The 53,090-nt window shown below is 38.2% G+C and carries 48 protein-coding genes, 1 tRNA gene and 2 riboswitches; of the genes, 27 read left to right on the plus strand and 22 right to left on the minus strand.

The window, feature by feature from the left end:
* Window positions 1-283: 283 nt before the first annotated feature.
* The 3 genes from ACTQ46_RS08455 to ACTQ46_RS08465 all read left to right on the plus strand — a co-directional run bounded on the left by ACTQ46_RS08455 (window position 284) and on the right by ACTQ46_RS08465 (window position 3,967).
* Window positions 284-1,273, plus strand: a complete 990-nt coding sequence (locus ACTQ46_RS08455; RefSeq protein ID WP_441748952.1) for a cell wall-binding repeat-containing protein — start codon at window positions 284-286, stop codon at window positions 1,271-1,273.
* Window positions 1,274-1,547: 274 nt separating this feature from the next.
* Window positions 1,548-2,435, plus strand: a complete 888-nt coding sequence (locus ACTQ46_RS08460; protein WP_441748954.1) for a pirin family protein — start codon at window positions 1,548-1,550, stop codon at window positions 2,433-2,435.
* 188 nt (window positions 2,436-2,623) lie between these two features.
* Complete coding sequence (locus ACTQ46_RS08465) at window positions 2,624-3,967, plus strand: MATE family efflux transporter (RefSeq protein ID WP_441748956.1); 1,344 nt, start codon at window positions 2,624-2,626, stop codon at window positions 3,965-3,967.
* Window positions 3,968-4,568: 601 nt separating this feature from the next.
* On the opposite strand, the gene ACTQ46_RS08470 is transcribed toward ACTQ46_RS08465, so the two are convergent.
* Window positions 4,569-5,129 carry a CD3072 family TudS-related putative desulfidase gene (locus ACTQ46_RS08470; protein ID WP_441748958.1) on the minus strand — a complete coding sequence of 187 codons (561 nt, stop codon included), beginning with the start codon at window positions 5,127-5,129 and terminating at the stop codon, window positions 4,569-4,571.
* Between the two features lie 163 nt (window positions 5,130-5,292).
* Here ACTQ46_RS08470 and ACTQ46_RS08475 point away from each other — a divergent pair, with 163 nt between their 5' ends.
* Entirely contained in the window at window positions 5,293-5,841 is a 549-nt protein-coding gene (locus ACTQ46_RS08475) for a CD3073 family putative ECF transporter S component (protein WP_441748960.1), read from the plus strand.
* 672 nt (window positions 5,842-6,513) lie between these two features.
* Here the strand turns inward: ACTQ46_RS08475 and ACTQ46_RS08480 are convergent.
* From ACTQ46_RS08480 to ACTQ46_RS08495, 4 genes are read right to left on the minus strand one after another with little or no spacing between them, the layout of a single operon-like run.
* Entirely contained in the window at window positions 6,514-6,753 is a 240-nt protein-coding gene (locus ACTQ46_RS08480; protein ID WP_441748962.1) for a TM1266 family iron-only hydrogenase system putative regulator, read from the minus strand.
* Between the two features lie 20 nt (window positions 6,754-6,773).
* Complete coding sequence (locus ACTQ46_RS08485; RefSeq protein WP_441748964.1) at window positions 6,774-8,510, minus strand: NADH-dependent [FeFe] hydrogenase, group A6; 1,737 nt, start codon at window positions 8,508-8,510, stop codon at window positions 6,774-6,776.
* On the minus strand, window positions 8,507-9,790 hold the full coding sequence (locus ACTQ46_RS08490) for a complex I 51 kDa subunit family protein (protein WP_441748966.1): 1,284 nt from the start codon (window positions 9,788-9,790) through the stop codon (window positions 8,507-8,509). The genes ACTQ46_RS08485 and ACTQ46_RS08490 overlap by 4 nt, the downstream gene beginning before the upstream one ends.
* A gap of 1 nt (window position 9,791) precedes the next feature.
* Window positions 9,792-10,307 carry an NADH-quinone oxidoreductase subunit NuoE family protein gene (locus tag ACTQ46_RS08495; protein WP_441748968.1) on the minus strand — a complete coding sequence of 172 codons (516 nt, stop codon included), beginning with the start codon at window positions 10,305-10,307 and terminating at the stop codon, window positions 9,792-9,794.
* 284 nt (window positions 10,308-10,591) lie between these two features.
* Here ACTQ46_RS08495 and ACTQ46_RS08500 point away from each other — a divergent pair, with 284 nt between their 5' ends.
* The 10 genes from ACTQ46_RS08500 to thiE all read left to right on the plus strand — a co-directional run bounded on the left by ACTQ46_RS08500 (window position 10,592) and on the right by thiE (window position 20,536).
* A complete protein-coding gene (locus tag ACTQ46_RS08500) occupies window positions 10,592-11,974 on the plus strand; it encodes an amidohydrolase (RefSeq protein ID WP_441748970.1) in 1,383 nt (460 codons plus the stop codon).
* 26 nt (window positions 11,975-12,000) lie between these two features.
* Complete coding sequence (locus tag ACTQ46_RS08505; RefSeq protein WP_441748972.1) at window positions 12,001-13,002, plus strand: BMP family protein; 1,002 nt, start codon at window positions 12,001-12,003, stop codon at window positions 13,000-13,002.
* A gap of 24 nt (window positions 13,003-13,026) precedes the next feature.
* On the plus strand, window positions 13,027-14,559 hold the full coding sequence (locus tag ACTQ46_RS08510; protein ID WP_441748973.1) for an ABC transporter ATP-binding protein: 1,533 nt from the start codon (window positions 13,027-13,029) through the stop codon (window positions 14,557-14,559).
* Window positions 14,552-15,604 (plus strand): ABC transporter permease, encoded by a 1,053-nt coding sequence (locus ACTQ46_RS08515; RefSeq protein WP_441748975.1) that lies wholly within the window; start codon window positions 14,552-14,554, stop codon window positions 15,602-15,604. The genes ACTQ46_RS08510 and ACTQ46_RS08515 overlap by 8 nt, the downstream gene beginning before the upstream one ends.
* Window positions 15,591-16,529: an ABC transporter permease gene (locus ACTQ46_RS08520; RefSeq protein WP_441748977.1), complete on the plus strand. Its 939-nt coding sequence runs from the start codon at window positions 15,591-15,593 to the stop codon at window positions 16,527-16,529. Before ACTQ46_RS08515 ends, ACTQ46_RS08520 begins: the two co-directional genes overlap by 14 nt.
* A 71-nt stretch (window positions 16,530-16,600) precedes the next feature.
* Window positions 16,601-17,368, plus strand: a complete 768-nt coding sequence (locus ACTQ46_RS08525; RefSeq protein WP_441748979.1) for a MerR family transcriptional regulator — start codon at window positions 16,601-16,603, stop codon at window positions 17,366-17,368.
* A 271-nt stretch (window positions 17,369-17,639) separates the two neighbouring features.
* Window positions 17,640-18,323, plus strand: a complete 684-nt coding sequence (locus tag ACTQ46_RS08530; protein WP_441748981.1) for a PHP-associated domain-containing protein — start codon at window positions 17,640-17,642, stop codon at window positions 18,321-18,323.
* A gap of 150 nt (window positions 18,324-18,473) precedes the next feature.
* Window positions 18,474-18,573, plus strand: a riboswitch (TPP riboswitch).
* A gap of 58 nt (window positions 18,574-18,631) precedes the next feature.
* Window positions 18,632-19,132, plus strand: coding sequence for an energy coupling factor transporter S component ThiW (gene thiW / locus ACTQ46_RS08535; protein WP_441748983.1), 501 nt, complete (start codon window positions 18,632-18,634; stop codon window positions 19,130-19,132).
* The gene (locus tag ACTQ46_RS08540; RefSeq protein WP_441748984.1) at window positions 19,129-19,914 is read left to right on the plus strand and encodes a hydroxyethylthiazole kinase; all 786 of its coding nucleotides are present in this window, start codon (window positions 19,129-19,131) and stop codon (window positions 19,912-19,914) included. Before thiW ends, ACTQ46_RS08540 begins: the two co-directional genes overlap by 4 nt.
* Window positions 19,907-20,536: a thiamine phosphate synthase gene (gene thiE, locus ACTQ46_RS08545; protein WP_441748986.1), complete on the plus strand. Its 630-nt coding sequence runs from the start codon at window positions 19,907-19,909 to the stop codon at window positions 20,534-20,536. The genes ACTQ46_RS08540 and thiE overlap by 8 nt, the downstream gene beginning before the upstream one ends.
* A 373-nt stretch (window positions 20,537-20,909) precedes the next feature.
* Here thiE and ACTQ46_RS08550 read toward each other — a convergent pair whose 3' ends face one another.
* The 4 genes from ACTQ46_RS08550 to ACTQ46_RS08565 all read right to left on the minus strand — a co-directional run bounded on the left by ACTQ46_RS08550 (window position 20,910) and on the right by ACTQ46_RS08565 (window position 24,612).
* Complete coding sequence (locus tag ACTQ46_RS08550; RefSeq protein ID WP_441748988.1) at window positions 20,910-21,857, minus strand: ABC transporter ATP-binding protein; 948 nt, start codon at window positions 21,855-21,857, stop codon at window positions 20,910-20,912.
* Entirely contained in the window at window positions 21,858-22,229 is a 372-nt protein-coding gene (locus tag ACTQ46_RS08555; RefSeq protein ID WP_441748990.1) for a hypothetical protein, read from the minus strand.
* Between the two features lie 56 nt (window positions 22,230-22,285).
* Window positions 22,286-23,461, minus strand: a complete 1,176-nt coding sequence (locus tag ACTQ46_RS08560) for an ABC transporter permease (RefSeq protein WP_441748992.1) — start codon at window positions 23,459-23,461, stop codon at window positions 22,286-22,288.
* 89 nt (window positions 23,462-23,550) lie between these two features.
* On the minus strand, window positions 23,551-24,612 hold the full coding sequence (locus ACTQ46_RS08565) for an extracellular solute-binding protein (protein ID WP_441748994.1): 1,062 nt from the start codon (window positions 24,610-24,612) through the stop codon (window positions 23,551-23,553).
* Between the two features lie 754 nt (window positions 24,613-25,366).
* Between ACTQ46_RS08565 and ACTQ46_RS08570 the strand changes: the two genes are divergently transcribed.
* The 3 genes from ACTQ46_RS08570 (at window position 25,367) to upp (ending at window position 27,926) form a co-directional block, all read left to right on the plus strand.
* Window positions 25,367-26,233, plus strand: a complete 867-nt coding sequence (locus tag ACTQ46_RS08570; protein WP_441748995.1) for a fumarylacetoacetate hydrolase family protein — start codon at window positions 25,367-25,369, stop codon at window positions 26,231-26,233.
* A gap of 48 nt (window positions 26,234-26,281) precedes the next feature.
* Window positions 26,282-27,199 (plus strand): AEC family transporter, encoded by a 918-nt coding sequence (locus ACTQ46_RS08575; RefSeq protein WP_441748997.1) that lies wholly within the window; start codon window positions 26,282-26,284, stop codon window positions 27,197-27,199.
* A gap of 97 nt (window positions 27,200-27,296) precedes the next feature.
* Window positions 27,297-27,926: a uracil phosphoribosyltransferase gene (gene upp / locus ACTQ46_RS08580; RefSeq protein WP_441748999.1), complete on the plus strand. Its 630-nt coding sequence runs from the start codon at window positions 27,297-27,299 to the stop codon at window positions 27,924-27,926.
* Window positions 27,927-28,289: 363 nt separating this feature from the next.
* On the opposite strand, the gene ACTQ46_RS08585 is transcribed toward upp, so the two are convergent.
* The 8 genes from ACTQ46_RS08585 to ACTQ46_RS08620 all read right to left on the minus strand — a co-directional run bounded on the left by ACTQ46_RS08585 (window position 28,290) and on the right by ACTQ46_RS08620 (window position 36,579).
* Entirely contained in the window at window positions 28,290-29,093 is an 804-nt protein-coding gene (locus tag ACTQ46_RS08585) for a DUF169 domain-containing protein (protein WP_441749001.1), read from the minus strand.
* A gap of 478 nt (window positions 29,094-29,571) precedes the next feature.
* The gene (gene grdD, locus ACTQ46_RS08590) at window positions 29,572-30,714 is read right to left on the minus strand and encodes a glycine/sarcosine/betaine reductase complex component C subunit alpha (protein ID WP_441749003.1); all 1,143 of its coding nucleotides are present in this window, start codon (window positions 30,712-30,714) and stop codon (window positions 29,572-29,574) included.
* A 10-nt stretch (window positions 30,715-30,724) separates the two neighbouring features.
* Complete coding sequence (gene grdC / locus ACTQ46_RS08595; RefSeq protein WP_441749004.1) at window positions 30,725-32,260, minus strand: glycine/sarcosine/betaine reductase complex component C subunit beta; 1,536 nt, start codon at window positions 32,258-32,260, stop codon at window positions 30,725-30,727.
* A 66-nt stretch (window positions 32,261-32,326) separates the two neighbouring features.
* Window positions 32,327-33,631 carry a glycine reductase complex selenoprotein B gene (gene grdB, locus ACTQ46_RS08600; RefSeq protein WP_441749006.1) on the minus strand — a complete coding sequence of 435 codons (1,305 nt, stop codon included), beginning with the start codon at window positions 33,629-33,631 and terminating at the stop codon, window positions 32,327-32,329.
* Between the two features lie 29 nt (window positions 33,632-33,660).
* On the minus strand, window positions 33,661-34,134 hold the full coding sequence (grdA, locus tag ACTQ46_RS08605; protein ID WP_441749008.1) for a glycine/sarcosine/betaine reductase complex selenoprotein A: 474 nt from the start codon (window positions 34,132-34,134) through the stop codon (window positions 33,661-33,663).
* Between the two features lie 15 nt (window positions 34,135-34,149).
* The gene (gene grdA / locus ACTQ46_RS08610) at window positions 34,150-34,623 is read right to left on the minus strand and encodes a glycine/sarcosine/betaine reductase complex selenoprotein A (protein ID WP_441749010.1); all 474 of its coding nucleotides are present in this window, start codon (window positions 34,621-34,623) and stop codon (window positions 34,150-34,152) included.
* Window positions 34,624-34,646: 23 nt separating this feature from the next.
* Window positions 34,647-35,933 carry a glycine/sarcosine/betaine reductase component B subunit gene (locus ACTQ46_RS08615; protein WP_441749012.1) on the minus strand — a complete coding sequence of 429 codons (1,287 nt, stop codon included), beginning with the start codon at window positions 35,931-35,933 and terminating at the stop codon, window positions 34,647-34,649.
* 283 nt (window positions 35,934-36,216) lie between these two features.
* Window positions 36,217-36,579 (minus strand): GrdX family protein, encoded by a 363-nt coding sequence (locus tag ACTQ46_RS08620; RefSeq protein ID WP_441749014.1) that lies wholly within the window; start codon window positions 36,577-36,579, stop codon window positions 36,217-36,219.
* A 71-nt stretch (window positions 36,580-36,650) separates the two neighbouring features.
* Window positions 36,651-36,752: riboswitch (glycine riboswitch) on the minus strand.
* Window positions 36,753-37,429: 677 nt separating this feature from the next.
* On the opposite strand from ACTQ46_RS08620, the gene ACTQ46_RS08625 reads away from it, so the two are divergent.
* The 6 genes from ACTQ46_RS08625 (at window position 37,430) to ACTQ46_RS08650 (ending at window position 42,721) form a co-directional block, all read left to right on the plus strand.
* A tRNA-Sec gene (locus ACTQ46_RS08625) sits at window positions 37,430-37,526 on the plus strand.
* 165 nt (window positions 37,527-37,691) lie between these two features.
* Window positions 37,692-39,098: an alanine/glycine:cation symporter family protein gene (locus ACTQ46_RS08630; RefSeq protein WP_441749016.1), complete on the plus strand. Its 1,407-nt coding sequence runs from the start codon at window positions 37,692-37,694 to the stop codon at window positions 39,096-39,098.
* Window positions 39,099-39,490: 392 nt separating this feature from the next.
* Entirely contained in the window at window positions 39,491-40,174 is a 684-nt protein-coding gene (locus ACTQ46_RS08635) for a metallophosphoesterase (RefSeq protein WP_441749018.1), read from the plus strand.
* Window positions 40,175-40,622: 448 nt separating this feature from the next.
* On the plus strand, window positions 40,623-41,114 hold the full coding sequence (locus ACTQ46_RS08640) for a hypothetical protein (protein ID WP_441749020.1): 492 nt from the start codon (window positions 40,623-40,625) through the stop codon (window positions 41,112-41,114).
* A 176-nt stretch (window positions 41,115-41,290) separates the two neighbouring features.
* Window positions 41,291-41,914: a YczE/YyaS/YitT family protein gene (locus tag ACTQ46_RS08645; RefSeq protein ID WP_441749022.1), complete on the plus strand. Its 624-nt coding sequence runs from the start codon at window positions 41,291-41,293 to the stop codon at window positions 41,912-41,914.
* Between the two features lie 168 nt (window positions 41,915-42,082).
* Window positions 42,083-42,721, plus strand: coding sequence for a YczE/YyaS/YitT family protein (locus tag ACTQ46_RS08650; RefSeq protein ID WP_441749024.1), 639 nt, complete (start codon window positions 42,083-42,085; stop codon window positions 42,719-42,721).
* Window positions 42,722-42,806: 85 nt separating this feature from the next.
* On the opposite strand, the gene ACTQ46_RS08655 is transcribed toward ACTQ46_RS08650, so the two are convergent.
* On the minus strand, window positions 42,807-44,174 hold the full coding sequence (locus ACTQ46_RS08655) for a helicase HerA-like domain-containing protein (RefSeq protein WP_441749039.1): 1,368 nt from the start codon (window positions 44,172-44,174) through the stop codon (window positions 42,807-42,809).
* Window positions 44,165-44,311 carry a hypothetical protein gene (locus ACTQ46_RS08660; RefSeq protein ID WP_441749026.1) on the minus strand — a complete coding sequence of 49 codons (147 nt, stop codon included), beginning with the start codon at window positions 44,309-44,311 and terminating at the stop codon, window positions 44,165-44,167. Before ACTQ46_RS08660 ends, ACTQ46_RS08655 begins: the two co-directional genes overlap by 10 nt.
* Before the next feature lie 472 nt (window positions 44,312-44,783).
* Between ACTQ46_RS08660 and ahpC the strand changes: the two genes are divergently transcribed.
* On the plus strand, window positions 44,784-45,347 hold the full coding sequence (gene ahpC, locus ACTQ46_RS08665; RefSeq protein ID WP_441749041.1) for an alkyl hydroperoxide reductase subunit C: 564 nt from the start codon (window positions 44,784-44,786) through the stop codon (window positions 45,345-45,347).
* A gap of 8 nt (window positions 45,348-45,355) precedes the next feature.
* On the plus strand, window positions 45,356-46,888 hold the full coding sequence (gene ahpF, locus ACTQ46_RS08670; protein ID WP_441749028.1) for an alkyl hydroperoxide reductase subunit F: 1,533 nt from the start codon (window positions 45,356-45,358) through the stop codon (window positions 46,886-46,888).
* 185 nt (window positions 46,889-47,073) lie between these two features.
* Here the strand turns inward: ahpF and ACTQ46_RS08675 are convergent, their stop codons facing one another.
* Window positions 47,074-48,531, minus strand: coding sequence for a hypothetical protein (locus ACTQ46_RS08675; RefSeq protein ID WP_441749030.1), 1,458 nt, complete (start codon window positions 48,529-48,531; stop codon window positions 47,074-47,076).
* A 287-nt stretch (window positions 48,532-48,818) separates the two neighbouring features.
* Between ACTQ46_RS08675 and ACTQ46_RS08680 the strand changes: the two genes are divergently transcribed.
* Window positions 48,819-49,667, plus strand: a complete 849-nt coding sequence (locus tag ACTQ46_RS08680; protein WP_441749032.1) for a metallophosphoesterase — start codon at window positions 48,819-48,821, stop codon at window positions 49,665-49,667.
* Between the two features lie 87 nt (window positions 49,668-49,754).
* Here ACTQ46_RS08680 and ACTQ46_RS08685 read toward each other — a convergent pair whose 3' ends face one another.
* Window positions 49,755-50,537 carry a glucose 1-dehydrogenase gene (locus tag ACTQ46_RS08685; protein WP_441749034.1) on the minus strand — a complete coding sequence of 261 codons (783 nt, stop codon included), beginning with the start codon at window positions 50,535-50,537 and terminating at the stop codon, window positions 49,755-49,757.
* A gap of 89 nt (window positions 50,538-50,626) precedes the next feature.
* On the minus strand, window positions 50,627-51,730 hold the full coding sequence (locus ACTQ46_RS08690; protein WP_441749035.1) for a peptidoglycan-binding protein: 1,104 nt from the start codon (window positions 51,728-51,730) through the stop codon (window positions 50,627-50,629).
* Window positions 51,731-52,130: 400 nt separating this feature from the next.
* Here ACTQ46_RS08690 and ACTQ46_RS08695 point away from each other — a divergent pair, with 400 nt between their 5' ends.
* Window positions 52,131-52,730 (plus strand): superoxide dismutase, encoded by a 600-nt coding sequence (locus ACTQ46_RS08695; protein WP_441749037.1) that lies wholly within the window; start codon window positions 52,131-52,133, stop codon window positions 52,728-52,730.
* Window positions 52,731-53,090 lie beyond the last annotated feature (360 nt).

The following is a 53,090-nucleotide window of genomic DNA, read 5'->3' on the forward strand; positions in this document are numbered from 1 at the left end:
TGGCGATATCTCACTATCAATAGGCTTTCGCGGCATAAACCGCTCGATCAGGCTGGATGATTGACCACAAAATGATACCCGAGGAATTTACACACTAATATGGACTTGACTCAAGGCGATTTCTAAAAGGGTGACAAGAAGATTACAATTAATAAACAGAAAGGTTACAACTTAATAAATAATATAAAAAATTAGTTTATTGGTTAATAAATTAACTTTAATAGGGTATATATTTATTAGCAGGAAATGCTAAAACATTTTGAAAGAAACGGGAGGGAGTTACATGAAAAAAGTATTAAAATTAACCTTATTAACAGCAATTATATTTCTATTAGGAACAGTGGCTGCCTTCCCGTCTTCTGCCCAAAAGATGAATGTAACGAGAATTGAAGGAAGAGACCGATACGAAACAGCAGTGAAATTAAGCCGATATACCTATATGGCATCTCCTAAGGCGATCGTTGCGACTGGAGAAGATTTTCCAGATGCCTTAGCTGGAGGAAGTCTTGCAGCACAGCTTGATATCCCCATTCTTTTAACAGAAAAAAACAAGCTCAATCCTTTAGTTGAAAAAGAACTAGAACGCTTAGGAACAAAGGAAGTATTTATACTGGGCGGCGAAGGGGCAGTAGGAAAAGAAGTGGAAGAAGAATTAGAAAAAACAGCAGAAGTAAAAAGAATAGCAGGCCGAAACCGCTACGAAACAGCGAATGAAATAAGCAATATGCGTTATGAATACAGAAAAGATAAGTCCATAACATTTCCAGGAGATTTTTATGTATTTGTAAGCGGTACATCTTACCCAGATGCTTTAGCAGCAGCTCCTCTTGTAGGGCAGATTAATATAGAAGATGCGTTAAATGTCTATCTTTTATTAGCACAGCCGGATCAAAATGTATCCGGTTCTACAGTAATCGGAGGACCTCAAGCCTTTAGTTTTCCAGTGGATGGTTATAATAGCGAAGAAGGAAACCGTGTTTACGGAGAAAACCGTTTCAGTACTGCAGTAGAAGTAGCGAAAAGATATCCGATAGACGTTGGCAAAAAAGTCGAAACGATTATCTTAACAAATGGCATGAACTATCCCGACGCTTTAGCAGCAGCCCCACTAGTAAGCAATCGAAATGCAGCGATATTATTAACAAAAACAGGATCTTTACCTAAAGAAACAAAGGATTATTTAAAAGAAGAAGATATCCAAGATGTTATTATTATCGGAGGAGAAAGTGCAGTTTCTGAAAGTGTAGTTCAGGAAATAAACGATATAAAATAAGAGATTTTAATAGAAGACCCCTTAATGCAGATATAAAAATGCTTTAGGGGTCTTTATGCTTCTAAAATTAGGATTGGAGTATAATACACAAAAGTCCTCTTCCTCGAGAATATTCTTTTAGAGATAAATAGAGTTTGAAAACAAAAAGCATGTTTTGTTTCTAAGAAGAAGAATGTTCATAGAAGAAGAAAGGTTTGATATTATTACTAACTAGTGATATAATAAAAGCAAGAAAGAAAGCAGTTTCTTTCAAATAAAAAAAGAGGTGCGTAAAATGAGCGATTTCAGAAAAATTGATGAAGTATTAAAAGGATCAGCTCCTCATTGGGTAGGGAATGGTTTTCGAGTAAAACAATTCTTCCCAAAAGACAGAGGAGAGTCTATCTTTGAAAGAACATCGCCTTTTTTATTATTACATTATAACGAGCCTTATTATTTTCAAGCGACTCCTTTTGAGACAGGAGTAGGTCCCCATCCTCATAGAGGTTTTGAAACGGTGACGTTTTCATTAGCAGGAAAGGTGGAACATGGAGATAATAAAGGAAATACAGGAGTTATAAATCCTGGGGACATTCAGTGGATGACAGCTGGGTCCGGGATTCTCCATAAAGAGTATCATGAGAATGAATTTGTAAAGAAAGACCGTGTTTTCCATGTGATACAGCTTTGGGTAAATCTTCCAGCAAAGGATAAAATGACGGAGCCGAATTACCAAGCGATCACAAAGGATCAAATGGGTAAATACTCTATCCCTGAAGAGGGCGGAGAGGTAATTATTTACGCAGGGGAAGCCTATGGAGTAAAAGGTCCGGCAAAAACATTTTCGCCGATAAATATCTACAAGATCAATCTAAAAAAAGGAACAGATTTTCGCATTCAAGAGCCGGAAGGTTTTAATACAGGATTTTTAGTGATCGGCGGCGAAGTGGAAATCAACAAAGAGGCAACTGTTGAATTTGGAAACTTTGTATTGTTTGATAGAGAAGATAAAGAGATAGCGATTCAAAGTATAGAAGAAGAATCAGAGATTATGGTTTTTAGCGGAGAACCGTTAAATGAACCTGTTGCTGCAGCGGGTCCTTTTGTGATGAATACAAGAGAGGAACTTGTGGAAGCCAGCAGAGACTTTAGAGAAGGTGTATTCGCTTCGCCGATATTTTAAAGTGATAGAAATCAAGAGGTATCTTTCCCGCAGAAAGAACCTCTTTTTTTATGAGCAAAAAAAGAAAGAGGGTATTGTATTCAATAGAAATACCCTTTACAATAGTATTCCAAAATTAAAGTATTTCTAACAATATTATGTTAAAATGAAGAAAATTCGATACAAAAGAAAGGGTGAAAACAGCAGGTATGAAAGCGAAAAATATTGACCTTACTCAAGGGCCTATTGTTAAAAATTTAATTCGGTTTTCGATTCCTTTGTTATTAAGTTCTATACTGCAGCAGCTTTATAGTACAGCAGATCTTCTTATCGTGGGAAGATATGGCGGGCAGAGAGATATGGCAGCGATCGGTGCGACGGGTTCTTTGTCTTATTTGATCGTAGCCTTCTTTTTTGGATTATCCTTAGGAACCTCTATTTTGACAGCACAGTTTTATAGTGCCAAGAGAGAACGGAAACTCTATGAGGTCGTACATACAACCTTTGCCATAGCCGTTTTCGGCGGATTTGGGCTGATGGTCTTAACCTATATTGCTACGCCGTGGTTGTTAAGGCTAATGGCGACGCCTGCGGATATATTTGATAGTGCTTCTCTTTATATGAGGGTGTATTTTTTAGGGGTTATCCCTATGCTTGTCTATAATATGGGTTCAGGAATTCTTCGTTCAGTAGGAGATAGCGAACGGCCTTTCTATTATTTAGCAGCGGCGGCCTTTTTAAATATAGTCTTCGATTTAATACTTGTGAGAGGATTTGGAATGGGTGCCTTCGGAGCGGCAATCGCTACAACTGTTGCTCAGATCGGATCGGCAGTTCTTGTGTTTATCGCTTTGGTGAAGGCGGAGGACAGTTATCGACTGATTCCAAAAGAGATCAAGTTTTATCCGGAGAGTTTAAAAAATATTTTGAGAATTGGTGTGCCGGCGGGTCTTCAGGGAATGGCTATCACTCTTTCCAATGTAGTGATTCAGTCTAAAATCAATCTCTTCGGAACGGACGCGGTAGCAGGTATAGCAGCTTCTTCTAGAATTGACGGATTTATATGGCTGTCGATTTCAACGATTTCCCAAGGGATTACGATTTTTACAGGGCAAAATATTGGAGCTCATAAGTTTGACCGTTTAAAGAGAGGATTTAAAATCGCCTTAGCCATGATTACAGTTGTAACAGGTGTTCTTCTTACACTTATTCTGCTTACTCGATTCCAGCTGATGAAGCTCTTTAATTCCAACCCGGCAGTGATCGAATACGGAGCAAATATGCTTATGATCCTCTGCTCATTTTATCTTCTTTATGCATGGGGCGAGATTATATTAGGATTTGTTCGAGGAGCTGGAAATACAGCAGCGGCGATGATTATAACATTAACCTGCTTTTTGTTTATCCGAGTAGCATGGATTTATATTATGCTAAATCAGGTCTTCTCTATATATACAGTTCTTTGGAGCTACCCTGTAACTTGGCTGATCTATGCTGTCATTTCCGCTGGCTACTTCAAAATGCGCTTTTGGAAAGATCTTCCGGTGAAGTAGGAAAAGACAGGCGTGACTGCTGCGCAGCACAGGCGGCACGCTTAAAGGCGGCCAGGCGGGATCCCTAACGGGACCCAGGCAAGGACCACGTTGCGACCTAGGGATAAAAAAAGAGTGGAGTGTGAAAGAGGGGAGAGGGGAGTTGATGAGGAAAAATGAGAAAAGATTCATTTTTCTGTGTAGTATAAAAGGCGGTTTTGTTATATTAACTAAGATGTTGAAGTTTTCTACGCTATAGTCAGTCGGATATTTTATGAGTAAAAATCTCACCTCAAAATAAAGAACAAAAAACCAGAGGCAGTGATACAGGTATCAATCTCTGGTTTTTTGTTTTTCAGTCTTAAGTAAACTTTTAAGCGATAGCGAAAAAGTTGTCTTTCCCTATAATCTAGTCCCTACAACCTATTTCCTATCTTTTATTTCCTAGTCCCTAAAGCCTACTTCCTTCCCCCTTCTCTCCCCTGGGTTGCGACAGCGATCCCGCCTGGGTGCCAAAGGCAGCCCGCCTGGCCACCGCAGGTGTGCCGCCTATCCTTTATTTAAGTAAACTTTTAAGCGATAGCGAAAAAGTTGTCTTTCCCTACAACCTAGTCCCTAAAGCCTACTTCCTATCTTTCTCTATTTCTTCTAGAATCTCTTTTATACTTTCGTCCATTCGGCTTTCATCGAGACCCCATATATCGATATCGATTCCTTTCGCTAAGAGCATTTTTTCCAGTTCTTCGATCATAATGCCTCTTTCCTTTAATTCTCTAGAGGAGAGTTTTTCTGTATTGTCTCTCTTAGACAATTCTCCACCCCATTCATCTCCTGTGCAGGTGAATTCTACACCGCAGGTGGGGCTGCCGTTGATTCCGACAACTCCAGCGAAGGTATAGCCGTTACGGATATAATTTACTGTTTGGTGGAGGATAGGCTGAAGGAGTTCTCTGCATTTTTCCCGGAAGGCTGGATAGTCGAGCTGTTCTTTGGCAACACTCCAGCGTTTTATTCCAAGCATTTCCATCTCTATACAGGGAAGCTGGATAATTCCGTAGCCTTGTAGAAGAAGCTTGGAAACAAGCGTACAGATTCCAGAAGAGTAGGAAGACAAACCTTCCACTTTTGAATTACAGTTTAAGATACAGTGAGCCAGCAGAATAAACTTTTTTTCTCTTTTCATAGTCGTCACCTCTTTCTATAAGTGTATCAAAACTAGGTGGAGAAAGCTTGATGCATTCTCGTGCATATCGTTATATGTAATAGGGTATACCGGATCTTGTTTCTTTGATATACTTTTAGTGAATCTATATTTTATATTATAATTTTTTGAAAGGAGTAACAAAATGAAGAAGAATTTTAGTACTAAGATGATGGTATTTGCTGCGATATGCATAGCGGTTAATATTATCTTGGGAACTGTTGTAGGGGCACTAAATATTCCGCTGTTGTTTTTAGATACGGTGGGCACTATCTTTGCAGCCGTTACCTTAGGGCCTTTATATGGTGCTGCCGTGGGAGGTCTTACAAATGTGATCCAAGGATTTATTTCAGGACCGAAGATCATTCCCTTTGCTTTGGTAAATATCGTAATCGGTTTAGTGGTAGGGTGGATTTCTATGAAAAAGAAGTTCTCTATTTCTACAGCGGTTATAACAGGGTTGATATTATCCGTAGTGGCACCGCTTATAGGAACACCGATCGCAATCTTTGTATTCGACGGGATTACGGGAGACTTTAATGATGTGTTTTTCGCAGCGATGAAAAATGCTGGATCCTCTATCTTTTCAGCAGCTTTTATACCAAGAGTTGCAAGCAATATTGTAGATAAAGTGATCAGCTGTGTACTGGTGTCTATTATCGCCGCTAAGACGAGAATTCGTTTTGACCGGTAATACATAATTTAGAGAGATCTTCCGATGAAGTAGGAAGAGATAGGTGTGACTGCTGCGCAGCACAGGCGGCACGCTTAAAGGCGGCCAGGCGGGATCCCTAACGGGACCCAGGCAGGATCGCTTTGCGACCAAGGGGAACAGATAAAGATAGTGTGATAGTGTGAAAGAGGGGAGAGGGGAGTTGTGGTGGAAAATGAGAAAGGATTCATTTTCTGGATAGTATAAAAGGCAGTTTTGTTATATCAACTCAGATATCGGAGAGCTTTTTACTCTATAGTAAGTCGGACATTTTCTGAATAAAAATCCATCTTCAAAATTAAGGAGAAAAAACCAGAGATATTGATACAAGTATCAGTCTCTGGTTTTTGTGTTTTTATATATTTACGTTTAGGTGAGAAAACTTTTAAGCGATAGCGAAAAAGATAACTTTCTCTACAACCTAGTCCCTACAACCTATTTCCTATCTTTACCCTTTATTTCCTATTCCCTACAGTCTATTTCTTATCTCTCTACTGGGTTGCGGCCGCAATCCCGCCTGGGTGCCAAAGGCAGCCCGCCTGGCCGCTGTAGGTGTGCTGCCTATCCTTTATTTAAGTAAACTTTTAAGCGATAGCGGAAAAGTTATCTTTCCCCACATCCTAGCCCCTACAGCCTATTTCCTATCTTTACCCCTTATTCGAATTCGTAATGGGCTTCTGCTTTTACGCCTTTAATGGCATTCAGTTTTTCGACCATTTCTTCGATTTCATGTTTCGGAGCTTGGAATACTAAGGTAATAACATTTAGTCCTTCTTTTACTTTGGGTAGTCCAAATCTTCCTTCGACGAAACAGTAATATTCGTGAAGAACTGCATTGAGTTCAGGGGCTGATTTTTGTTCCGTAACATAAATACCTACGATAGATACTCTCATGATGTACCTCCTAATTTGTTCTAGGCTTTTGTTTTCCTAGGGTTATAGTGAGTGTGAAGCAGTTCATGTGCTTTATGAGAATTCGGTTCTCCCAAGAACTCCGCGTAGATTTGTTTGATTTCCGGATTTTCATGGGATTTTCGAATCACATGTTCTTTATCGTCTTTGTAAAGACCTTTCATTCTTTCTTTTCGAAGGTTAGGATTTGTAGAGAATGGCTGTCCGCCGCCTCCTACACAGCCGCCTGGGCAGGCCATGACTTCTATAAAGTGGTAAGGAGAGGTTCCTGCTTGGATTTCTTCCAAGATTTCTCTCGCATTGCCTAATCCGTTTGTGATGGCTACTTTTACTTCGGTACCATCTATATTTACAGAAGCTGTTTTTACGCCTTTATGTCCTCGAACGCCTTCGAAATCTAAAGAATCAGGTTCTTCTCCTGTGATGACTTCGTAAACAGTTCGAAGGGCCGCTTCCATGACACCGCCGCTTGTTCCAAAGATTGTACCGGCACCAGAACCATGGCCGATGATTTGATCATAGTCAGAAGATTCTAGCTCTTGAAGCTGGATTCGGGATTGTTTAAACATGCGGGAAAGCTCTCTTGTTGTAAGTACTACATCGATATCGTTGTTTTGTCCGCTGGAAGCCATATCGTTTCTGCCTCGCTCATATTTTTTAGCGATACAAGGCATAACGCTGACAACGAACATATCCTTCGGATCGACGCCTAGTTTTTCAGCGTAGTATGTTTTTGTTACAGCACCGAACATTTGCTGAGGCGATTTGCAGGAAGATAAATGATCTAGAAGATCAGGATAGTTTTTCTCTACAAAGTTGATCCATCCAGGGCTGCAGGATGTAATCATAGGAAGAGCACCGCCATTATTTAAACGGCCTAAAAGCTCTGTTCCTTCTTCCATAATGGTTAAGTCTGCTGCAAAGTTCGTGTCGATGACCTTGTCGGCTCCAAGTTTGCGGATTCCGGAGACAAGCTGTCCTGTTGCGATCTCGCCAGGGGCAAAGCCAAAGTCGTCTCCGATTCCTACTCTTACAGAAGGAGCTGTTTGGAAGACGACAAATTTATTCGGATGGGTTAAAGCCTCCCAGACTCTGTCAGTATCGTCTACTTCGTGAAGGGCTCCTACAGGGCAGACAGTGATACACTTTCCGCATAATACGCAGGTAGACTCATCTGTTGCTTTGTCAAATGCTTGACCGATACTGTAATGATAGCTTCTTCCGCTGGTTCCGATAGCGTAGCAGGACTGGATTTCGTTGCAGGCCTGTACACAGCGTCCGCATTTTATACATTTTGTATTATCTCTTACGATAGAAGGATTATCCGCCTTAATCGGTAGACGTTCGGTGATATTTTCAAAACGGCTATTATCTACAAACTCATCATTTGTAAGTTGTTGTAGTTCGCATTTCGTGTTGCGGATACAGCTTAAACAGTCTTGAGGATGATCCGCTAAGATAAGTTCTAGGACTGTTCTTCTTGCCATGCGTACTTTTTCAGTATTTGTAAGAATCTCCCCGCGAACTTCTTCTACTTTAGTGTTGCAGGAAGATTTTAATTTCCAAGAACCTGTTTCTTCTACAACGCAGATTCGGCAGACGCCTCTTGCTTGGACTTCAGGATGATTGCAGAGAGTCGGAACATGAATGCCGATGGTTTTGCAGGCATCAAGCAGAGTCGTTCCTTTAGGAACAGACACATCGATCCCGTCTATTTTTAAACTTATCATTTCTTTCATGCGAAAACTCCCTTCAATTCTTCTTCTGTATATTGGATTCGATCGGTAAAGATCGTAGGTCTTTGTCGTAATACGCTTGCCATAGCAGTGGTTGCAGATTGTCCTAATCCGCAGAAAGATGCGAAAGACATGGTTTTTGACAAAATACCGATGGTTTCAAAATCTTTCTCTGTAGCAGTGCCTTCGTCGAATTTCTTTAAGAGAAGGATCATTTGTCTGTTTCCTTCACGGCAAGGTGTGCATTTTCCGCAGGATTCATGGATGAAAAACTCATTTACTTTAATCAAGTATTTGATAAGGTCTACAGATTCATCCGCTACAACAAATGCACCAGTCCCTTTCGATAAGCCTTCTTCTCTTAAATGAGGCGCATCAAAAGGAGTGTCGAACTGCTCTGGGAATACGATAGCTCCAGCTTGTCCTCCTAGATGGAAGAACTGAATTTCTTTTCCTGAAACAGTACCGCCACCTAGTTCTTCATCATACAACACGTCGCGGATAGAAGTTCCCATAGGAATTTCATAGACACCTTTGTTTTTAGCATGTCCAGATAAACAAACCATAATCGTTCCGCCGTCTTCTTCTGTTCCTACAGAACGGAAGTATGCTGGTCCCCGGTCTAATATAATCGGAATCGCTGCAAAGGTTTCTACATTGTTTGTAATGGTAGTCTTTCCGTAAAGACCCCCTTGAGGAAGATGAGGAGGGATAGCTCTAGTTCTTCCCGCATGTCCTTCAATACTTTCTAAAAGACTTGAATTCTCTCCGCAGACATAAGCTCCTGCTCCGCTTATAATATGTAAATCAAAATCAAAACCTTCGACACCCAGGATGTTTTTGCCCATAAATCCTGCTTCTTTTAAATCCTCGATAGCCTTGTTTAATCGCCCTGTAAAGCTTCTGTACTCTCCTCGCATATAGAAGAAGCCTTCTTTTGCACCGAATACATACGCTGCGATAAGCATTCCTTCGAAAACGATATAAGGGTCTTTTTCGATAAATAGTTTATCTTTGAAAGTGCCTGCTTCTCCTTCGTCTGCATTACAAACAAGATATTTTGTATCGTCTTCGATAGCGTACATGTTTTTCCATTTTAAACCTGTAGGAAAACCAGCTCCGCCTCGGCCTAAAAGTTTCGCTTCTATAATTTGATCTATGATCTCTTCCGGCTTCATAGTAATTGCTTTTTTTAAACCGTTAAAACCATGGTTGCCCATATATTCCAATACGCAAGAGGATTTATCGATCGTACCTGATATTAACTCCAGTGTTTTTGCCATACTAAGCCTCCCCGTTTCTGTTGTTATGAAGATTGTCTAAGATTCTAGAAATCTTCTCTTTATCTAAATTTCCGTATACAGTATCGCCGATCTTCATCACAGGTCCGATATCGCAAGCGCCGACACAAGGACCTGTTTCTAATTCAAATAACCAATCATATGTATGTTCGCCGACTTTTATACGAAGTTTTTCTTCCAATATCTCGATTAAAGACTGAGAATCATTCAAATAACAGCTTCCGCAATCGCAAACCTCGATTTTGTATTTCGCTCTTGGTTCAGTATCCAGCATAGAATAGAAACTCATAATATCGTAAAGTTCAATCATCGGGATTCCAGTACGGTCTGAAACGATTTCACAAACCTCTTCGCCGATGTATTTCTCATCTAAAGAATCCTGTATTTCCAGCAATGTGTTGAGGATATTTAACTCAGAATTGTCGTGTTTAGTTAAAATATCGCCAATCTCTTGTCTTTGATCGTCAGTCAAAGATTTATAGACTAGTTTATAGCTCATAACGTTTTCCCTCCAGTGTTATAATTACAATAAGTTTATAGAGAATATTTTAATTTGTCAATTTTTATTTTGTTTACGAATGTTGAAATATAGCGATTTACAGATAATGATTATCATTTAGGGATTGTTGATAATTATTATTTATCATAGTTAAAAGATAGGATTAGCGACCTGGTGTATCTATATAAATATATCGAAAGGATAGAATAATATGTAAATATTTGACAGTATAGCTACTATATACTTTATAATTTTTGTATTACTATTATGAAGGAGGGAGAACGATGTCATATAAAACGTTGATTAGAAATGCTGATATTATTGTAACTTGTGATAATGATGATAATTTATATTACGACTCAGATATTTTAATTGAAAATGAAAAAATAACCAAAATCAATTTTAAGGCTGATGAGGCAGTGAAGGAAGATGTAGATAAAATAATAGAGGGTAAAGGAAAATTAATATTTCCAGGGCTTGTAAATACACACCATCATTTTTTTCAAACATTTGCCAGAAGTTTAGAACAGATTGATTATACGGGTATGACAGTGATTGAATGGCTTGATAAGATTTATCCGATTTTTGAGAAAATTGATGATGAAGTTATTTATTATTCTACAATGACCGCTTTAACAGATTTAATAAAACATGGATGTACAACCGCTTATGATCTACAGTATTGTTATACAAAAAACAGTAGTAAAGAATTAGTTGATCTTCAAATGGATGCGGCGAAAGAGTTAGGGATTCGCTATCATGCAGGAAGGGGAACAAATACACTTCCAAAAGAGAAAGGAAGTACGATTCCTTTTGGAATGCTGGAGACTACAGATGAATTTATTCATGATTGCGAAAGGCTAATCGGCAAGTATCATGATAGTTCTGATTATTCAATGAGTCAGATCGTTATATCTCCCTGCCAACCTGTTAACTCATATAAAGAGACTTTCGAGGAGTCAATAAAGTTGGCACGAAAACATAATACTATAATGCATACTCATTTAGGGGAAGGAGAAAATGCAATTATGGAAGCTCGCTATGGAAAAAGGACATTGGAGTGGTGCTATGATATTGGATTTACAGGCGAAGATGTGTTTTATGCCCATGGATGGGAATTGACGAAAGAAGAGTTTACTTTAATGGCAAAGGATAATATTGGTCTATCTCACTGCCCAGCACCAGCGATACTTGGAGGATTTCCAATTATAAATATGGTAGAGATGATAGAATCTGGTCTATGCATAAGCTTGGGATGTGATGGGTCTGCTACAAATGACAGCTCAAATCTTTTAGATACGATGCGGTTAGCTTACATGTTGCAAGCTTTTTATAACAAAGAAAGGAGAGGGGGAGTTAGTCCGAAAGAAATACTCAGAATGGCTACAGTAAATGGAGCGAAGACCTTAGGAAGAAAAAAACTAGGATCATTAGAAGTAGATAATGGTGCAGATTTATTTATGATTGATATTGATAAGTTAGAATGCGTAGGAGCTCAGCATGATCCATATTCTCTGATTCCTAGGACAGGTGCAGTAGGTGAAGTCAATCTAACAATGATTAATGGGAAAATAGTTTTTCAAGACGGACAACTGTTAGGGATTGATGAAAAAGATTTTGTCAACAAAGGAAAAAAAGCTTGGAAAAGCTTTATGAGGCGAATTTAATTAAATAATATAAGGGAGAATTGCAAATGAAAAAAAGATTAAGTTTAATGCTAGCGCTAATATTATTATGTTCTGTAATGGTAACCGCATGCGGAGAAGGCTCCGATAATGGGAAAGCAGAAGGAGAGTATAAAATGGCACTTCTGTTGTCAGGTCCTGCAAATGATCAAGGGTGGAATGCTACAGCAGTAGAAGGGTTAACTAAGGTAAAGGATGAATTAGGATTTGAAACAGCCTATATGGAAAATGTGCAGTTAGCAGATACAGAGGCATCTTTTAGAGACTATGCAAGCCAAGGCTATAATTTGATTATGGGTCATGGTTTTCAATATGGAGAACCAGCGCTAAAAGTAGCTAAAGAATTTCCGAATGCTTATTTTGCATCTACAGAGTCTAATTCTCAAGGTGAAAATATGGCTTCATATGTTGTCGGTGCAGAGCAAGGTGCTTACATAATGGGATTAATCGCAGGGTCTATGACGAAAGCAAATAAGGTAGGAGTCGTAGGTGGTTTTGAACAGCCTTCTATTATAAAAGAAGTCGAGGCATTTAAGCTTGGTGTAAAAGAAGTAAAGCCGGAAGCTGAGGTTGCGAGTGTTTATATAAGCTCTTTTACTGATGTAACAGCAGGCAGCACAGCTGCGAAGTCTATGATTGATCAAGGAGCTGATATTTTATACCATGTGGCAAATCAAGCGGGTACTGGTGTAATAAAATCTGCAGAAGAAGCAAAGATTCTTGCATTGGGAAATTCATATGACCAAAATTCTATTGCACCCGATACTGTGATTTGTTCAACTGTTTATAATATACCGAAAGTTGTATATGAAGCAGCGAAGCAGGTGAAAGAAGGGGATTTTAAAGGTGGAGTATTTAATCTTGGGATGACAGAAGGAGTTGTAGAGATTGCCCCATTCCACTCATTCGAGGAAAAACTATCAGCTGAAACAAAAGAATTAATAAATAAGAAGATAGAAGAAATAAAGAATGGAAGTTTCGAAGTTCCGATAATTGAAAAGGCTCAATAATAATATCAAAAGGAGAGATTTGAAATGCTGTTGAAGATGGAAAATGTCACAAAGTCGTTTTTCAATAAAAAAGCATTAGATAATGTAGATTTTGAATTAAGAGAAGGAGAAATCCATGCTTTATTAGGTGAAAATGGGGCGGGGAAAACAACTTTAATGAATATTCTATACGGAATATATCAAAAGGATTCAGGTAAAATTCAATATCGAGGAAATTCGATAGAGTTTAAATCTCCTAAAGATGCGTTGGATAACGAAATTGGCATGGTTCAACAGCATTTTTCTTTAGTAGATAATCTTACAGTGTCTCAGAATATCACTTTAGGATTAAAAGAAAAGGGATTTCCATTTGTCAATCGCAAAGAATTAGACCATAAAATTAGTGGGATTTCAAAACGATATGGTTTAGGAATTTATCCAAAGGAATTTATATCCGAACTATCTGTTGGAGAACAACAAAGGGTAGAAATTTTAAAACTTCTTTATCGGAATGTAAGACTATTGATATTGGATGAACCTACAGCTGTATTAACTCCTCATGAGACAAAAAATCTGTACAGTATTTTAAAACAATTAAAAAGAGAGGGGCATTCTATTATAATCATCACCCATAAAGTATCAGAGATCATGGAAATTTCGGATAGGATCACGATACTACGAGATGGAGAGTGGATCGCATCTTTAGAAAGAGGTCAGTTTACAGAAGTAGACTTGTCGAATTATATGATAGGAAGGCCATTGAAGACTGAATTTAATCGTCAACCTTTGAACGATTATGAAGTAGGGGGGCTAGAACTAAAGAATATATCGCTTAAAATGAAAGATCAGTATAAGCTAGAAAGAATTAATATAAAAATAAAACCAGGCACTATTCATGGGATAGCAGGTGTTGATGGCAATGGACAAAAAGAATTAGCTGAAGTTATCTTAGGGATTCATCGACATACGGAAGGAATGATATTGTATGATGATGAAGATTTTAGCGACTATAAAGTAAGGGACCGAAAGGCGAGAGGATTTGGATATATTCCTGCAGACAGGCATCATGATGGACTATTAATGAACATGAGTTTATGGGAAAATTATTTGCTCAATGAGTATGAAAATAAGGAGTTTAGGAAGCACGGATTATTAGATAAAAAGATAATATACAGTAAAACAAAAGGAGTGATTGAAAAGTTTAATATCAAAGCACCGGGAATAGAGAGTCGAATTTGTTATTTATCTGGAGGAAATCAGCAAAAGATGATTTTGGCTAGAGAGCTTAAAGAGAGTCAAAAAGTAATTGTTGCATCTCAACCAACAAGAGGTCTTGACATGGGAGCGGCTGAATTTGTGCATGAGCAGCTAATGCAATGCCGCAATAATGGGGGTTGTATTATCATGATCTCTACAGATATGGAGGAAATAATAAAAGTATGCGATAAAATATCGGTATTATACAAAGGAAAAATAATGGGAACAGTAGTAAACAGCGAGTCATTGGATATATCAGAGATTGGATTAATGATGGCAGGAATTCATGCAAAAAGAAGAGGGGAGAATGATTATGTTTAAGAGATTAGATTTCAAAAAATCAGCTTCTTATATTGCCATTATTGTTGCAGGATTAATGATCTCTTTAATATTGATCCTATTGTCGGGAAAAGACATAGGTTCTGCCTTAACAAGTTTTATGAGAGGGATTTTAGGCTCCAAATATGCTGTTGCTGAAATCATTGTAAAAACTGTGCCCTTGACTTTAGCTGCCTTAGGGATTGGAGTGGGGTTTAAGACAGGATTTACAAATCTAGGCGCAGAAGGACAAATCTATATCGGAGCTATGGCTGGTACAATATTTGCATTATCATTGCCAAGTTTGCCGAAGTTGATTATGATACCAGCATTAGTGATCGTTGGTTTTATAGCAGGAGGTATATGGGCTTTAATTCCTGGGCTATTAAAAGTAAAGTTTAATATCTCGGAAATTATAGTAGGGATCATGTTGAACTATATTTCGATAGGTATAGTTGGGATAGCGCTTCAAACTTTTTTAAGAGATCCTAATAATGCTTTCCCTATGTCAGAGAGGCTGGGAGAAAATTCTGTGTTAAGTATTCTACTTCCGTCTACTCGATTACATAGTGGAATAATTATTGCACTATTATTTGTAGTACTAATTTATTTGCTGATATGGAGAACTTCTACGGGTTATCAAATGAGAGTTTGCGGAGAAAGTATGAGAGCGGGTCAAGTAGCAGGTGTTTCGATCTATAAAAACATAATACTTTCTGCTTTAATCAGCGGAGGTTTAGCGGGAGTGGCTGGAATAATAGAAGTGGCAGGGGTTCAAGGACAGCTAATAGAAGGTTTGTCACCGAGTTATGGGTACACAGCAATTATGGTAGCCTTATTAGGAGCAAACCATCCATTAGGAATATTTACATCAGCAATTGGAATATCAGCATTGCAAGTGGGTTCTTTATCAATGCAAAGATCATCCGATATACCAAATTCTATCGCTACAATTATTTTAGGGATCGCAATCCTGTTAGTGATAGCAAGACCGTCTATAGATAGAATAATATCACTAAAAAGGGGGACTGAAAATGAATGCAAGTAGCATTATTGCAATTTCTGCCTTTTTATATACTGCCTTAAGACTTGCAGTGCCAATAACGTTAGCGGGGATTGGAGAAACTATATCTGAGAAATCAGGGGTTCTAAATATTGGGATAGAAGGGCTGATGCTGATAGGGGCTTTTACAAGTTTCATTATTACCTTCTATACTCAGAATGTATTTCTGGGTATTCTTTTGGGAGTAGTAAGTGGAGTGGTTATATCTCTAATACATGCTGTACTAAGCATTCACGGACGAGGGGATCAAACGGTCATAGGGCTTTCAATAAACTTTTTGGTTTTGGGACTTACAAGCTTTATTTTCTTGATATTTTTTGGTAAATCTACAGAACTGCCATCAATAGAAACGATTGGAACGTCTAGTATACCAGTGTTATCTCAAATCCCTATATTGGGGAAGGTGCTGTTCCAACAGGATATAATCGTTTATTTAATGTTTATTTTGTTGATCGGTTCTTGGATACTAATTTTTAAAACAGAATGGGGTGTTCAGCTGACGGCAGCAGGGGAAAATCCAAGAGCAGTTGATAACGCAGGGCTAAATGTAAATCGTATCCGTTATGTAGTCTGTGCTTTTAACGGAGGAATTTGCGGTTTGGCAGGAGCGTATATGTCTGTTGTGCAATTTGGCTTTTTTATTGAGAATATAACTGCAGGAAGAGGATATATTGCATTAGCAGCAGTAACATTAGGAAGGAGAAATCCTGTAGGAGTATTTTTAGCGGCTTTATTAATCGGGGCAACGGAAGCAGTTCAATACAATTTCCAATCTTCCGGAATTCAAATACCGAGCCAGTTTTTTACGATTTTACCGTATATTGTATCGATAGTGGTTCTCCTATTATCTATCGGCAAGTCAAGAGATCCAAAAGCTCTTGCACAGCCATTTATTCGAGATGAAAGATAGCATAGCAAGTATGAATGAATTTTGTAGAATATAAGATATAATTATGTTATATCTTAAGGAGGTTTTACAAAATGAGTTATTTAAAAATAGGTCAATTGAGCAAATTGTTTAAAATAAATAAGCAAACGCTTCAATATTATGACAAGATCAAATTGCTTCGTCCTGATGATAAAGATAAAAAGACGGGATATAGACAATATAGTTCTAGTCAAATTTATGAGCTTGCAACGATTCGATATCTTAAAAAGATAGGCTATTCTTTAGACGATATATCTGATTATGTAAAATTTAAGGATCCAGATAAGACATTAGAAAGCTTAGAACAGCATTCAGAAATACTGTTAAAACAAAGCGAAGAGCTGCTTAAGATAAGAAAAGCGATTGAACGAAAAATTAATTTTACCCGAGAAAAGTTAATTTATTTAAATACAGATATTACCGCAGTTAATATCTTTCCTAATCGATTCTATCTGCCGATAGAAGAAGATTTACTCTATAGAAGCGACTCCTTTTACTTTTTTCCAACGATCGCGTTTTATGAAAATGAATTTAAATCCTTCGGAGCATATATAGGTGATAGGCTAGAAGATATCAGAAGGGATAGTGATTATAATACTCATGATGGTGAGCTGAAAGTTATCCCTAAAGGTAAATATTTATATGGTTATCATGTTGGGCCTTATGAAAATATAATGGAAACAACAGAGAATATGAGACAAAAGTATGAAGATTTATATTTAGATGATAAATCTGTAAACTTCAATATTATTGACCAATTTATTGAGACCCAAAAAGAAAAATACATAACAGAAATTCAGATAAAAGTGTTAGAAGATTAAGTATAAAGGAAAGTTTTTAAAATGAAATAGGAAAAGGAAAGTGAATAATAATTCGCTTTCTTTTTTTGTAATAAGAAACCCTTTCACTTTAAATTTTCATATAGGAAAATTCTTCTTTTGATAAACGTTACGCAACATTATGCATCTTGCTATTACTACAGTGATATTATAATATAATGTCAAGTTATTAACAGATGGAAAGCATTAGATTTAAGAGCTTTAATTAGGGAAAAATCAAAGATAATTTAAAGGGTATATTATAGGAGAGAATATGATAATCGATTTTCATATGCATGAGCGTACATTTTCTTCAGACAGCAAGATGAATTTGAAAGAAATGGTGCGGGAAGCGAAGAGAGTGGGTTTAGACGGGATCTGTATTACAGATCATGACAAGTACGGATTAGCGGATTATGCAAGAAAGATTTCTGCTCAGGAGGATTTTCCTATCTTTGTCGGAGTAGAGTATTTATCTATCGAGGGAGATATTTTAGCTTTTGGGATAGACGAATTGCCGAAACCGCATCTGGAAGCACAGGATTTTATCGACTGGGTAAATGTCAGGGGCGGTGTTTGTATAGCGGCTCATCCTTTTAGAGGAAACTCTAGAGGGTTGGGAGAAGATCTTTTAAGAGTGAGAGGTCTTGCCGGCATAGAAGTTTTAAACGGAAGTTCTACAGAAGAAGAGAATAAAAAAGCTTACGAGTATTGCAAGATGCTGGATCTTCAGCCTATCGGAGCCAGCGATTGCCATAATTTAATTGCCTTGGGACGCTATGCCACAAAAGTACCTTCCGATTGCAAAACGGTAACAGACCTTGTAGAGGCTTTAAAGAATGAAAGATGCGAGCCGATGGTATTGTCCGGATATACCAGTTATGATTTTGATGAAAAAAATAAGGACCAAGAGAAGTTTAATATCCAGATAGAAGAAAGACCTTTTATTCGGATGTAGAGGGGTAGACTCTGATTGTTTGAATCATAGGCAAAAACCTTAAGAATCTAGGCGAAATACTTGTCGATACAAAGAAAATATTTTTTTATAGTTCATATGAAAAATATTCAGTTTTGATTTGCATTTCTATAAGACTAAGAGTACAATTATACTAATCGCTGGGAGAGCAGAAGCTGAGATGCGCTATATGCGCGGATCCTTTGAACTTGACACGGGTAATGCCGTCGAAAGGAAGCAAAAAAGATGCCTTTTTTTGCACTCCTCGGGGTGCTTTTTTATTTGCTCGGCGAAAAAAGGAGGAATTTTAAATGAATAAAAATTTGAGAAAACAGTTGTGGATGGCCTTTTTGATTGCGCTGGGTTTTGTGTTGTCACCGATACTTCGAGTACCTGGGATGGCTCCGATGCAGCACTTTATTAATGTAATTGCAGCGGTTACTGTAGGGCCTGCGGGAGCTTTTGTTGTGGCGCTTCTTATTAATATTATGCGGATGATGTTTTTAGCCATTAGCCCTGTGGCGATAACAGGATCGGTATTCGGAGCGGCACTATCTGGAATCTTTTTTGTGAAGATTAAAAAGCCGTGGGGAGCTGCCGTAGGGGAGTGGATCGGAACAGGAATCATCGGTTCGTTATTGTCCTATCCTGTGATGGCTCTTATTATGGGAGTTCCAGAGATCGGGTGGCTTACATATGTACCAGGTTTTCTAGCGGGCACTTTATCCGGAGGACTTTTAGGTCTTTTCTTTGTACATATTATGGCGAAGAAAGAATTTTTTAAACAGATGATGGAAGAGGTGTTAAAGTGATCGAGTTATTAAGGAAGAAAGAGCCTCTAGCCCATCTTTTAGTCCATGATATGGTGAAAGCTGTTTCTGCCAATAGTACGCTTGTACTCGGAGCAAGTCCTCTTTGTGCGGATAATCCGGATGAAGTGGAAGAGATGACGGGAAGATCGGATCTTGTCTATGGAAATTTAGGAAGCAATACAAGGGATCGCTTAAAGTCTATAAAGATCGCTGCAGAAGATGCAATGAAACGAGGTATTCCTTTTCTATTAGATGTTTCAGGTACAGCAGCCTCTGCACATAGGCGTTCCTATGTGTATGATTTGGCGAAGGAAGGAAAAATTACGATCCTTAAAGGAAATGCTTCTGAAATTATTGCTTTATATAAGGATGAGAATACTGCCCGGGGAGTTGACTCGGAGACGGAATCAAAAGAAGCGGTGGAAGCAGGGATTCATTTAACTGAAAAAACAGCTGAAATTGTATGCATCACTGGAAAAACAGACTATATTACAGACGGAAAAAGAGTGACTGTTTTAAAGGGCGGAAGTTCAGATATGCCTAAGGTTACAGGAACAGGCTGTATCGGATCTCTTTTGACAGGGCTATTTTCCACAGTAGAGCTTTATGAAGGAGCTGTATATGGCATGGGAGTCAATGCAGTTTGCGGAGAAAAGGCCCTTCGAAGCTTACGAGAAAAAGGCCTAGGAATTGGATTTTATTATGCTGCCTTTATAAGCGCTTTAGAAGAATTAAAAGAAGAGGATTTGGCTGATTTAGAGAGGGAGGAGTTTAATGTATAAAACAAGGGAGAAGGGTGTTTATCTAATAACGGACAGCAGAGGACTTTCGGAGAAAGAGTTTTACGAAAGAATAGAGACGGCCTGCAGAGAAGGAATCGCTTTATTGCAGCTTCGGGAAAAGGATAGTTCTACAGCAGAGCTTTTAGAAAGAGGAAGGAAGATCAAAGAAATAGCAGGGCATTACGGCACTCCTTTTGTAATCGACGATCGTGTAGATATTGCTTTGGCAGTAGGCGCCGACGGGGTTCATGTAGGGGCAGACGATATGCCTGTTGCCATCGCCCGCAGACTGTTAGGTCCGGGAAAAATCGTTGGTGCTACAGCAAAAACAGTAGAAGCGGCGAAAAAGGCAGAAAGAGATGGTGCTGATTATGTAGGCGTAGGAGCGATATATGATACTACAACTCATGCAAATCCTGTTCGAACCTCTGTAGAGACACTTGCAGAGATTAAAAAAGCTGTAGATATCGATGTATTTGCCATCGGAGGGCTTAGGGCGGAAAATTTGGATATCTTAAAAGGAAGCGGTGTGGATGGAGTTTGTGTCGTGAGATATCTTATGCAGTCGGAAGATGTGGAAGGAGATTTAAAGAGATTAAAGGAAGCGGTTGAGAAGATATAGAGATAAGGAAAATGTGTAGTGTGAGAGAGGGGCCGATCGTTTCTAGCCAATCACAGAAGGACGCCGTCATTGGGAAACGAGTGGCGTGAGCTAGACCTAACTTGATTTTTGTTTTTTGAAAACTTAGTAGGTCTGGTGCAACTCGTTCTCCAAATGTGTTTTTTCATTTGGTTAAGAACGATCTGCTGACCTGCTGTCAAATCAAAATGCCTGATTTGAGCTAGGGCTTCAGAGAGTGAAGTTGTGGAAGAAACATAGAACTTGTTTCTTTTTAAAGGAAAGCGGAAAATTCGCTTTCCTTTTTTTGAAAGGTATTGTTTAGGCGGATAGTATTCATAGGAATCTGAAAATTTTAAAATGGATGGTCATTTAATCATCTCTGAGTGCTTTTAAAGTCGATGGGACGCCAGTTTATGAGGAAAGGATAGATCTTATTTATTTCTAAAGTGTTCTCTTGCAGGAACTGTTTCATAATAAGCTTTGTGCCATCTTTATCAAGGAGAGTGTATTGAACGAAATCGCCTAGATATTCTATGGACTGGACCTTTAAGGGGGAGCCTTCAGAGGAAAGTTTTATATCTTCCGGACGGCAGTAGAAGCCCTTTTTTATATTGGACTGGCCGATAAAGTCGAGGGCAAAGGCTGAATTTGGATGGAGATAGAGGTCTTCCGGGGAGGATTTTTGAATGAGTTTTCCTTCATTCATCAGCATGACTTCATCGGAGATAGAGAAGGCTTCGTTTTGATCATGAGTGACAAAGATCATTGTAACGCCAAATTCCTGCTGAACTTGCCGGATTTCTTCCCGCATTTGTTCTCGAAGTTTTGCATCAAGATTTGAAAGGGGTTCGTCTAATAATAAAAGCTTCGGCTTGATGATAAGACTTCTTGCCAGAGCAACCCGCTGCTGCTGTCCTCCGGATAATTGAGAAGGATATTTCTCCCCCTCTTCTTCAAGATGAACTTTGTTTAGGAAATCGTAAGCCATATCCCGTGCTTCTTTTTTTCGGATTCCTCTAAATTTTAAACCATAGGCTACATTTTCATAGACTTTCATATTCGGAAAAAGACCGTAGGATTGAAAAACTGTTGCCACTTCCCGCTCTTCTGGCGAGATAGGACTGATATCTTGTCCATTCAATAATATAGAGCCTTGATCCAATTTTAGAAATCCTCCGATAGCTCTTAAGATAGTTGTTTTCCCGCAGCCGGATGGGCCCAGCAATGTTAAGAGACGGCCTTCTTCTAAGGAAAAACTTACATTGTCTACGGCTGTTTTTTCGCCGTATTTTTTCGTAATATTTTTTATTTCTAAAAACATTTAGATCCTCTTTCCTTTAATAAGTTTCCGGGCGAGCAGATTAATACTTAAAGTCAATAGAATGATTATTGTTGCAATAACGGCTCCGATACTGTATTTCCCCGTTTGTATCACGTCGAACATTACAAGAGTTGCTACCTTCTGACCGGGATAGACAAGAAAGATAATAGAGCCTATTGTGGTCATAGAAGCGGTAAATCCGTTTGCGAAAGACATAAATAGACTTCCCTTTGACTGGGCAAAGAGAGCATCTTTTATAACGGCGAGATGATTTCCCCCGAGGTCTTTGATAGAACGAATCGTATCAATATTGAGTTCAGAGGCGGCTTCCGTTCCCAACTTCGAGGAGAAGGGAAGTGTTTTAAACAGCATATTTAAAACGACGATAGCAGCTGTTCCTGTGAAGGCGAATGGCGGATTCTTAAAGGCTAAGATATATCCGATTCCGAAGAAAGAGCCGGGATAATATAAGGAATCGTAGCGATCAAATCAATCCAGTACATAAATTTCTTTTTTCGTATGATTAGATAATAGCCGATCAAAAGACCGATAATGGCAGCTAAACTTCCTGCAATCAGAGAATAGAAGATACTTCGAAGGAAGGTGCCTGTAATATAGGGACTGGAATCTATAAAGTTCTGGAAAGTAAAGTAGGGTGTTCCCATATAGCGTTTTGTGAAAGCGGAAAAAAGAATCGCACCATAATTCAGCAGAATCCAGAGCAGAAAGAATAAAGAAATACCCTTTGTAATAACAGCAAAGAATCCTTTTCTTTCTAATTTTATAATATTGCCGCTAACCTTGCCTTCGTTTCTTTCCGCGTAGATATGTTTTCGATAGAAAGAAAAGGCAATCAAGGAGGGGATAAAGAGTATTGTATTTAACACAGCCGCATAATGGATATCGCCGCTTGAGATCATACTAAGATACGCTTCTGTCGCCATCGTTGAGAAGTTTCCACCGATAATGGTAGGTGTACTGAAGTCCGCTAAGCTCCGAATAAACGTAAGCATTGCGATGACCACTATGGTGTTCTTAATCATAGGGAGAATAATATCCAATATAATACGGTCGGAATGTGCACCCAGATCTCTTGAAGAATAGATGATTTCGTTATTGATTTTTGAAATAGCATTTATCGCAAGCAGGGTATTTATAGAAATAAAACCGATAGACTGCATCAGGATAATGCCCCACATGCCGTACGTGTTTAACGTTAAACCTAATAAATCATGGGTAATAAATCCCCGTCTTCCAAAAAGCTCGATATAAGAGAGGGAAGTGACGAAAGGCGGAGAAATCATGGTAATCAGAAGAATATTTTCGATTCGCTTTCGATTGCCGAAAAATACTGCATACACAGCGATTAAGACTGCGGCGATCGTGGAAAAAACAGTGGTTAAGATCCCTACCTGCAAAGAATTTTTAAGGAGAAAGGAATCTTCAAGAAAAAATTTTCGAAAACCAGAAAAATCAAGCTGTCCTTCTATAAATAAAGCTTCTGAAAATACAGAGAGGAAGGGCAGAAGAATAAAAAGGATTACGGAAAGGACAATTGTAATAAAAAGCAAAGAGTCCAGTTTGGCAGAAGTATTGTTTTTCATAGAGAACCTCGTAATTGATATTGTAGTTTCGAATTCTAAAATAGCCGAAGAAGAGAAAGGAAGTCTTTTCTTAATCGGCTATTTTTATATTATTTAGTTTCTTTATTAGAGGTTAATGCATTCCATTTGTCTAATATTTCAGTTCTTTGTGAACCAAATGTTGATAGATCTTGCTTGATCAACTTATCTTTTGGAAGACCTAAATCATAACCTTTAATATCAGGAACTACCATTTGTGCTCCGTCTTTACCGTCCAATCTAGCAATCATTTCCATAGCTTCAGGAGTAAACATGAAGTCTAAGAAAGCTTTTGCAATATCCGTGTTTTCGCTGCCTTTGAAAATAGCAATGCCTTCAGGAACCCAAGGAATTCCGTTTTCAGGATAGACAACGGTCAGATTGTTTTCTTCTGCAGCATCAAAGGCTGTTTTGTCTACAGGGATAATTCCAACTGCAAACTCGCCGGCAACGGTCTTTTCTTGCGGATCGCGACCACGCTTTCCGTAAAACGGTATATTTTCATTTAGTTTCTCTAAATAATCCCAGCCTTCGTTGCCGTACATATCAAGAAGACCTTTTACAGCCGCATAATTTGTTCCAGAAATAGCGGGACTGCTCATAATGATTTCCCCTTTATATTCTGGTTTAATGAGATCATCCCAAGATGCAGGTGCTGTCAGATTTTTTTGTGCTAAAACATCATTGTTGGCGATAAAGCCTACCACTGTAAGTCCTTTTGAATACCAGTATCCTTCAGGATCTTTGTATTCTGGAGCAACTTCCTCGGAACCTTTTGCAGTGTACTGTTCCAAAAGCCCGTCGGCCTTTGCCTGCATAAAAGAGTCCAAACCGCCGCCAAACCATAAGTCAGCCATAGGTTTTCCCCCTTCAGCTTTGACTCTGGATAAAACTTCCCCAGAACTCATAGACAAGAATTCAACCTTAGCACCGGTTTCTTTTGTGAATGCATCAAACAACTCAGCGTACTCATCGCTTGTGGCAACCACATTCATCGTTTTCCCTTCAAACTGAGCGGACTGATTTGTTTCAGAAGCTTGTCCGTCAGAAGTTTCCTGAGTGCTATTGTTTCCGCAAGCCGAAATTGTAAACATCAGTGCGAAGATCAATAATAAACGTACAAATTTTTTCATAATATCCTCCTTATATCCTCTAGAATGCTATAAGTGTATCAAAACAAAGGATGGATTTCATTATGCAACTTGGTAAAATGAACAGAAAGAATATTTATCGTTATACAAATAAAACTATACCGATCGAGGAAAATCTGTTATACTATTGTTGTGATCTCTTTATCCTTTATCATTGTAGAATCATCTCTAGAGTAAGGGATGATTAAAAGTCTATTTACTTCAAGTGAATACAATAAGTATTCGATCATGGTTTGGGAAATAACAGAAGCTTATAAAGCTTTTGTATTTCAATATTAGAAATGGAGACAAGCGCAGTTATAAAGAGGCTTTCAGCTATATTCAGATAGAGGAAGACTTTTACAAGGGTTGAGAGATAGTTTTCTTGAAGATTTCTTATTGGAACTCCTCTTGCATCACTTTAAGGAAACTTCTCCAATTCATAACTGCGTTTTGCTTCTATTTCAATATTCCAGATCTCCCCTCAATACATAGTAAAGGATAAGCAAAGACTCTCGTTGGGCTACGAGGGTCTTTGTTTTTTTGTCTTGTTCTAATAGATTAGAATTTGGTTTTCGGATTGCAGATTTTGTATCGTAAGCTATACAGACCCGGTGAAGAAGGGAGAGTTTTTAGCGTATTTATATACGATATAGTTAAGTATATAAAAGAACTGTTTTATTTTAAGCCCTAGTATCTGATATTATAGAAGGTAAGACATGTAAATTATAGAAAACGAACTTAAAGGAGACTTTCAATGAAACTTATTAGATTTAAGGATAAACAGGGTAATATCGCTATTGGGTTAGAAAAAGATGATTGCGTAGTGGATTTGAAGGAAATTCATTTAAGTAGACAATTTACAGACTTGAATGAGTTTATAGCAGAGCATAATGAAGAAGATATCGAAACCCTTCAGGATTTTAACGGTTACAAGGAAGGGGAGCCCCTTGATGAGGTTGAGGTTTTAGCGCCTTTCAAAGCAACAGTTCATGATGTAATATGTGTGGGTCTTAACTATAAGGAACATATCGAAGAATCTCGAAGCTCTGCAGCAGAAAATGCAGTATATTTTTCGAAGCGTTCAGAAGTGATCTCTGGTCCGGAAGATGAAGTGCTTTTGGATTTAAAGGTTCAAAATTCGATGGATTATGAAGCAGAGCTTGCTATTGTTATCGGAAAAAGAGGTAAAAACATTTCCGAAGAAGATGCCTTGGATTATATATTTGGATTTACGATTTTGAATGATTTTACTGCGAGGGAGCTTCAACAGAAGCATGGCCAGTGGTTTAAGGGAAAAAGTCTGGACGGGTTTACGTCTATCGGACCTGCTGTCGTTTATAAAGGGGATTTTACCTTTCCATTAGAACTTGATATCGAGTCTCGGGTAAATGGAGAAGCTCGCCAAGGGTCGAATACACGTTTGATGATAAGAGATATCGGAAGGCTGATTTACGAGCTTTCCCAAGGAGTTACTTTAGTGCCGGGGGACATTATCGCTACAGGTACGCCAAAGGGTGTAGGGATGGGCTTTACTCCTCCTAAATATTTAAAAGCCGGAGATACTGTGGAATGCGAAATCGAAGGAATCGGCGTTTTAAGAAATACGATAGTATCGGAGTAGATAAAAGGGAATGAGGCTTAGATAGAGAACTTTTTTCGAATAATAGATATGATTTTACCTGTATTTATTATTATGGGTATTGGTTTTCTAGGAAAAAAGGCAAGGTTGTTTTCGGAATCTTTTTTAATGAGCGCAAGCCGATTAGTATTCAATGTTTTTTTGCCGATCAATCTCTTTATGAATATTTATAATGCCGAGGGGATAGAGCAGGTAGAGTTGCCTTTGGTCTTATATTGTATTTCAGCTCTTATAGGGATCGTCATTGTTTTTTATCTTATCTATCGTAAAATGGGTTTTCCTTTAGAAGAACGGGCGATCATGATTCAGGCCTTATCCCGATCGAATATTGTGCTTTTTGGTTTATCTCTTGCAGGAAATTATTTTAATGCGGAAGCTTTAGCCCTTATTAGTATTTATATCGGGATAATATCTGCCTTTTCAAATGGCTTCTCGGTGCTGATCTATGAGGTGCTTTTAGGCGGGGAGAGAGGGTTTGATATTTTTCGAATTGTAAAGGCAGTTTTAAAGAATGCGGTTTTTATAGCAGCTCTTGCCGGGATTTTCGTAAATATAAGCGGAGCAGATCTTTATAAGCCTTTATGGACTGCCGGCAATGATCTGGCAGGGATTGCATCGCCTTTGGGTTTGATCTGCATAGGCGGGACGTTGAATTTCGATTCGCAAGAAGGCGAACGAAGGGCTCTTTGGACAACGGTTGTGTCCAAGGCGGTTATTATTCCCGTTGTGATGCTGAGTCTTTTCGTTTCTATAGGGGTAAGAGGCCCGGAGCTTTTTGTAATGATGATTATATTTGCAGCACCCGTTGCAGTAACGACTCATGCTATGAGTGTAATATATACTTCAAAATGCGAGCTCTGCGGAAAAATCATCGTCTACACGACCCTTTTAAATTCTCTTACGATATTTTTGTCTATGTATCTGTTAACAACTATGGGTTTACTATAGGATCCAGCTTTTTTCGGGAATTTATTGATCCTTGAGGAAAAGAGGGTTAAAATAATAATAGCAATTTATTTTATAAACTAACATACGGAGGAATAACATGAGTACTGTAACGATATTTGATCACCCGCTAATAAAGCACAAGCTGACTTTAATCAGGGATAAAAACACAGGGAACAAAGAGTTTCGCCATTTAATAGAGGAAGTAGCTACTTTAATGGCCTATGAAGCGACAAGGGATCTTCCTTGTGTAGAAATTGAAGTAGAAACACCTCTTGGAAAGACAATAGGCTATCAAATCAGTGGAAAGAAACTTGGAATTGTGCCGGTTCTTCGAGCGGGTCTTGGCATGGTGGATGGAATTTTAAATGTTATACCAGCAGCGAAAGTAGGCCATGTAGGCTTATATCGCGATCCGGAAACATTACAGCCAGTTGAGTATTACTGTAAGTTGCCGAAAGATGCTTCTGAGCGTATGATCTTTGTATTAGATCCGATGCTTGCAACAGGAGGTTCAGCATCTGCGGCAATTCAGTTCTTAAAGGATAGAGGCGTTACAAATATTAAATTCCTTTGTATTATAGCGAGTCCTGAGGGAGTGGAAGTGCTTCAAAGAGAGCATCCGGATGTGGATATTTATGTAGCTGCATTAGACGAAGGGCTAAACGATCACGCTTATATTGTTCCTGGATTAGGAGATGCAGGAGATCGTCTGTTTGGTACGAAGTAGGGGAAAGATAGGCGGGATTGCTATCGCAACCCAGGCAGGATCCCTAACGGGACCTAGGCTTTAGGCAGGACCGCTTTGCGGCCTAGGGAAAGGATAGAGGAAAGATAGCGGGTTTTTCTCTTCTTTAGATATCGATTACTATAGCGAGGTTTTGGTAGGAAATAGTTATAGTGATAAATATTTAGAGAAACGAACAAAACGAACGCCTAGTCCGGTATAAAATTTTAGATAAAAAAGAATCCTGTTTTTTTAACAGGATTCTTTTTTTGTTTTCTATAAAATTTTTTGAGCTTTAGCGAAAAAATATACTTTCCCTATACCCTAAAACCTATAACCTATTCCCTACTCCCTACAATGTACAACTTATTCTACGTCGATTTTTCCGCCTGTATAAGAACCGTCATCGTAGTTTTCGTTGAATTTTAATTCGTCGGAAGAAAGTCCTCGTTCTTCCAGTCTTTCTTTGATAGCTTCTTTGTTTTTGTTTCTTTCGAATGGATTAATCGTTTCTTTTATTCCATCAACAATCTCGTACCATTTTTTAAATGGAATGCCTATACCGATTTCGCTTGGCACCCAGTCAGCTACCAGTCTTGTTCCTGGACATAATAATGAGATGTTGATATCTTCGCTGTTATAAGGATAAGTTGTTAGATCTTGGCATACTGCCTGAAGACCTACTGTTCTTAAGTTTGTAGTATATCCGTTGTGATAACCGTGTCCTTGGATGATACGCATTACATTGTAAGAACTTCCTACTACGATGACAACATCCGGTTCTGTATCATAGTTTTCAAGAGGCATTACAGCGATACCGTAAGGTCTCTCTTTCATAAACATCATGTCGTCGTTTATTTTTTTAGACGTTTCCACGTCTTTATAAATACCTTTTTTAAATCTTCCTTTTCCGCTGGCAATCGGATCGGGAACGTCTGTGAAATTAAGAGCGAAGGCGCCGTTTGGACAGCCTTGGTTTTCTTTTGTCAGTTTCATAGACTGGCCTTTGCTGGCAAGCTGTACGGAGTTGCAGTATGTTACTTTACGATCTCTTTGATCTACTTCGAAGTTGTCGAAGGACTCTTTATCGAAGAAGAATTTCACTCCGACTGGTTTACGATCTAAATCAAGATAAGATTCGATTTGTGATACACTTTCTTTAATGTTCATACAATAGATCCCCCTTTTTATTTTAGAGCTGTTCTGATCTGCTTTGATTATATCAATAATAGGATAAGACATGCGAGATGTATATAAATGCATATCAGCTAGAAATAGCTGTAAATAGGAATGAGGGGGAAGTAAAAGAAGGTAAAAAAAAGTAAAAGAAAGTGTAGCCGATCGTTTCTAGCTAATCACGGGAAAATATCGTGATTAGGAAACGAGTGGCATGAGACCTGCACCCAAATCAAAATACCTGATTTGGGCTAGGGCTTCAGAGTATGATAGAGGGGAGAGGGGAGAGGGGAGTTGAGGAAGAAACATGAGGCTTGTTTCTTTGGGATAAGAGAATACTAGAAAACTGCTTAAAAAAAGTGGAGAACTCAAATGAAAGAGGAAGGGAAGGAATTTATAGGTATAGTTTAGTATGGGCTGCAATAAAAAAAGGCCTATATTTTTAATATATGGCCTTTTTTAGAGGGTATTTTTATAAGAAATCTTCTTTTTCAAGAATTTCTGTTGCATTTAGTACATTGGCTTCGCTGACCATTACGATAGGTCCGGTACAGCCCATGCCGCTTTCAGCATAAATTTTATTTTTCCATAGAGCTTGCACAGCATCATCTAAATCAAGAATATCAATTCCTGAGATAGAGCCTGTTACGACTTCTTTGGGAGGTGCTTCTGCTTCAGCTGCTTCTTCTGATGCTGGTTTTTTTGTGTTTAAAGAATCAATAACGGCATCGTAGCAATGTGAATTTACTTCTGTATATTCTTTTTGAACTTTGTCTTTGATGTTTCCTAAAACAAGATCATACGCGTATTTAATCGCATTGGCAATAACTGGAGCGCCAGAGGCTCTTGAAATGATTAGGACAGTACGATTGTATCCTTCTCCGATTCCAGGGCCATAACCATAGCCTACAGATTCGTAGCTTCCGCCGGTAGTAAAGGCAGAGAACATTTTCATTAGGATATTTCCAGTTAAAGAGTCTGTTACACAGACATCTGGAACGCCTTGCAATACGTCGTTTCCTCTAAGGACAGCTCCGCCGTCGCTTCTTTTGGACTCTGTATATTCAAATTCATATCCGTTGGCCCTCAGGTTGTTAAGGGCTTTTTCTACTTGTCGGGCACCGTCTACATTTAAGATTCCAACAGTAGGGTTTTCTTTTCCTAAAGCTTTCGCCACAGTAATACCGGCTACAGTATTTCTTACCATGCTTTCCACTCTATTCATAGAGCTTGAGCCTGTTGTGGTAGCGATAAGCATTTCTTTTCCGATACCTGGGGTAACAACTCTTCCTATAGTCGAAACGCCGATAGGGAAGTTGTAGTGCATAGTAATGCAGGCATCTAGATACTTGGAATCCAATAATTCTTCCATTTTCTTGTGAGCAGCTTCATCATCATCTGCTTCAACCAGTTCAAATTCTGTATCTGCTTTTGGGCCTATCAGGACAATGTCATAATGAGGAGACTTGGCTAAAGATGCTGCTTCCAGCATGTTTTCAACGCCATGTTCGCTTCCTGAGATTGTCAAACCGATCTTCGGTTTTTTAGCAAAAGAACCGCTTTCGATACCATCTGCTATTTCCAATAGGGCTTCTGCAATAATATTTTTTGACATATTATAACCTCTATTCTTGAACCATGTTTTCAGCTAATTCTCTTAAAGATTCACCTATAATTTTCTTGATTTCTTCTTTTGAAACGCCAGATCCTTCTTCAGCTGTGCTTCCATCGTTTCTTTCGCAGATTAAGGAAACACCGTCAAATAAGTTTGTCATTCTTCCTAAGAATAAGCTTCCTTTTCCAACAAGCATAGCTCTGTTTTTGTCGCCTGTAGTCATGTCATCAATCATAAATCCAACATAAGGCACTCCGGATGGAATATGTCCTTGGGTAGGAGCCCAGCCTGGAATTCCCTTTGCATCAATAAGATTTTTTAATTCTTTCTTTTCAATATCGCCGCGTTTTACAGCAAGAGCTGCAATCATTTTATAGTTGGCTTCAGGAACATTTCCAGCTCCTGCAGGTACTGTAATATCAGGGTTCTGCATTTCAACAGAATAGGTATCTACATCTGTAATTTTTAATCCGGCTTTGTCCAGTCCGTCGGTAATAAGGGAAGTCATAACAGCTTGAGGAGAAGATCCTGTTCCTACATTGTGCTTTCCTGTGATATCGGTACGGATGATTGGGCTTTCACCGTCGTTTTCAGATACAAGTACTGCAAAAGCGCCTAATACATCTTCAAGTACTGGAAGATCTTTTTTTACATGGTCTTTCGCATTCATGCCAAGTTTTGCAGTAGCACCGCCGGCTACAACTAATACGTTTTTGTAAACGCCTGCTTTTACAAGGGCTGCTGCATGGATAAGAGAGTGTAAAGGCGCCGCACAGAATCCTCTCGTATCGGATCCAGAAGCATTGGTAAGATCTACCATTTCTGCGATGGATTTTGCAAAGTTTCCGCCGCCTCTTTGGTTCATATCTCCGCAGGCTTCTTCTGAACATTCTATAACATAATCTATTTCGTCTTTATCAACAGAGGTAGTTCTTAGTAATGCAATGGCTGCTAAAACACCGGAAGCTTTTACGACAAGGTTTTCAAAGATGGTGTGAGCATTTAAGTTCACATCGACATCATGGGCTTGCTTTACAATACCCACTAATTTTCCGTCTTGGTAAAGCCCTTCTGCTTTGTGTTCGTCTAGTAAGTGTTTGTCGCCTTCTACATCATAAGGTTTAACTTTCGCGAAACGATCTGCTAATTCAGGATAGTTTTTTTCGATTTTAGGTTTTATTTCGTTTATAAATTCTTCTGTTAATTCTACTAATTCAAAAGAATCACAGATTTTCATAGCTGCTATAAATTCGTCTTGAGGAGTAATTTCTCCGAATTTTCCTTTTCTTTCGCCTTTATATTCCTGTTTGCACCAAGGCATTTCATAATTCTTTAATTCTTCAGGTCGTGCGTTTCCAATATATACTTGGTTTGGTAAATAGTTGACAACATCTTCATAAGATCTAATGTGTTTATCGATTTCTTTTAAGAAGTCTGAATCGGGGTTTACGATTCTTTCAGTTGAACAAGTTGTTCCATTTTGAACGATCATATCCGGTGTGTGAACAAGCACGTATCCGGCGTTTTTCATAACAGGGAATGACATAAAAAACCTCCATTTTTTATAATTGTGGATTCTGGCTAATCAGAATCCACAGTTATTTTCTAAATGTTAAAATATTGTTTGATCTTGAATCTTAGTTTCTAAAGCAACTAGGGCTTCATCGACTAATTTTCTTCTCAAAGCTTTTTCTTCTTCTGGATCTAGTGCAGGATTTCCTAATGGATGTGGAATCGCTACAGTAGGTACGATTCTGTTTGCGCCTACTGTTAAAGAGATAGGGGCGATTGTACATAAGTGAACTACAGGAAGTCCTGTGCTTTCAATTTCTTTTACCATTGTTGCACCGCAACGTGTACAGGTGCCTCACGTTGAAGTGAGTATAACTGCATCTACTCCGTCATTCACCAACTTTTGCCCGATTTCGTGAGCAAAATGTTTCGAACTGGCAACTGCTGTTCCGTTTCCTACAGTACTATAGAAATTATCGTATAATTTTCCGATTTTGCCTTCTTTTTCAAGATCTCTTAATACATCTACTGGAAGAACACGATCTGGATCTGCGTTTGCATATACTGGGTCGAATCCGCCGTGAGCTGTTTCAAAAGTTTCTTCTGTAAGATCATCGACTCCGGCGATAGAATATTCTCCATACTTAGAAGCAGAAGAAGATTCGATATGATCCGGATTGCCTTTTGGAACAATTCCTCCAGAAGTTACAAGAGCGATTGTAGCGTGCGCCATATCTTCGATGGCAAAACTTGGAGAAACTCTGTCGAATGTAGGCATAGGATATTCTGTTTCATAATCTTCGCCTGTAATTTTTTTAACCAGCATATCTACTGCTCTTTCAGAACCGCGTTTTTCAGCGAAATAGTTTACACGTACGCCTTTTGAGATATAGTGTTCTTCTTTTGGTCCTAAGATTTCTTCCCCAAGGGCAAGTTTTCTAGCCAGTTCTGCCATTTTTGGAAGTGCTTTTCTCATACCTGATGCAGAGTTTGCAGTTTCGATGATATAAAGATCTTTTTTGAACATATCTACGCCCGGGTTTTCAGGATACATTCCTGTAACAACAGGTATTTCCAATTCTTCTTGTACAGCTTTGGCAATACTTCCTGCAGCCACACCATAACGTCCTGCGTTAAAAGAGGGACCAGCGATGAACAAGTCAGGGTCAAAACTTTTAATCATATTGATTAATTCTTTTGTAGTTTCTTCCATATTTTCGTTGAAATAACTGTCTCCGCAGACTACTGTGCCGACAACTTCAAAACCTTCTCCTAATTTAGTGTCTAATTGTTTACTTACTGGAGGCAGTTCTTCTGCAATGAAAGGCTCGATGTCGGCTTTTTCTTCGCCGCCAATCCCTGCGAAAAATTGATTTATATAGTGCACGACTTTTATATTCGCCATATTATTATTCTCCTAATGTTCTTTCTCTATTAGTATTTACTGTTTTCTTCTCGGATGCCTTTGATTTCTTCAGCAATTTCGTCTACGTCAAGGACCATTTCCATCATACCGATTTGATCTTCGTAAACGTCTTCGTCAAATAATTCTTTCATTTCTTCTTCTACTACGTGATAAACGGCAAGACCTAATTCCACTCCTGCTAAAGGACCGGCAAATGTAGGATCGCCTGCTGTAACTGTTTCAGCTGCAAGACCTGCAGACTCCGCTTCGGATGCACCAAGAATAACCACAAGATTTTCAGGGCTGTATTTTTCAGCCGCTTCTTTCACTCTCTTTTGGTTTTCTAAGTCCATAGCGCCCGCGCTAGTTCAGACAAAACACTCTGTAGATGAAAATACTACTTCTGTATTTGGAACGGTATTAACACATTCCTCAATAGCAGGAGCAGGGATTCCATCACGATCGCCAACGATAATGATTTTTTTATTTTCTAAAACGCTCATAATTTCCTCCTTCTATTAATATTTACTGTTTTCTTCTCGGATGCCTTTGATTTCTTCAGCAATTTCGTCTACGTCAAGGACCATTTCCATCATACCGATTTGATCTTCGTAAACGTCTTCGTCAAATAATTCTTTCATTTCTTCTTCTACTACGTGATAAACGGCAAGACCTAATTCCACTCCTGCTAAAGGACCGGCAAATGTAGGATCGCCTGCTGTAACTGTTTCAGCTGCAAGACCTGCAGACTCCGCTTCGGATGCACCAAGAATAACCACAAGATTTTCAGGGCTGTATTTTTCAGCCGCTTCTTTCACTCTCTTTTGGTTTTCTAAGTCCATAGCGCCCGCGCTAGTTCAGACAAAACACTCTGTAGATGAAAATACTACTTCTGTATTTGGAACGGTATTAACACATTCCTCGATAGCAGGTGCAGGGATTCCGTCTCTGTCTCCTACTATAATGATTTTTTTGTTTTCTAATATACTCACGATATTCCTCCTATGAATATTGATTAATAAGTTTTTGCGGATAGATAATTGAAGCCGGTTTCGTTAGTAGCTCCAGTAATGGCTTGGATTTCGACTTCGATCGTACCGTCATCTTTTAAAGAATCTTCGTTTCCGCCGGCAATAGTGTTGACGACTTCGATATGACCGATGATTTTATCTAATTTTGGCAATTGAATAACTTGGTTTGCATTTCCACCGGTAACTACTGCATTTGCTGTTGGATCTGCATCGGCTAAGGATTGAGAAGCTCCGTCTCTTCCGGCATATTCGTCCGTTACAATAACTGTTTTTATTCCTTTTCCTTCGATTTTCTTCGTATTCATAATAAGATCGGTATCTGGATTTCCGAAACCTTCTTGAGAGACGATAACAGCATCTACGCCAAGATATCTTACAAGTTTTGCAGTCCAGTTGGATGATCGTTCTTTATCCATTAGATATACGTTTTCGTTTGTGATAACAACTCCTACGAAGTTATAATCTTTACCATGACGAGCATATAAATCTTCGATAACACCATTGTTTAAGTGAACATAAGTGGGGTTTTTGTCGCAAGCTGATACACAGTTTCCGCTGACAATCGCTCCGTCCATAATCTCTGTAGGGTATAGGAACGTTGGAACAATTTGTTTTCCGTCTACACCGTATACATAAGTGTCATGAAGAAGACCTTGTGTTTGAAGCATATATACATAAGCTACTTTTGGAAGATCAGGGTACTCATGAATTTGTTCAAGAAGGGGTTTTGTTTCATAAACAGTTGTTTCATCTGGAGTTAATTCTTTTGCTAATTCTCCTAGATACGTCGCTGCTTTGAAGCCTACTAAACGAACAGCTCTTTCATGATCATGCTGTTTTAAATCATCAACAGGTTCACAGATGATCACAAGATTGTTTGTTTTTGAGAAAGGTGTGTATTTGGCGCCTTCTCCAGTCATATCGATAATACCTTCTTGGAAACCTACGATTTTACCGGTAGTAACTACAGCCATTCCTTTTAAGGCGTTTGTTTTGCCTTCTCCGACTGTATCGACTTTGCCGATAACACCAGGGAATATTTCGCCAGGACCTTCTACTTTAACTCTTGGTTCTACAACGTCTTTGACAGGTGTAATACGTACACTCTCGCCAGGTCTCGCAATATCGAATTCTATGGATTTGATATGCTCGTCTCCGCTGACAGCGTCTAATAATTCTTCTTTATTTACATAAAGTACGCCGTCTTCAATTTTCGATGAATCAGCAAATTGAATATCCTTTATAAAAATTTTGCCTAATTCTAATCGCATTCTATACCTCCGTTTTAGTTCATTTATTTAGATAAGCTGCAGAGAAGGTGAAGATGATTCTGCGCCTAGTCTATTTGTATTTGTGACAGTTTTAGCCAAGCTGTAAAAAAGTCTGAAAGCGTTTAACTGTTGAAAAGACAACACCGTTATTTTAATAAGTAAATAACGAGTTCATTTATGAATATTTTAATAAAGGTTAAATTATTATCATGAACAGGTAAAAAATAAATTCTGCAACTTTTATTAAGTTAAAATATTATCAAAATACTGTAAAAAAACAATTTCACATTCTAGCAAGAGTATTGTCGATTAAATCTTTATCGACAACTTGGAAATCCTCCAGTATTTCGTTGGTCCATTTTATATTCTTGTTAATCTTGTAAAATTTTGTTGCTGTTTCGATCGCTTCTTCAATCAGCTCGATAGAAGTAAAAGAAATAGTATTTGCTTTTTGGATCACGATCGTTCGATAGATCGTTTCGTAGGGTTTTACACTTCCGTAGAGAGGATGGGTTAATAATTCGTATCCTAAATGAAGATAATCTCTAGTCTTTTTCAAAATTCCGATATAATCCATATCTTGAAATTCTACTTCGTATCTGCCAGTGTAATTTTTGAACATGGGATTGTTTGTAATAATCAGCATTTGTCACCCCCTATAATAAAAAAACAGAAAGATAAGCACGCCTCATCTCTCTGTCGAATTCTTCAGATTGTAGTCCAGTATCAGTCCTTTTACCTGAGAATTTCAGAGATTTTTTTGGCTAAAAATTTCCTTGTCCCTTCGGTTTCGCTATACGAATCTCCCGATACTTTCATCCTAAATGTATTCAATTTTAAACACTATAATTTATTTCTTATGTTCTGAGTTCATAGTATCATCTCATTGAAAAAAGGTCAACGAAATAGATATAAAGTATTAAAATTAATGTCAAAAAATAAATAATCTCAAAAAAATACCGAGTGTATTTGTAATTCAACACGATGAAAACGATATCACAGATGTGTTTTTTATAAGAAAATTCTTTTTAAAGGCTGTTTTTTTATAGAGATACAAAATCCCTTGAATCGGTCAAAGAAATTAATGTGGGTGTTCTTATCAGATAGCAGTATAAGAAATATAATTTTGCAGCAGGGAGGAGGTTTTGTTTTTAAAAAGCAATGCGAAAGGTTAGGAATTTTTAAGGTGTATTATCTCTAGCGAAATGTCTTAAAATAAAATATTTGCAAATAAAGCTGAATTTTTTTATAATAACGGGGTAATAAGTAGCTAGAAAATATAAACATATTACATCATAAAAACTTCCTAGGTTTTTACATAATATGCCTCGAATATAATTATTCGAGGCATATTTATTTGCGGGAAAATAAAATCTTCCCGCATTAAAAAACAAAGAATAAAATTAGAGAATAGGGAGATATTGCCTTTGCCGTTATGTTAATAAAAAGATAATATTTACAGCTAAAATTTTGAATGATAGAATAGAGAATATCCTGGGGGTGGATGAGTGCTGGTGTGCTCTCTGGTCTTCAAAACCAGCATGAGGGGTTAGGAGCCTCTTGGGTGGGTTCGATTCCCACGCACTCCCGCCATTACATATAACTTTCGCGAAGGAGAACCTGTCGCGGGGGAAAAGGTTATAATGAGACAGAATATAATTGCAATTTACATAGAAGGGAGGAGTATAATATAAATTTGAAAACGTTTTAGCAATTATAAAAAAATAGAATAGTAGATATTCAAAGATGGAGGACAATATGGAGTTGTTTATAAGTATAGTAAATTTTGTCAATCGTATAATGTGGGATTATGTTCTTTTATTTGCTTTACCCGCTGTAGGGGTAATCTTTACTTTGATGTTGGGTTTTCCGCAGATTAGAAGATTTCCGGCAGCATTAAAGCAAACCTTCGGCAGGGTGTTTGACAAAGAAGAGAATGCTAGAAGAAGAGCTGCTGGAGAGATTTCATCTTTTCAAGCACTAGCAGTAGCAATTGCAGCGCAAGTTGGAACAGGTAATGTTGCCGGAGTTGCGACGGCGATTATATCAGGAGGTCCTGGAGCGATTTTCTGGATGTGGCTTGCCGCATTCTTCGGAATGGGCACAATATTTTCAGAGGCGATTCTAGCTCAGATCTTTAGAACAAAAGATGAAGACGGAAATTTAGTCGGAGGACCTGCCTACTATATCAGCAATGGTTTTAAACACAAAGGTTTGGCGAAATTCCTTGCAGCTTTCTTTGCGATAGCGATTACCATTGCATTGGGTTTTGTAGGAAATATGACTCAGTCAAACTCTATCGCATCATCTGTAAATGCAGCGTTTGGAGTACCTTCTATAGCGGTAGGAATTGCAGTGGCAATCCTCGCAGCATTAGTGTTTATCGGCGGAATTTCAAGAATTGCATCTTTCGCAGAGATGGTAGTTCCGATAATGGCAGCGGCTTATATCGGTCTTGCTATCGTAGTAATGGTTAAGTTCAACGATCAGATTATACCAACGATCTCATTGATTTTCTCGGAAGCTTTCAGTACGAAAGCGGTAGCCGGCGGTGCAGCGGGAACGGTTATGAAACAAGCGATGCGTTATGGTGTTGCAAGAGGTCTATTCTCAAACGAAGCCGGTATGGGTTCTACACCTCAAGCCCATGCGACAGCGAATGTTGATCATCCTGCAGAGCAGGGGTTAACTGCTATGGTCGGCGTATTTATCGATACAGGCCTTGTTTGTACAGCGACTGCATTAGTAGTAATATTAACTGGTGCAAATGAAATCCCTGGTCTTAATGGAGCCTTAGTAACTCAAGAAGCTTTTTCTATTGCCTTTGGTACTTTCGGCAGAATGGCTTTATCTGTTTGTTTAACATTCTTTGCCTTTACAACAGTGGTCGGCTGGTATTACTTTGGCGAAACCAATGTGAAGTATCTTTTCGGCGACAAAGGCCTTCTTCCATATAGAGCCATTGTAATCATCTTTATCATTTTGGGATCATTATTTACCGATATCGGTTTAGTATGGTCTATAGCAGATATGACAAACTCTATTATGGTATTACCAAACTTGATCGGTCTTCTTGTTCTTATGAAGTATGTTCGAAATACATCTAAGGATTATGATAGATGCAAGGAATTGGGAGAGATCAAATACGATTACAAATATGAATAAAAAAGTATTAAAAACCTGTTTTGTGAAAATGCAAAACAGGTTTTTTTGTTGGAGAAAGAAGCTGCATAGATGAGATAACAGAGAATAGAAAGGATTAAAATGAAATCCTAGAAAAAAGCTATATTATTATCGGCAGAAATGGTACATTAGAAGAAAGACAGAGATGAAATCAATAAGAATAATGAGGATGAAAAAGCTTAAGAAGTTTCTGCTGAAAAAATTTCAAGAAGCTGTTAAGGATAAAGAGAGAAAAGGAGGGAACATGAACAAAAAGATAATATTTAAGCTGCTGATAGGGGCAGCGGCTGCCTTTTTTTTTTATTCTTCTAGGAATTAATAATCATCTGAATGTGGTGCAGTATCAAATACAAGATGAAAGAATAAAGGGAAATATGAAAATTGCTTTTATTTCGGACTATCACAGCGAAGACTATGGAGAGAAGCAGGAGAAACTCTTGAAAGCCCTAGAAGAAGAACATCCGGATGCAGTCTTTTTAGGAGGCGATATTTTCGATGATAAGAAACCTTATGAGAATGTATTAGAACTTCTAGAAGGGCTGAAAGGAAATTACGAAACCTATTTTGTTACGGGAAATCATGAGTTTCGCCTAGAAAATACGGATGAAATAAAAGAAGTAGTAAAAAGTTATGGGATTCATGTTTTAGCAGGGGAGACTGTGCCCTTGATAAGAGAGAATCTCGGCGTTGATATAAGCGGTATCGATGATGAGGATGCGGGATATGAAGGTTTTTATCAGCAGTTTGAAAAGGCGGAAGAAACAAGACGAGAAGAAGCGTACTCTATTCTTTTAAGCCACCGCCCCGAGTATTTCGATTATTATGCCGGAAAAGGCTACGATCTCGTATTGTCAGGGCATACCCATGGAGGTATCTGGAGAATTCCGAAGATCAGCAACGGCTTTCTTTCCAGTGAAAGAAAGTATATGGGCGGAAAGTACCAAATAGAAAATTCGAATTTAATCGTAGGACGTGGTTTGGCGAAATGGACAGGAGTGCTTTTTCGGCTATATAATCCGCCGGAACTAGTCGTTGTTTTACTGGAAGGAAAAGATTAAAATAAATATAAAAATATGCTGAAGCAAAAGCCTGATGTTTTTCGAGAAGCTCAGGCTTTTGCTTTTTTGAGATAAGAGTTTTAGTGGATATGCAAAAGTTAACAACTTGACCTATAATATTTCTGCGGTATAATGGTCTCACAAGTTTTTATCAATTTTTAAAATGACAATAAATTAACACAATATTCTCCCTTTCTTTTGAAAAGATAGGTTTTTAAGGGATGAAGGGAGATTGGAAGAAGAAAATGCAGAGTATTATCTAGTGGAAGTTGAAAATTTTTTCATCTCTTTTGAAGAAATCTTAACAAACTTGTTCCACAATTAATTTTGAAGTTCGAACCGCTATGGAAGAAATAATTAGAGCTGGTAAAGCTTTCAAACTATTTTTGGAGAAGAGGTCAAAGATAGGAAAGTCTTAAAAATAAAAAACATCCTTAAGGAGGATACTATGAACCCAATGTTACAAAAGCAAGTTGATTCAGAGTTTATGACTCAAGAGCAGGCTGAGGTGATCCAAAAAGCCGTTGATGCCAAAGATTCCGTTATTGCATCCGGACACAGATCCGCTGCTGTACGACCTTTATTAGCCACTTTGATGGCTATGACAAAAGGATTCAACACAAAAAAGATCAAAGAGCTGGAAGATATTACAGACGATGCAGACTATCTATTATTGCCGGGACTTGCTGTTGAGAATTTTGAAGAATATGTACAAAAATCTGTGGAAGCAAAGCCTTCTCTTGTTACAATTAAAGAGCCGGAACATCCATATTCTATGCTTAAAATTATGAAAAAGGCTTTAAAAGCAACTGGAAACAAGGATAAAAATGTCTGGCTGTTAGAATGCCGAAAAATTGACAATGTTCCTCATCTAGTAGAGATCCAAAGAGTGCATTATGATGAAAAAGGAAAAGTTGCCTTAGATAAACTAGAATTTTAAATGCAGGACAAAAGGGATAGTCTGACTATCCCTTTTTTATTGAGATAATTTTATAAAAATAACAGAGGGAGGACTTTCATCTAGAAAAAATATTAGTTTAGCCCTTTCCAGCTATACAATTTCCCTTTTTCCTATATAATAGAGAGGACAATAATTAGAAAGACAGGGGATGGAATATGAACTGGAAGCGAATGATTACAAAAACATTAAAGGTATTATTAGGTCTTTTTATTGCAGGGATTGGAACGGCATTTTTATATGAACTGGGGTGGGGAAGCAATCCTTCCGCCACGATGATTGAAGGAACATCCATCTTTTTTAATTTGAGTTATGGATTGGCTGGGATTGCGATTAATATCGTTTTTTTGATACTGCTCTTTATCTTGGATCGGAAACTTATCGGTGTAGGGACAGTTCTTACAACTTTCTTTTTCGGCTATTTTATCGATATCGGCGCATTTATTATATCGCCCTTAAGCGTGCCGGAAATGGGAATTGTTTTAAAAGCCGTTGTTTTAGTTGTCGGCTGTCTTTTAACAGCAATAGGCTTAGGATATTATGTAGGGCAGTTTTTCGGAGCCGGAGCAATGGATGCTATGTCGGTTATCCTTCATCAAAGATGCCATATTAAATTTTCCTTCTGCCGCTGGGGGCTTGATATTCTTATGATGGTTTTAGGCGTTTTGATGGGGGCTTCTTGGGGGATTGGAACTATAGGAACCATTCTGGTAACAGCACCGATTATGGAATGGATTATTGATCGAATTAAGAAAAAAGAACAAGCAGAAAGTCTAAACTAAACCCGCCAAAGCGGGTTTTTTTGCAGGATAAAACTTTGACTAAGAGGATATATAAAAGTTAAATATAAATAAAACATATAGTAAACATATAAGATATAGTGGTGCAATATTATGAAGTTTCGTCTATAATAGAAAAGTTGAAAATAAATAATATAGAGGAGATGGAACATGAGTTTTAGAAAAGAAATTGCAAAGACGATAAAGGTAATGCTGGGAATTTTATTGGCAGGGATAGGGACGGCAATATTATATGAGTTGGGATGGGGAAGCAATCCTTCTGCCACTATGATAGAAGGATTATCTGTCTTTTTTAACCTTAACTATGGAGTATCCGGGATTATTATTAATATGATTTTTATTTTGATGCTGTTGTTTTTTGATCGAAAATTGATTGGAGTAGAAACTGTTTTGATCACTTTTTTCTTCGGCTATTTTATAGAGGCGGGTGTTATCCTTCTATCGCCTTTTGGTATTGCTGAAATGAATATGACGATAAAAAGCATTATACTTGTGATCGGATGTGTGTTAACAGCGATCGGACTAGGATATTATGTCGGACAATTTTACGGCACAGGCACTATGGATGCGATGTCGGTTATATTTGCAGAGAAATGCCATATTAAATTTTCTTACTGCCGATGGGGGCTTGATATTTTAATGATGGTATCAGGAGTTTTCATGGGGGCTTCTTGGGGAGCGGGTACCATTGGAAGTATTATTGTAACAGCACCGATTATGGAAATTATTATACATAAACTAAAAGAAAAAGAGCCAGCAGAGGTTTTAGTGGAGCAGACGTTATCGTAAGCTCTGAAAAGAGAATGGCTGCCTTTTATAGAATAAAAAAGGAGGCGGGAAAGAATATGTTCCCCGCTTCCTTTTTTGAATTCATTTATCTTTTTTTGTTACCAAACACGCCTCGTGCCATTTCTCGTCCTAATTCTCTTCCAAAACTTGAGAGAGCGCTTCCTATGACCCGCTCAAGGCCCATAGATTTAGACCGTCGGCCTCGTTTTTGTTCCGAAAAGATCCCTTCCAATATGGAACCTAAGCCGTGGGGAGCTTCTTTTTCTGAAGGTGAGTCTTCTTTGGCAGATTCTTTTTGCTCGAGAGCTTCAAAAGCGGAAAAAGAATCTATATCTGCAGCATATTTTTCGTATAGTGGAGATTTTTGTACATAAGACTGCAGCAGTTGGGGATCCAGACTTCCCATAGCACTTTTCGGCGGATAAATCACCGCTTTTTTTGCAAAGGAAGGCGTACCGTCTTCTGTCAGATGAGATAGAACTGCTTCTCCTACAGATAAATTTGTTATCGTCTCTTCCACGTTGAGGCTTCCATCATTTCTAAAGGTTTCCGAAATCTTTTTTATAGTTTTAAGCTCTTTAGGACTGTAGGCGCGAAGACCATGCTGTATCCTGTTTCCCAGCTGTGAAGAAATAGAATCTGGGATATCGGAAGGATTCTGTGTGATAAAAAATATGCCCACTCCTTTAGAGCGGATCAAACGGACGATCAGCTCCATTTTTTCCCTTAGAATCTCAGCATCTTTTGTAAAGAGAAGATGAGCCTCATCGAAAAAGAATACCAGTTTCGGCTTTTCCACATCTCCTGCTTCCGGCAGTGTTTCGTAAAGTTCGCTTAACAGCCAGAAAAGAAAGGTTGTGTACAGCTTGGGATTTAAAAGGAGCTTTTTAGAAGACAGGATATTAATTATTCCATAACCGTTGGAATCTGTTCTTAAAAAGTCTTCAATCTTAAAATCCGGTTCGCCGAAAAAGAAATTTCCTCCTTGATCTTCTAAAGAAATCAAAGAACGAAGGATAGCGTTAATAGACTGTTTTGAAATATTGCCGTAAGTTTTTGAAAGCTGCGAGGAGTATTCCGATACAAGATGAATCACCGCCCGCAAATCCTTTAAATCCAGCATCAACAGATTTTTATCATCTGCAAAACGAAAAACAATCTGCAGAATCCCTGTTTGGATGTCGTTTAAACCTAAAAGCCGGGCGAGATGCAGGGGACCCATTTCGCTGATCGTTGCTCGGATTTTTGTTCCCTCTTCTCCATAGAGATCAAAAAATTCTACGGGATAATGTTCGAAATTCCACTCTTCTTCGCCGATTTTCGCCAGCTGTTTTTGGACTGGGGCTGTATTTTCTCCAGGGGATGCAAAATTAGAAAGATCTCCTTTTACATCGGAAAGAAAAACAGGTATTCCTTTTGAAGAAAGCTCTTCGGCTAAAACTTTTAAGGTGATGGTTTTCCTGTGCCTGTGGCGCCGGCAATAATACCATGGCGTGTCAGCATAGCAGCAGGAATGGAAAGACGTTCCCCATTGGACACTGCAAATTCAATAAATTCCATAATATACCTCGTTTCTATAGTTAAATTCATTATATAAGATCCTAAAGAGGATTAAAAGATAAAAGAAGTGTGGGCGATCCTTTCTAGCGAATCACGAGAAAGTATCGTGATTAGGAAAGGAGTGGCATGAGCTAGACCTAATTTAGGTTTTTATTAAACTTTAGCAGGTTGGTGCAGGTCATTCTCCAAATCAAGGAGTTTTCATGTGGCTAAGAGCGATCTGTTGGACTGTTGCCAAAGCAAAATGCTACTTGACTTAAAGAGGGATTCAAGAGGGGAGTTGTGGAAGAAACATGGTGCGTGTTTTTTTGAATAGAAGAATAATTGCAGCAGAAGATAAAGAAAAAATAATATAATAAAAATCGGATTTTATAAAAAATATATTGAAATGATAATTAGAATCAATATTAGATGAAATTAAGTTTAAAGTCGTTATGCGTGGGTATAATAAACACTGTAGGAAAGAAATCGGAAAAATAATAGAACTTAAAGGAGAATTAGAATATCATTAGTAGGCAAAAAAATTGAAGAATTTAAAGTACAAGCATTTTATAACGAAGATTTTGTAGAAGTTACTGATCAAGATTTATTAGGAAAGTGGAGCGTACTAGTATTTTACCCGGCAGATTTTAGTTTTGTTTGTCCAACAGAATTGGAAGATCTTCAGGCAGAATATGAAACCCTAAAAGGTCTTGGAGCTGAAGTGTACTCTGTATCAACAGATACTCATTTTGTTCACAAAGCATGGCATGATACTTCAGACGCTATTAAGAAAATTGAATACTATATGCTAGCAGATCCAAATCAGCTGCTATCTAGAAATTTTGACGTTTTAGACGAGGAAGCTGGATTATCTCAAAGAGGTACGTTTATTATTGATCCAGACGGTATCGTTCAATCTGTTGAAATCAGTGCAGATGGTGTAGGAAGAGATGCCAGCATTTTAGCAGATAAAATTAAAGCAGCACAATATATTCGTAAAAATCCAGGAGAAGTATGTCCTGCAAAATGGAAAGAAGGCGGAGACACATTAACTCCAGGTCTTGATTTAGTAGGAAAGATTTAGGTGAAAATATGTTAGCTCAAGAAACAAAACAACAATTAGAACAATACCTTGGGTTATTGGCAAAACCGGTTGTTTTCGGCATGAGCTTAGGAGAAGATGAGAGATCGAAAGAGCTCTCATCTTTCTTGACTGAAATTGCGGATATGACGGATAAAATCTCTTTAGAAGAGAAGAATCTTCCGTTAAAGCCAAGCTTTGCCATCGACCGGGATGATTTTGAAAGCGGAATTGTTTTCGCAGGGGTACCTTTGGGACATGAATTTACTTCCTTTGTCCTTGCACTTTTGCAAGTGGGAGGTCGTGCTCCAAAAATTACGGAAGAACAGGCGGAAAGAATCAAAGGGATTTCTAAGAAATTAGATTTTATGACCTTTGCCAGTCTCAGCTGTACAAACTGTCCTGATGTAGTTCAGGGATTTAATATTATGGCGGTACTAAACGAAAATATATCTCACACCATGGTAGAAGGGGGCATGTTCCAAGATCTTGTAGAAGAAAAAGGAATCATGGCTGTTCCTACTGTGTTTTTAAATGGGGAAGAGTTTACAAGTGGACGCCAGAATCTAGATCAGCTTTTAGATTTAGTAGCTCAGCCGAAAGATTCCAGTGCTTTGAATGAGATTGAACCTTTTGATCTTCTCGTTGTGGGCGGCGGACCGGCAGGGGCAAGCTCTGCGATCTATGCTGCAAGAAAAGGAATCCGTACTGGAATTGTCTGTAAGGAATTCGGCGGACAGGTAAATGAAACCTTGGGAATTGAAAATATGATAGGAATTCCTTACACAGAAGGACCGAAGCTTATGGCGGAAGTTCGCAACCATGTAGAACAGTATCCTATTGAGATTATAGAAAACCAAATGGTTTCAGGTTTAGAGAAGGATGGAAAAGACTGGAAGGTTGTTTTAGAAAGCGGAGCTGTTCTTCATTCTAAAACAGTTGTAGTTGCTACAGGAGCCCGCTGGAGACAAATAGGTGTTCCTGGGGAAGATAAGTATCGAGGAAAAGGGGTAGCTTATTGTGCTCATTGCGACGGACCTCTGTTTAAAGGAAAAGATATAGCCGTAATCGGCGGAGGAAACTCTGGGGTCGAAGCCGCTATCGACTTAGCGGGTATCGCAAACCATGTAACGGTAATGCAGTTTTCAGAGCATTTAAAAGCAGATAATGTCCTTCAAGAACGGTTAAAAGAACTGGAAAATGTGGAAGTTATCAAAAATGCCGAGACTACAGAACTTGCAGGAGACACGGTAATACGAGGTCTTCATTATAAAGACAGAGTCACAGGAGAAGAGAAATCTTTCGATGTAGATGGAGTCTTTATCCAAATCGGACTCATTCCCGACACGGAATGGCTGCAAGGAATCGTTGATCTTAATGAAAGAGGAGAAATTATAATCGACGGCAGCGGAAAAACCAGCGAAGAGGGGATCTATGCTGCAGGAGATTGTACAACAGCTGCCTATAAGCAGATCGTCATTTCTATGGGAACAGGCGCTACTGCTGCTTTAGGTGCTTATGATTATTTGATTCGTAGGGGATAATTTTATATAAAAAACTGGATAATCTGGTTTTAGATTAAAAAGACAGAGAAAATCATATCTTTTCTCTGTCTTTTTATATTTTATCAGGAGTAAACCCCATTCAAAGGGAGTTTCTCTATTTTGTTATAGAAAGCTTGAGCAGGATTAACAAAATTGTATTCAGTTCTTCTGAAGTTTTTTATGAATTATCTTCCTGTAGTAAAAGATACAATATCTGTTTTTTCTGTGATTGCATTATCTTCTACAAAAGCGATATAAACATAGTAGGTTTTTCCTTTTGCCAGTCCCTTGATGTGGGCGCCTTTTCGATTGTAGTTTACGTTATTGTATTTTTCAAAAGAGCCTGTTTCTCCAGTTTCAGAAAGAAATACTGCGTATCCTTTTCCGTTTGGAGAGAGGATATCGAAGTTTATATTTGCTTGATTCTTTTTCGATTCGATCTGTTTCACATCGATTTCTTCCGGTTCTTGGATTGTCAAAGAGAAAGGCTGTGTAAAAGCTATTCCTGTTTCGCTTTTTAATTGAGCTCGAACATAAGAGTTGACTTGGTCTTCATAATCGTTTAAGTCAATTGTATTTCCAGTAGCGATTACTTTGCCGTCAGCAATCCATTCTACAGTAGTATAGTCCTTTCCTTCAACAGACAGGCTGTTTTCTTTTTGGTCAACAGAGATATTGCTGATCGAAGGAGTTGCCTGATCTAAAAGATATGTTGTAGAGCTGTTTCCGCTTCCAGGCATCGGGTTTCCATTTGGAAGGGTTGAATTAATTCCGTCTACTCTGGAAACTCTTGAAACAGAATAGAAGGTTCCCTTTTCCATAGCGTTTCTTGTTGCGTCGATAGATAATTCAGGCATAAGCATCATATTAAAAGAATATCCTGTTGCATTTAAACTATGGGTATCGTCATTGGCGAATCCCCATACTTGTCTTCCTTCTGGAAGGGTTTTTTGAAGAATATTATCCCAAAGGATACGATCGTAACGGGATTCGTTATCGATTTTGTTGATGATTTCAACGCCTACACAAGAACGAAACGTATCTAGAAGGTTAACATATTTTGAGATTTGAGAAGGATCGTTGGCTGGGTCAGAGGTTTTATAGCCTGTATATCTTCCCATATGATTGATATGAGAGATGCCGCCTCTTTCTTCGATTTCTCTTAAAGTGTTTTCCATAGATGCGGGAGAGGAATTGTTCCAATCCGTTAGGAAGGTGTTGATATGATCGGTTCTAGACTGCTCATTGGAATAGGAAAAGTCGAGCATGCCTCGTCCGTTTCTTCCAGCACCGGATTCGATTTCGGCTTTTCTTTCAGGAGATACGGAACCTTCTCCTGCATTTTCCCAACCTTTAGTGGTGTAGTTATGATCGGTCATGGCTAAAATATCATAACCTTTTTTATAATGGTCTTCTACCATTTCATAGGTATAGTTTCCGCCGTCGGAATTTTTGGAATGGGCATGGAAATCAGCTTTATATTGATGCTGGTTTTTCCAGTCTACTGTTTCGTAGGGATTGTTGATTATGTAGTCTAATTCATAGCTGCCCTTTTCAGCGAATACGTTAGCTGGAAAACTTCCAGTGATAATTGCAGCGGCTAAGAGTCCGGCAGATACTTTCTTTAATACATTTTTCTTCATTTTATCTCCTCCAAAGTTTTGGTTTGTCTTACAAAAGAAGTATAGGATAAGAATTTGAAGTAATGAGGAGTATTTCGTAAAGATTAAATAAACAAAATGAAATCTTTATAATCTTGAATTAAGACAAAATAGTATCGGAAAAATTGAAGACAGCTTCTTGAGTGATAATGCTGTTTCTAGATCGAAGGGTTTTAAAGTTTAGCCTAATACACAATTTTACTATATTTATAGGATAGAATAAGGACACTAGCGGAAATACTATCCCTTGCAGCAAGGAGTTGAAGGAAATGGGTAAAAGCAGAAAAGGAATCATTATACTTGTAATTCTCATTCTTTTTGTAGTTTTTTTATTTTTAAAAGTTTTTGATAGGAGAATTAACACAGTACATTATGATATTGAAAACTCAAGAATACAAGAAGATATCAAGATTGTATATATTTCAGATCTTCATAGTACAGATTTTGGAGAAAATCAAAGAAAAGTAATAGAAAAACTGGAAAGAGAAGAACCGGATCTCGTATTATTGGGGGGAGATATCTTTGACGATATGGAGCCGAGCCATAAAGCAGTAGAACTTTTGGATCAGCTGAAAGGAAAATATAAAACTTATTTTGTTTCCGGAAATCATGAGTTTAATACGGGAAGAGTAAAAGAAATCAAAGAAATGGTCCGAGAGAAGGGGATTCATGTTTTGGAAGGGGAAACTCTTGCATTAGAGATAAAAAATACGAAAATCGATCTTAGCGGTACGGACGATAATTTAGTAGGAGAGTCCCGGTATAAAGAACAGTTAAAGAATGCAGCGGAACAAAGAAGAGAAGAGGCCTTTTCCATTCTTTTAACCCATCAGCCGAAAAATATCGATTTATTTCGAGAATATCATTATGATTTGATTCTTGCAGGGCATAATCATGGAGGGCAGGTCCGCATCCCTTTCCTTGTGGACGGTTTGTTTTCTAGAGAAGAAAGGTTCTTTCCAAAGTATTCCGGGGGAGAGTATGATTTGGAAGGATCTAAGCTGATTATCGGAAGAGGCTTAAACCGAAAAACATATAAGATTAGACAAAAATATCCAGTGCCGAGAATTTTTAATCCGCCGGAGCTTGTAGTTATCCATTTAAAACCGGATAAATAGTTTTTTTGCATAAAAAGGAAAACACCTCCTGAAGTTTCAGGAGGTGTTTTTTAAGCGGTTTTGTGAAGTTTGTTCCGTAAAGAGTATTTAGTATTTGTAGGATTGTCCCCCGTCTATTGGAAGGACTTGGCCGTTTATGAAGCCTGCATCTTTAGATAATAAAAATGCCACAACACCAGCAACTTCTTCTACTTTACCAAAGCGCTGCATTGGATTTGGTTTTACGAATTCTTTTCCAACAGCTTCCCAGTCGTCTCCGCCCATTTGTCGAAGAGACCCCTCAACCATATCCGTCATAATCGCTCCTGGAGCGATGGCGTTGATATTGATGCCGTATTGTCCATATTCCACAGCTGAGTTTCTAGTAAGACCAACAACACCATGTTTTGTAGCCGAATAGCCGGACTGATTTCCTACTCCTCGGATACCGCCGACAGAAGCACTGTTTACAATTGCACCTTCTCCCTGCTCATGCATGACTTTTAGTACATATTTCATACCGTAGAAAACACCGTTCAAGTTGATATCTACAACTCTTTGGAATTCTTCTGCAGTGTAGTTTTCCGTAAGATTTTGTTTTCCTTCAATTCCTGCATTGTTGAAAAATCCATCGATACGTCCGAATTTTTCCATGGTTTTATCTACGTAATTCTTAACTTCTTCCTCTTTTCCTACATCTGCTTTTACGATAAGCGTCTGAGCTTTTGGATTAATATCTTTAATCAAATCTTCAGTGTGTTTTAGTTTTTCTTCATTGGTTGCAACTAAAACAAGGTTTGCCCCTTCTTCTGCGAGTCTTAGACAGGCTCCCTGTCCAAGCCCTGCGGAAGCGCCGGTTACAATAACTACTTTGCCTTGAAATCTTTTCATAATTACCCTCCTTATTTTAAATATCACTCTATATATACCCAAATTTTTGGATAAAAAAAATCGGCTGTTACAGCCGATTCTTAATTTATTTAGTCTACTTCTGCGATGGATTTAAGATAGTTGGAAGTATCAACTAAGGTAGAGCTTGATACAGCATCTACTGTTTCCCCAGGTGTGCTTGCATTAACAACTTCCATAATTTCTTCCTCTGTTTTTCCTACAACGAAGTGCTCAATTGCTTTATAGCCTTCACCTAAAGTTTTTGTAGCATTTCCGCTGTTTTTCATAACCGTACTATAAGCGGCATCGTTTTGAAGTTTTGAAATAAGAGGGGTCTTTGCATCAGCAAAGCCTTCTCCAAATTTTTTGTCGCTGTTCGGAACGGGTTCGCCTTCCATAAATTGGAACTCGTCGATGGAAGCAGCAACTATGGTATCCCCTTGTTCTGCTACGAAGATATCTGCAAAACTTCTTGTTCCGTGAGGCGCTGATAATTCTCGTTCTAATTCCACGGATTCAGAATTGTTTGGATCATAAGCTCCTTGGGAGATAAATCCATTTTCGGCAGTATCGATAATAGCTTCCAGATAGCCTACAGTATCGACTAAAGTTGCACCGCTTACTGCATCTACAGGTTTTCCTGCTTCAGATGCTTCGACAGTAGCTTTTACTTCGCCGATAGTTTTGTTTTTTACAAAATCTTCTATAGCTTCGTAATTATCTGATAGAGATCGAGTCGCTTTTCCTGATTCAGTCATCCGAGCGCTATAATCGTCATCGTTGTCCAATTTTGAGTAAAGTACAACTCCATCTGCATAACCTTGTCCAAAATCTTTGTCGGAATTCGGTACTGCATCCATTTCATTTGGATCTCCAAACTGATATTCATCGATAGAGGCATCTAGTATTTTGTCGCCTTCTAAGACTACACCGATAGATGAAAAAGCTTGTTCGCCATGAGGGGCTGCATATCCACGACGCAATTCGATAGCTGTTCCTTCGAATTCTGGGGCTTCTACAGTTGTTGCTGCAGGCTCTTTTTCTGTCGTTTCAGGCTGAGTTGTTTCTTCTGTTGCAGGGGCTTCGGTTGTCTCTGTAGCAGGAGCTTCAGTCTCGTCTCCGCTGTTTTGGTTAGCGCAGGCTGTTAAAACAATAGCCAAGGCTAACATCATAATTAGCTTCTTTAATTTCATATGTATCCTCCTCCTTGTAATTGATTAGATTATAACATAACAATCTTTTTGTAACAATAAAACCTATAGCCAATAAAGGGTGTAAGTTAGTTGTAATAAAAAACAGTTTGAGATGAAGACAGAGATAAATAAAAAAATGGAAAATATGAAGGAAATGTAAAACATAAGAGGAGAATAAATATTTCAGCTGTACGTTATGTAAATGTGTGTATAATGAGGTTTTAAAAGCAGGAAGTTCATAGAAGAACAAAGGATTGTTTTTTCTTCAGGGGAAATTTGAGAGTTTTTGTTTTTCTGTAGAGAAAAATTGTTTAATTGCAGAGATATGGGTAAATATAAATTGAGAACAATTATCAATAAAGATGATTTAATAAATGAATTTGCCTTATAGGAGGATATTATGACTTATAAATTAGATCCATTAAAATATAATTACGATGCTTTAGAAGAAGTGATTGATGAGGAAACGATGAAGATTCATCATGATAAACATCATCAGGCATATGTAGATAAATTAAACAAGGCGGTAGAAGGAACAGAGTGGGCAGGAAAATCAGTAGAAGAACTGCTTAAAAACTTAGATTCTATACCTGACGATATTAGAACGGCTGTTAGAAATAACGGCGGAGGCCATTATAACCACAACTTATTCTGGGAAACAATGACTCCGGGAGGCTCAAAAGAACCTGTAGGTAATCTTAAAAAAGCAATTGAAGAACAGTATGGAAGCTTTGATGCTTTTAAAGAAGAGTTCGAAGAAAAAGGTGCTGGACAGTTCGGTTCCGGATGGGTTAATCTTGTTGAGAAAGACGGGAAAATAGAAATTGTAGGAAATCCGAATCAAGACAGTCCAATCAGCGACGGTTATAATGTAATTATCGGAAACGATGTCTGGGAACATGCGTATTATCTTCGCTATCAAAACAAGCGTCCAGATTATTTAAAAGCTTGGTGGAAAGTAGTAAACTGGGATGTAGCCGAAGAAAGATATAACGGATAGTAAACAAAAACAATAATTTTAAAAAGCAGTTCTCGTTTATGAGAACTGCTTTTTTTGCAAAGAGCTTTAAAAAAAGAGTGATAGAGTGAAGAGTAGAGAGTGAAGTTATGGAAGAAACATGAGGCATGTTTCTTTTGATAATAAAAAACAATCGATACTTATTTTACTAACCGAATAAATAAGAACTACTTCTTATATTAAGAAGAAAATGAATGTATTCTTCATTTTCCACCACAAACTCCACTCTATTAAACCGACCCCCAAAAGTTGGACCTAGAATCTAGCCAAAGGAGGTCGGTTTTTCATGGCAAAATATAGTTACGAACTCAAACGAACCGTAGTAAAAGAATATCTGAAAGG

It is taken from the genome of Gallicola sp. Sow4_E12 (assembly GCF_052116305.1).
Lineage (GTDB): Bacteria > Bacillota > Clostridia > Tissierellales > Peptoniphilaceae > JBQKLI01.

What these genes read in the sequence shown, in the direction of transcription:
- ACTQ46_RS08455 (WP_441748952.1), top strand. Translation starts at nt 284, where the DNA reads ATGAAAAAAGTATTAAAATTAACCTTATTAACAGCAATTATATTTCTA.
- ACTQ46_RS08460 (WP_441748954.1), top strand. Translation starts at nt 1,548, where the DNA reads ATGAGCGATTTCAGAAAAATTGATGAAGTATTAAAAGGATCAGCTCCT.
- ACTQ46_RS08465 (WP_441748956.1), top strand. Translation starts at nt 2,624, where the DNA reads ATGAAAGCGAAAAATATTGACCTTACTCAAGGGCCTATTGTTAAAAAT.
- ACTQ46_RS08470 (WP_441748958.1), bottom strand. Translation starts at nt 5,129, where the DNA reads ATGAAAAGAGAAAAAAAGTTTATTCTGCTGGCTCACTGTATCTTAAAC.
- ACTQ46_RS08475 (WP_441748960.1), top strand. Translation starts at nt 5,293, where the DNA reads ATGAAGAAGAATTTTAGTACTAAGATGATGGTATTTGCTGCGATATGC.
- ACTQ46_RS08480 (WP_441748962.1), bottom strand. Translation starts at nt 6,753, where the DNA reads ATGAGAGTATCTATCGTAGGTATTTATGTTACGGAACAAAAATCAGCC.
- ACTQ46_RS08485 (WP_441748964.1), bottom strand. Translation starts at nt 8,510, where the DNA reads ATGAAAGAAATGATAAGTTTAAAAATAGACGGGATCGATGTGTCTGTT.
- ACTQ46_RS08490 (WP_441748966.1), bottom strand. Translation starts at nt 9,790, where the DNA reads ATGGCAAAAACACTGGAGTTAATATCAGGTACGATCGATAAATCCTCT.
- ACTQ46_RS08495 (WP_441748968.1), bottom strand. Translation starts at nt 10,307, where the DNA reads ATGAGCTATAAACTAGTCTATAAATCTTTGACTGACGATCAAAGACAA.
- ACTQ46_RS08500 (WP_441748970.1), top strand. Translation starts at nt 10,592, where the DNA reads ATGTCATATAAAACGTTGATTAGAAATGCTGATATTATTGTAACTTGT.
- ACTQ46_RS08505 (WP_441748972.1), top strand. Translation starts at nt 12,001, where the DNA reads ATGAAAAAAAGATTAAGTTTAATGCTAGCGCTAATATTATTATGTTCT.
- ACTQ46_RS08510 (WP_441748973.1), top strand. Translation starts at nt 13,027, where the DNA reads ATGCTGTTGAAGATGGAAAATGTCACAAAGTCGTTTTTCAATAAAAAA.
- ACTQ46_RS08515 (WP_441748975.1), top strand. Translation starts at nt 14,552, where the DNA reads ATGTTTAAGAGATTAGATTTCAAAAAATCAGCTTCTTATATTGCCATT.
- ACTQ46_RS08520 (WP_441748977.1), top strand. Translation starts at nt 15,591, where the DNA reads ATGAATGCAAGTAGCATTATTGCAATTTCTGCCTTTTTATATACTGCC.
- ACTQ46_RS08525 (WP_441748979.1), top strand. Translation starts at nt 16,601, where the DNA reads ATGAGTTATTTAAAAATAGGTCAATTGAGCAAATTGTTTAAAATAAAT.
- ACTQ46_RS08530 (WP_441748981.1), top strand. Translation starts at nt 17,640, where the DNA reads ATGATAATCGATTTTCATATGCATGAGCGTACATTTTCTTCAGACAGC.
- thiW (WP_441748983.1), top strand. Translation starts at nt 18,632, where the DNA reads ATGAATAAAAATTTGAGAAAACAGTTGTGGATGGCCTTTTTGATTGCG.
- thiE (WP_441748986.1), top strand. Translation starts at nt 19,907, where the DNA reads ATGTATAAAACAAGGGAGAAGGGTGTTTATCTAATAACGGACAGCAGA.
- ACTQ46_RS08550 (WP_441748988.1), bottom strand. Translation starts at nt 21,857, where the DNA reads ATGTTTTTAGAAATAAAAAATATTACGAAAAAATACGGCGAAAAAACA.
- ACTQ46_RS08555 (WP_441748990.1), bottom strand. Translation starts at nt 22,229, where the DNA reads ATGCTGTTTAAAACACTTCCCTTCTCCTCGAAGTTGGGAACGGAAGCC.
- ACTQ46_RS08560 (WP_441748992.1), bottom strand. Translation starts at nt 23,461, where the DNA reads ATGAAAAACAATACTTCTGCCAAACTGGACTCTTTGCTTTTTATTACA.
- ACTQ46_RS08565 (WP_441748994.1), bottom strand. Translation starts at nt 24,612, where the DNA reads ATGAAAAAATTTGTACGTTTATTATTGATCTTCGCACTGATGTTTACA.
- ACTQ46_RS08570 (WP_441748995.1), top strand. Translation starts at nt 25,367, where the DNA reads ATGAAACTTATTAGATTTAAGGATAAACAGGGTAATATCGCTATTGGG.
- ACTQ46_RS08575 (WP_441748997.1), top strand. Translation starts at nt 26,282, where the DNA reads ATGATTTTACCTGTATTTATTATTATGGGTATTGGTTTTCTAGGAAAA.
- upp (WP_441748999.1), top strand. Translation starts at nt 27,297, where the DNA reads ATGAGTACTGTAACGATATTTGATCACCCGCTAATAAAGCACAAGCTG.
- ACTQ46_RS08585 (WP_441749001.1), bottom strand. Translation starts at nt 29,093, where the DNA reads ATGAACATTAAAGAAAGTGTATCACAAATCGAATCTTATCTTGATTTA.
- grdD (WP_441749003.1), bottom strand. Translation starts at nt 30,714, where the DNA reads ATGTCAAAAAATATTATTGCAGAAGCCCTATTGGAAATAGCAGATGGT.
- grdC (WP_441749004.1), bottom strand. Translation starts at nt 32,260, where the DNA reads ATGTCATTCCCTGTTATGAAAAACGCCGGATACGTGCTTGTTCACACA.
- ACTQ46_RS08615 (WP_441749012.1), bottom strand. Translation starts at nt 35,933, where the DNA reads ATGCGATTAGAATTAGGCAAAATTTTTATAAAGGATATTCAATTTGCT.
- ACTQ46_RS08620 (WP_441749014.1), bottom strand. Translation starts at nt 36,579, where the DNA reads ATGCTGATTATTACAAACAATCCCATGTTCAAAAATTACACTGGCAGA.
- ACTQ46_RS08630 (WP_441749016.1), top strand. Translation starts at nt 37,692, where the DNA reads ATGGAGTTGTTTATAAGTATAGTAAATTTTGTCAATCGTATAATGTGG.
- ACTQ46_RS08635 (WP_441749018.1), top strand. Translation starts at nt 39,491, where the DNA reads ATGAAAATTGCTTTTATTTCGGACTATCACAGCGAAGACTATGGAGAG.
- ACTQ46_RS08640 (WP_441749020.1), top strand. Translation starts at nt 40,623, where the DNA reads ATGAACCCAATGTTACAAAAGCAAGTTGATTCAGAGTTTATGACTCAA.
- ACTQ46_RS08645 (WP_441749022.1), top strand. Translation starts at nt 41,291, where the DNA reads ATGAACTGGAAGCGAATGATTACAAAAACATTAAAGGTATTATTAGGT.
- ACTQ46_RS08650 (WP_441749024.1), top strand. Translation starts at nt 42,083, where the DNA reads ATGAGTTTTAGAAAAGAAATTGCAAAGACGATAAAGGTAATGCTGGGA.
- ACTQ46_RS08660 (WP_441749026.1), bottom strand. Translation starts at nt 44,311, where the DNA reads ATGAATTTAACTATAGAAACGAGGTATATTATGGAATTTATTGAATTT.
- ahpF (WP_441749028.1), top strand. Translation starts at nt 45,356, where the DNA reads ATGTTAGCTCAAGAAACAAAACAACAATTAGAACAATACCTTGGGTTA.
- ACTQ46_RS08675 (WP_441749030.1), bottom strand. Translation starts at nt 48,531, where the DNA reads ATGAAGAAAAATGTATTAAAGAAAGTATCTGCCGGACTCTTAGCCGCT.
- ACTQ46_RS08680 (WP_441749032.1), top strand. Translation starts at nt 48,819, where the DNA reads ATGGGTAAAAGCAGAAAAGGAATCATTATACTTGTAATTCTCATTCTT.
- ACTQ46_RS08685 (WP_441749034.1), bottom strand. Translation starts at nt 50,537, where the DNA reads ATGAAAAGATTTCAAGGCAAAGTAGTTATTGTAACCGGCGCTTCCGCA.
- ACTQ46_RS08690 (WP_441749035.1), bottom strand. Translation starts at nt 51,730, where the DNA reads ATGAAATTAAAGAAGCTAATTATGATGTTAGCCTTGGCTATTGTTTTA.
- ACTQ46_RS08695 (WP_441749037.1), top strand. Translation starts at nt 52,131, where the DNA reads ATGACTTATAAATTAGATCCATTAAAATATAATTACGATGCTTTAGAA.